Here is a 57,671-nt window from a genome sequence, read left to right as displayed (position 1 = left end):
GCGTAAGCTTTGTCCCCGTCAATGAGCATGCTCCGTGACAGGCGCGGCCAATCACAGGATAATGCGCCATCTTTTTAGCCAGCCCCTTCAAACGGGCTGACTCGGTATGCTTGCTTGTTTGGCCGCCTTAGCCTGACAACCCTGGAGTGTCTGGTTTGATCGTCTTCCGTTATCTGTCCCGCGAAGTCCTGTTGACCCTGAGTGCCGTGAGTGCGGTATTGCTGGTCATCATCATGAGTGGTCGTTTCGTCAAATACCTGGCCCAGGCCGCTTCTGGCGCCCTGGACCCAGGCTCGTTGTTCCTGATCATGGGCTTTCGCCTGCCGGGGTTCCTGCAGCTGATCCTGCCCCTGGGCCTGTTCCTCGGGATCTTGCTGGCTTATGGCCGCCTGTACCTCGAAAGCGAAATGACCGTGCTATCGGCCACCGGCATGAGCCAGCAACGCCTGCTGGGCATGACCATGATCCCGGCCGCAGGTGTGGCGCTGATCGTGGCCTGGCTTAGCCTGAGCCTGGCGCCGCAAGGTGCCATGCAATTCCAGTTGGTGCTGAACAAACAGGACGCCATGACCGAGTTCGATACCCTCGAACCGGGCCGCTTCCAGGCGCTCAATGACGGCACGCGGGTCACCTACACCGAAACCATGACTGAAGACCGCGCCAACCTCGGCGGGGTGTTCATCTCCGAGAAACGCCTGGGCCAGGACAAGAAAGACCGTGGCATCTCCGTATTGGTGGCCGACTCCGGCCGCCAGGAAATACGGCCCGACGGCAGCCGCTACCTGATCCTGGAAAACGGCTACCGCTATGACGGCAGCCCCGGCATGGCCGATTACCGTGCGATCAAGTACGAGACCTACGGCGTGCTGCTGGCGCGCCCGGACGTCAGCGACGAAGTCACCGACCGCGATGCGATTCCGACCGCCGAACTGTTTGGCAGCAAGGAACTGCGTTCCATCGCCGAGCTGCAATGGCGGATTTCCCTGCCGCTGCTGGTGTTTATCGTGACCCTGATGGCCGTGCCGCTGTCGCGCGTCAACCCGCGCCAGGGTCGTTTCCTCAAGCTGTTGCCGGCGATCCTGCTGTACATGGCCTACCTGACCATCCTGATTTCCGCCCGTGGCTCCCTGGAGAAGGGCAAGCTGTCGCCGACCCTGGGCCTGTGGTGGGTTCACGGGATCTTCCTGGTGATCGGCCTCGGGCTGCTCTACTGGGAACCTATCCGTCTGAAAATGTTGAGCCGTCGTGGCCAGAAGGAGTTGGCTCGTGGCTAAGCTCGATCGCTACATTGGTAGCAGCGTACTGATCGCCATCCTGGCGGTATTGGGCATCATCCTGGGCCTGGCCTCGTTGTTCGCCTTCATCGATGAAGTCGGCAACGTCACCGACACCTACACCGTGTGGGACGTGCTGAGCTACGTGGCGCTCACCGCGCCGCGCCGCCTCTACGACATGATGCCGATGGCCGCGCTGATCGGTTGCCTGATCGGCCTGGGCAGCCTGGCCAGCAACAGCGAACTGACCATCATGCGTGCCGCCGGGGTTTCCATCGGCCGCATCGTCTGGGCCGTGATGAAGCCGATGCTGCTGCTGATGCTGTGCAGCGTGCTGATCGGCGAGTACGTCGCGCCACCGGCCGAAACCACGGCCCAGGCCAATCGCGCCCTGGCCCAGGGTTCGGGGGATGCACAAAGCTCCAAGCATGGCCTGTGGCACCGCCAGGGTGACGAGTTCATCCACATCAACGCCGTGCAACCCGGTGGCCTGTTGATTGGTGTGACGCGCTACACGTTCGACAAGGAGCGCCACCTGCTGTCGTCCAGTTTCGCCAAACGTGCGCAGTACAGCGCCGAGAAGTGGGAACTGACCGACATCACCACGACTTATTTCCGCAACGCGGGCCAGGGCACCAAGTCCAGCACCGAAGTGATCAACGCACCGACCGAGGCGTGGGACATTGCCCTCAAGCCGGAACTGCTCAATACCGTGGTGATGATCCCTGAAAGCCTGCCGATCTCTGGGCTGTGGAGCTATATCCACTACTTGAAGGAGCAGGGCCTGAACAACGGTCGTTACTGGCTGGCGTTTTGGGTCAAGGTGTTGCAGCCGGTCGTGACCGCGGCTCTGGTGCTGATGGCGATTTCGTTCATCTTCGGCCCATTGCGCTCCGTGACCCTCGGCCAGCGCGTGTTTACCGGCGTATTGGTAGGTTTCACCTTCCGCATCGCCCAGGACCTGCTCGGTCCGTCGAGCCTGGTGTTCGGGTTCTCGCCGCTGTTTGCGGTGCTGGTGCCGACCGCGATCTGTGCCGTGGCCGGGTTCTGGCTGTTGCGCCGAGCCGGTTGATAGCACGCTTATGAGCAAAAAATGCCCCGGTCGAGAGATCGGGGCATTTTTGTTCTGGTCAGCAAAGATGACGCCCGGGCAGAGCATCAGGTACAATTCCCGGCTATTTTTCAGCGGGCAATCTGCCTGCAGCCTTTTTGAGTGTTGATCCGTGAGTGATTTGAGTCATATCCGCAATTTCTCCATCATCGCCCACATTGACCATGGCAAGTCGACGCTGGCCGACCGGTTCATTCAAATGTGCGGTGGCCTTGCCGAGCGTGAAATGGAAGCCCAGGTCCTGGACTCCATGGACCTCGAGCGTGAGCGCGGCATCACCATCAAGGCCCACAGCGTTACCCTGTACTACACCGCCAAAGACGGTATCAAGTACCAGTTGAACTTCATCGACACCCCCGGCCACGTTGACTTCACCTACGAAGTCAGCCGCTCGCTGGCTGCCTGCGAAGGCGCCTTGCTGGTGGTGGACGCCGGCCAGGGTGTTGAAGCCCAGTCCGTCGCCAACTGCTACACCGCGATCGAGCAGGGCCTGGAAGTGATGCCGGTGCTGAACAAGATCGACCTGCCACAGGCCGATCCAGACCGCGTCAAAGAAGAAATCGAAAAAATCATCGGCATTGACGCCACCGACGCCGTCGAGTGCAGCGCCAAGACCGGCCTGGGCGTCGACGAAGTGCTCGAGCGCCTGGTCAAGACCATCCCCGCGCCGACCGGCAACTACGAAGATCCGCTGCAAGCGTTGATCATCGACTCCTGGTTCGACAACTACCTGGGCGTTGTGTCCCTGGTGCGCGTGCGCCACGGCCGTGTGAAGAAAGGCGACAAGATCCTGGTCAAATCCACCGGCAAGATCCACCTGGTGGACAGCGTCGGTGTATTCAACCCGAAACACACCGCGACCACCGATCTGAAAGCCGGTGAAGTGGGCTTTATCATTGCCGGTATCAAGGACATTCACGGTGCACCGGTCGGTGACACCCTGACCTTGAGCTCCACCCCCGACGTTGACGTGCTGCCAGGCTTCAAGCGCATCCAGCCGCAGGTCTACGCCGGTCTGTTCCCGGTCAGCTCCGACGACTTCGAAGACTTCCGCGAAGCCCTGCAAAAGCTGACCCTCAACGACTCTTCGTTGCAGTACACCCCGGAAAGCTCCGACGCCCTGGGCTTCGGCTTCCGTTGCGGGTTCCTCGGCATGCTGCACATGGAGATCATCCAGGAGCGCCTGGAGCGCGAATACGACCTGGACCTGATCACCACCGCGCCAACGGTTATTTTTGAGCTGGCGTTGAAAACCGGTGAAACGATTTACGTCGACAACCCGTCCAAGCTGCCAGACCTGTCTTCCATCGAAGACATGCGCGAGCCGATCGTGCGGGCCAACATCCTCGTGCCACAAGAGCACCTGGGCAACGTGATCACCCTGTGTATCGAGAAGCGTGGCGTGCAGCACGACATGCTGTTCCTCGGTACCCAGGTGCAAGTGACCTACGATCTGCCGATGAACGAAGTGGTCCTGGACTTCTTCGACCGTCTCAAATCCACCAGTCGCGGCTATGCTTCGCTGGATTACCACTTCGACCGTTACCAATCGGCTAATCTGGTGAAACTGGATGTGCTGATCAACGGCGACAAGGTCGATGCCCTGGCACTCATCGTGCACAAGGACAACGCGCACTACAAAGGTCGCCAGTTGACCGAGAAGATGAAAGAACTGATTCCGCGCCAGATGTTCGACGTCGCGATCCAGGCCGCCATTGGCGGGCAGATCATTGCACGGACCTCCGTCAAGGCTCTCAGAAAGAACGTACTGGCCAAATGCTACGGCGGTGACGTAAGCCGTAAGCGCAAGCTGCTTGAGAAGCAAAAGGCCGGTAAAAAACGCATGAAGCAAGTGGGCAACGTGGAAATTCCACAAGAAGCCTTCCTTGCGGTGCTCAGGTTGGATAGTTAGGTCCTATGTCACTAAATTTCCCGCTGTTGCTGGTCATCGCCGTTGCCGTCTGTGGTCTCCTGGCGTTGCTCGATCTGGTGTTCTTCGCCCCGCGTCGGCGGGCGGCTATCGCGTCCTATCAGGGCAGCGTCAGCCAGCCCGATGCCGTGGTGGTCGAGAAGCTGAACAAAGAGCCCTTGCTGGTTGAATACGGCAAGTCGTTCTTTCCGGTGCTGTTCATCGTGCTGGTGTTGCGCTCGTTCCTGGTAGAGCCGTTTCAGATCCCTTCGGGGTCGATGAAACCTACCCTGGACGTGGGCGACTTCATCCTGGTGAACAAGTTTGCCTACGGCATTCGCCTGCCGGTGATCGACAAGAAGGTCATTGAAGTCGGCGACCCGCAACGCGGCGATGTGATGGTGTTCCGCTTCCCGAGCGACCCGAACGTCAACTACATCAAGCGTGTGATCGGCCTGCCGGGCGACGTGATCCGCTACACCGGCGACAAGCGCCTGTTCATCAATGGTGAATCGGTGGCTGAGAAGCTGATCGGTTCCGAGCCGAACTCCCTGGGCAGCGCCGAGCTGTACCAGGAGAAACTCGGCGCGGTGGAGCACGAGATCCGCAAGGAAATGTCGCGCTACCGCCAGCCTGATGGCGAGTGGAAAGTGCCGGCCGGGCACTACTTCATGATGGGCGACAACCGTGACAACTCCAATGACAGCCGCTATTGGAACGATCCCAACATTCCCAAGGACATGCTGGGCATGGTTCCCGACGAGAATATCGTCGGCAAGGCCTTCGCGGTCTGGATGAGTTGGCCGGAGTCCAAGCTCAGCCACTTGCCGAACTTCTCGCGAGTCGGGCTGATCAAGTAATACAGGCGGCGCTGTGAACACAGCGCCGAATGCTTTTCTGGGGCTTGGACAAATTCCGGCCCCATGCTGCACCAACCAGGATTTGAATTTGAACACTGCGTCAATCGTCGATGGCCGCCGGTGCCACCACACAGATATGGGTAAACCGTGACCGTTTCTCTAGCACGTCTCGAGCGTCTGCTCGGCTACACCTTCAAGGACCAGGAATTGATGGTCCTTGCCCTCACACACCGCAGCTTTGCAGGGCGTAACAACGAACGCCTGGAATTCCTCGGTGATGCCATCCTCAATTTCGTCGCCGGTGAGGCGCTGTTCGAGCGCTTCCCGCAAGCCCGTGAAGGCCAGTTGTCACGCCTGCGCGCACGCCTGGTGAAGGGCGAGACCCTGGCCGTGCTGGCCCGTGGTTTCGGCCTGGGCGAGTACCTGCGCCTGGGCTCTGGCGAGCTGAAGAGCGGTGGTTTCCGCCGCGAGTCGATCCTTGCCGATGCCCTTGAAGCGCTGATCGGCGCGATCTACCTCGATGCAGGTATGGAAGCAGCCAAGGAACGCGTCACCGCGTGGCTGACCTCCGAGATCGAAAGCCTCACGCTGGTCGATACCAACAAAGATCCCAAGACCCGCCTGCAGGAATTCCTGCAGTCCCGTGGTTGCGAACTGCCACGCTACGAAGTGGTGGATATCCAGGGTGAGCCCCATTGCCGCGTGTTCTTCGTGGAATGTGAAATCACCTTACTGAACGAAAAAAGCCGAGGTCAGGGTGTGAGCCGTCGTATTGCCGAACAGGTAGCGGCCGCTGCAGCACTGATTGCCCTGGGCGTGGAGAATGGCCATGACTGATTCAACCGCAACACGCTGTGGCTATGTTGCCATCGTCGGCCGCCCGAACGTGGGCAAGTCCACGCTGCTGAACCACATCCTCGGCCAGAAGCTCGCGATCACCTCGCGCAAGCCGCAGACCACCCGCCACAACATGCTGGGCATCAAGACCGAAGGCAACGTGCAAGCGGTCTACGTCGATACCCCGGGCATGCACAAGGGTGGCGAGAAAGCCCTCAACCGCTACATGAACAAGACCGCTTCGGCGGCGTTGAAAGACGTCGACGTGGTGATCTTCGTGGTCGACCGCACCAAGTGGACCGACGAAGACCAAATGGTCCTTGAACGTGTGCAGTACGTCACCGGCCCATTGATCGTCGCGTTGAACAAGACCGACCGCATCGAAGACAAAGCCGAGCTGATGCCGCACCTGAGCTGGCTGCAGGAACAACTGCCGAACGCGCAGATCATCCCGATCTCCGCCCAGCACGGCCATAACCTGGAAGCGTTGGAGCGCGTGATCGCCGGCCACCTGCCGGAGAACGAGCACTTCTTCCCGGAAGACCAGATCACCGACCGCAGCAGCCGTTTCCTCGCCGCCGAACTGGTGCGCGAGAAAATCATGCGCCAGATGGGCGCCGAGCTGCCGTACCAGATCACCGTCGAAATCGAAGAGTTCAAGCAGCAGGGCAAGACCCTGCATATCCATGCGCTGATCCTCGTGGAACGTGACGGCCAGAAGAAAATCATCATTGGCGACAAGGGCGAGCGCATCAAGCGCATCGGCACCGAGGCGCGCAAGGACATGGAGTTGCTGTTCGATTCCAAGATCATGCTTAACCTGTGGGTGAAGGTTAAGGGTGGCTGGTCCGATGATGAGCGTGCGTTGCGTTCCCTGGGCTACGGCGACCTGTAAGAACACCGCAGGACGAAAAATGTGGGAGCGGGCTTGCTCGCGAATGCGGTGGATCAGTCACTGATAAGTCGACTGGCACACCGCATTCGCGAGCAAGCCCGCTCCCACATTCGGTTTGTGTAGTTTTCAACAATGCATTCCAGCAGTGAGAGCCCATGTCCCAACCCCTCAGCCAACCCGCCTACGTCCTGCACAGCCGCGCCTATCGCGAGACCAGCGCCCTGGTGGACTTCCTCACGCCCCAAGGCCGCCTGCGTGCAGTGTTGCGCAGCGCGCGGGGCAAGGCGGGCACGCAGGCTAGGCCTTTCGTGGCGTTGGACGTGGAGTTTCGTGGCAAGGGCGAGCTGAAAAACGTCGGCCGCCTGGAAAGCATCGGCACCTCCGCCTGGCTCAATGGCGAAGCGCTGTTCAGCGGCCTCTACCTCAACGAATTGCTGATTCGCCTGCTGCCCGCCGAAGACCCCCATCCGGCTGTCTTCGATCACTACGCCGCTACCTTGCTTGCCCTCGCCGAAGGCCGTCCATTGGAACCCTTGCTGCGCGCCTTCGAGTGGCGCCTGCTCGACGATCTGGGCTACGGCTTCGAACTGGCCAACGACCTGCATGGCGACCCCATCGCCGCCGATGGCATGTACCGCCTGCAAGTGGACGCCGGCCTGGAGCGCGTCTACCTGCTGCAACCGGGCCTGTTCCAGGGCACCGAGCTGCTGGCCATGAGCGAAGCCGACTGGAGCGCGCCGGGTGCTTTATCCGCCGCCAAACGCCTGATGCGCCAAGCCCTGGCCGTGCACTTGGGCGGACGGCCGCTGGTCAGTCGCGAGTTGTTTCGAAAGCCCTGACAACCCCGTGTATGCTGTGCAGCGTTTCTTTCCCTATTCAGGAGCGCTTCCGTGACCAGCAGCAATCGCATTCTTCTTGGCGTCAATATCGACCACGTCGCTACCCTGCGCCAGGCCCGGGGCACCCGTTACCCTGATCCGGTCAAGGCCGCGCTGGACGCCGAAGAAGCAGGCGCCGACGGCATCACCGTGCACCTGCGCGAAGACCGCCGCCACATCCAGGAGCGCGATGTGCTGGTGCTCAAGGATGTGCTGCAAACCCGCATGAACTTCGAGATGGGCGTGACCGAAGAGATGATGCTGTTCGCTGAACGCATCCGCCCGGCGCACATCTGCCTGGTACCGGAAACCCGCCAGGAACTCACCACCGAAGGCGGCCTCGATGTAGCTGGCCAGGAAGCGCGGATCAAGGCCGCAGTGGATCGCCTGTCGCAGATCGGCAGCGAAGTCTCGCTGTTCATCGACGCCGACGAGCGCCAGATCGAAGCCTCGCGCCGTGTCGGTGCACCGGCCATCGAGTTGCACACCGGGCGTTATGCCGATGCCACCACCCCGACCGAAGTGGCCGATGAGCTGCAACGCATCATCGACGGTGTCGCGGTTGGCCTGCGCGAGGGCTTGATCGTCAATGCTGGTCATGGCCTGCACTACCACAACGTTGAAGCGGTGGCGGCGATCAAGGGTATCAATGAGCTGAACATCGGCCATGCGCTGGTGGCGCATGCGCTGTTCGTCGGCTTCAAAGGTGCTGTGGCCGAGATGAAGGCCCTGATCCTGGCTGCGGCCAAGGCCTGACCTAACACCGTCTAAAAACCACTGAAGATCAAAAAAATGTGGGAGCGGGCTTGCCCGCGATTGCGATGAGCCAGTCAAAGCTGCATTGGCTGACCCACCGCTATCGCAGGCAAGCCAGCTCCCACAGTTGATCTTTGGTGTGTTCAGAACTGTGGTCGCCCGGCGAAACCCTTTGAATTCAGCCATGCGGCAATGCGAAGCCTTACTGTTTAGGCGATGCAGGTGTATCGTATCTGCCCTTTGCAGGCCCTGGGCTTGCGGCAGATACGTGAGGTTGTTGTGTCCCGATCCTTTTCCCGTCGACAAATCCTGGGTGGCCTTGCCGGCCTCGCTGTAGTGGGCGTCGGTGCCGGTGGCGCCTATCGCTACTGGCTGGGGAAAGTCGCCGAGGCCGAAGCGGGCCACGACTACGAGCTGATCGCCGCACCGCTGGACGTGGAACTGGTGCCGGGTCACAAAACCGAGGCCTGGGCGTTCGGCCCGTCGGCGCCGGGCACCGAGTTGCGTGTGCGCCAGGGCGAATGGCTGCGGGTACGGTTTATCAACCACCTGCCGGTCGCCACCACCATCCACTGGCATGGCATCCGCTTGCCGCTGGAGATGGACGGCGTGCCCTACGTCTCGCAATTGCCGGTGCTGCCCGGCGAGTACTTCGACTATAAATTCCGTGTGCCCGACGCCGGCAGCTACTGGTATCACCCCCACGTCAACAGCAGCGAAGAACTCGGCCGTGGCCTGGTCGGCCCGCTGATCATCGAAGAGCGCGAACCCACCGGTTTCAAACACGAGCGCACCCTCAGCCTGAAGAGCTGGCATGTGGACGAAGAGGGCGCTTTCGTCGCCTTCAGCGTGCCGCGTGAAGCGGCGCGTGGCGGTACGGCCGGGCGCTTGTCGACGATCAACGGCGTGTCCCAGGCGGTGATCGACTTGCCGGCCGGGCAAATCACCCGCGTGCGCCTGCTCAACCTCGACAACACCCTGACTTATCGTATCAACATCCCCGACGTTGAAGCGCAGATCTACGCGCTGGACGGCAACCCCATCGAGCCGCGCCCACTGGGCAAGGAATACTGGCTGGGCCCGGGTATGCGTATCTGCCTGGCGATCAAGGCACCGCCGGCCGGCGAAGAGCTGTCGATCCGCAACGGGCCGGTACGCCTGGGTACATTCCGTTCCGTGGCCAATACCGACGCGCCGACCGAGTGGCCACCCGCATTGCCGGCCAACCCGATTGCCGAGCCGGACCTGGCCAACGCCGAGAAACTCAACTTCAATTTCGAATGGGTCGGTACCGTTTCGGTCGACGATGGTCGCCCGCCGAGCCTGTGGCAGATCAACGGGCAGGCCTGGGACATCACCGACAAGACCTGCGCCGACCGCCCCATCGCCAAGCTGGAGAAGGGCAAGAGCTACATCTTTGAATTGAAGAACATGACCCAGTACCAACACCCGATCCACCTGCACGGCATGAGCTTCAAGGTGATCGCCTCGAACCGCCACAAGGTGATCCCGTACTTCACCGACACCTACCTGTTGGGCAAGAACGAACGCGCCCGCGTGGCGCTGGTGGCGGATAACCCGGGGGTGTGGATGTTCCACTGCCACGTCATCGACCACATGGAAACCGGCCTGATGGCCGCCATCGAGGTGGCGTGATGCGCCAGTTTCGTCCCGTGGCGATCATCGACCGCAGCCGCGACCAGGACTTCATGCGCGAAGCCCTGGCCCTCGCCGCCCAAGGTGCTGCACTGGGTGAAGTGCCAGTGGGTGCAGTACTGGTGCAGGACGGTGAAATCATCGGCCGTGGCTTCAACTGCCCCATCAGCGGTAACGATCCCAGCGCCCATGCCGAGATGGTCGCCATCCGTGATGCGGCGCAAGCCATCAGCAATTACCGCTTAGTGGGCAGCACGCTGTATGTGACGCTCGAGCCGTGCAGCATGTGCGCCGGTTTGATCGTGCACTCGCGGGTGGCGCGGGTGGTGTATGGCGCGCTGGAGCCGAAGGCGGGGATTGTGCAAAGCCAGGGGCAGTTTTTTACCCAGGGGTTTCTCAATCACAAGGTGTTGTTTGAGGGGGGGGTGTTGGCCGAGGAGTGCGGTACCGTACTCAGCGAATTCTTCAAGGCCCGCCGAGCCAAACCACAATCCAACTAACACCGCAGACCAATGTGCGAGCTGGCTTGCCTGCGATAGCTATCTGTCAGTCAACTCATCAGTGACTGATACACCGCTATCGCAGGCAAGCCAGCTCCCACAGTTTTGATCTCTATTTATTCAGTGAAACCGCACGCTTACTTGCGAGCGATGATAACGGCCCGCATCGGCGCCGGCAGCCCTTCAATCGTCTTGCTGTGATCCTGTGGATCAAGGAAGTCGCTCAACGACTGATACTTCATCCACTCCGTCCCACGCTGTTCCTCCACCGTGGTCACGCTCACATCCACACAGCGCACATCACTGAACCCGGCGCGCCGCAGCCACAGCATCAACGCCGGCACCGACGGCAGGAACCACACGTTACGCATCTGCGCGTAACGGTCTTCCGGCACCAGCACTTGTTGCTGATCGCCTTCCACCACCAGGGTTTCCAGCACCAGTTCGCCGCCTTTGACCAAGGTGTCTTTCAACGCCAGCAAATGCTCGATGGGCGAACGTCGGTGGTAGAACACGCCCATGGAAAACACCGTATCAAAACCTTCCAGGTTCGCTGGCAGGTCTTCGAACGGGAACGGCAGGTGCCACGCCTTGGGCTCTGACAGGTAACGCTGCACCGCCTGGAACTGGCAGAAAAACAGCCAGTTCGGGTCGACGCCAATCACGCTGTCGGCCCCGGCGCCGAGCATGCGCCACATGTAGTAACCATTGCCGCAGCCCACATCGAGGATGCGTTTGCCCTTCAGGTTCAAATGCGGTGCCACCCGTGACCACTTCCAGTCCGAGCGCCATTCGGTGTCTACGTGCACGCCGAACAGGTGAAACGGGCCTTTGCGCCACGGGCTCAGGCCCATCAACGCGGTGTGCATTTGCGCGCGGGTTTCGTCGTCGCAATCGGTGTCGAGGGTCAGGCCGTTGAGCAAATCCACGTCGCTGGGCTGGATCTTCGGCAGCGCATCCAGCGCACTTTGCCAGCGCTCCAGGTCGCCATGGCCTTTTTCCATCTTGCTATCGAGTTGCGCTTGCAGGCCTTGGGCCCACACGGCCAAGGGAGTGCCGACCAAATGGCGGGCGAGGGGAGACAGATCAATCATGGCAAGGCAATCAACGAGGCAAAGTTAAGACACTGGAACCACGGCACGACTTTCGAAAACCCGGCCGCCAGCAGGCGTTCGCGGTGTTCTTCGAGGCTGTCGGGCTTCATGACGTTTTCGATGGCGCTGCGCTTCTGGGCGATTTCCAGCTCGCTGTAGCCGTTGGCGCGTTTGAACGCGACGTGCAGGTCGGTGAGCAGCGCGTGTTCTTCGGGATCATTGAAGCGCAGCTTTTCCGAGAGGATCAACGCGCCCCCCGGCAACAGCGCTTGGCGGATGCGCGTGAGCAAGGCCAGGCGTTCGTCGGGGGCGATAAATTGCAACGTGAAGTTCAGCGCCACCACCGAGGCCGGTTGGAATTGCAACGCGAGGATATCGCCCTCGATCACGTCCACCGGCAGCAACTCCTGGAACATCGAGTCCTGGCCATTGAGGTATTCGCGGCAGCGCTCGACCATCGCCGCCGAGTTATCCACCGCGATCACCCGGCAGCCATCGGTGCGCACATGGCGACGCAGGGCCTGGGTCACGGCGCCCAGGGATGAACCCAGGTCGTAGAGCACGCTGTGGGGCTGGGCAAACTGCGCCGCGAGCACGCCGAGGTTTTCGACGATGGTCGGGTAACCGGGCACCGAGCGCTTGATCATGTCCGGGAACACCCGCACCACGTCCTCGTTAAAGGCGAAGTCCGGCACCTGGGGCAGGGGCTGGGCGAATAGGCGATCGGGTTCTTTGCTCACGGTTGTTCCGGCGACGATGGGGGAAAGGCCGGCATTTTAGCCAAGTTGGCCCTCGTGTGCGCGGGTTGTCTGATGGAAAGCCGACGCGGTGATGCCCCACTGCCCCAGCCAGTAAGTGGCGATCAACAAATACGGCGCCGCATCGAACGCCAGCACAAACCGATTGATACCGATCAGCGTGTCGGAAAACACAAACGACGCGGCACCCGCCGCCGCCAGCAGCGCCGAACGCTTCGGCACGTCGCTGCCCAGGCGTGCCAGCGCACGCCAGAGCATGGCGCTGATGACCAGGGCGTAAACCACCACGGGGATCAGCAAGTCGCCAAGGCCGTGGGAAATCAGAATGCTCAGCAGTACCGCGCCGACGCCCAGGGCCAATAGCAATGGCAGCAGCGCGAAGCGCCGGCAGTCACTGAAATAGGCCTTGAGATACGCCAGGTGCGCGAACAGAAACGCGCCGAGGCCAAAGATAAACAGATCACCCGGCCAGGCGAGCAACACGTCGCCGACCAGGGAAAAAATCAGCCCCAGGCTGATCCAGCGTCGATAGTCGGTGGGTGGTGCATCATGCAGCCAGCCCAGCAGCGCCAGGACCGGCAGCGGTTTGACCAGCAGGCACAGTAACGTGGCGTGGGTGGCCAGGCCGTAGATAAAGGTGCCGGCGCCCATCAACGCAAGAATCATCCATGGCATATCAGTTCACCGTAATGGCGCAGTCGAAAGTGTCGGCAGGTTCGGCTTCGGGTTCCCAGGGTTGCTGGGAGGTCAGGCGCAAACGGCCCTGGCCTGCGGCGAAGGCCTGGAAGCGCCAGGTGGATTGCCCGCCGCCGCCGATCACGCCGGATTCACGGCTGCTGTAGACCTCGGGGCTCAGCGCGCGGAGCACGCCGCCGGCGGAATCCTGGATGGCCCAGCGGTAGCCGGTGGTGGGGTTGCTCGGCAGGGTGAGGATCAGGTTTTGCCCGGTTTTGAGCTGCAGCGGGCAGGCGCTTTGCGCGTCTACGCTGATGTTTTGCTTGGGGGCACTGGCGCACCCGGCCAGCAGGGCAAGGCTTAGGGGGATAAGCAGGCGGGCAGCGGTCATGGGGGCTCCGTTGATTCACGACGAAGGGCGAGCATAACCGAAGATGAGACAAGGTGTGACAAGAGGGGGGTGGGTTATGGCGGCTGACGCCATCGCGGGCAAGCCCGCTCCCACATTTGACCGATTTGTCATCAACAACACCGATCCCTGTGGGAGCCGGGCTTGCCCGCGATGAGGCCAGACCAGGCACTGCACAACTATCAGAAGAGCACTTTGGCCACATCCGCAAACCGCTTGGCAAAGTGCACCGTCATGCCTTCCTTCAGGTACTCCGGCAACTCCTCAAAGCTGCCACGGTTCGGCTCCGGCAAGATCAACTCATGAATCTTCTGGCGCCGCGCCGCGATCACCTTCTCACGCACCCCGCCAATCGGCAGCACATGCCCGGTCAGCGTCAGCTCGCCGGTCATCGCCACACCTTTTTTCGGCGGCTGGTTGCGGGCCAGCGACAGCAACGCGCTGGCCATGGTCACACCGGCGCTCGGGCCGTCTTTCGGCGTGGCGCCTTCCGGCACGTGCAAGTGCACGAAGGCTTCGTCGAAGAACTTCGGATCACCGCCAAACGACTTCAGGTTCGAGCTGATGTAGCTGTAGGCGATTTCAGCGGACTCCTTCATCACTTCACCCAACTGCCCGGTGAGCTTGAAGCCGCGATTGAGTGTATGGATGCGCGTCGCCTCGATCGGCAGGGTCGCGCCGCCCATGCTCGTCCAGGCCAGGCCGGTAATCACACCGGTACCGGACAACACTTGCTCATTGCGGAACACCGGCATGCCCAGGGAGCTTTCCAGGTCCTTGTTGCCGATCTTGATCACCGAGTCCGGCTCATCCAGCAGCTTGACCACTGCCTTGCGCACCAGTTTGCCCAGTTGTTTCTCCAGCTGGCGCACCCCGGCCTCGCGGGCATAGCCGTCGATCAACGCACGCAGGGCGCCGTCGCTGATGGTCAGGCTGGTTTTTGCCACGCCGGCTTTTTCCAGCTGTTTTGGCCACAGGTGGCGCTTGGCGATGGCGACTTTTTCTTCGGTGATATAGCCCGACAGGCGAATCACTTCCATCCGGTCCAGCAATGGGCCGGGGATCGAATCCAGGGTGTTGGCGGTGCACACGAACAGCACTTTGGACAGGTCCAGGCGCAGGTCCAGGTAATGGTCGAGGAATTCGACGTTCTGCTCCGGATCGAGGGTTTCCAGCAGCGCCGACGCCGGGTCGCCCTGGAAGCTCTGGCCCATCTTGTCGATCTCGTCGAGCATGATCACCGGGTTCATCACTTCCACATCTTTCAGCGCCTGCACCAGCTTGCCCGGCAGGGCGCCGATGTAGGTGCGGCGGTGGCCCTTGATCTCGGCCTCGTCGCGCATGCCGCCAACGCTGAAGCGATAGAACGGCCGCCCCAGGGACTCGGCGATGGATTTGCCGACGCTGGTCTTGCCCACGCCCGGCGGGCCCACCAGCAGCACGATGGAACCGGCGACTTCGCCTTTATAGGCGCCCACTGCGAGGAACTCGAGGATGCGGCTCTTGATGTCGTCCAGGCCCGCATGGTGTTTATCCAACACCTTGCGCGCGTGTTTCAGGTCGAGTTTGTCTTCGCCATACACGCCCCACGGCACCGCCGTCGCCCAGTCCAGGTAATTGCGTGTGACCGCGTATTCCGGCGAGCCGGTTTCGAGGATCGACAGTTTGTTCAGTTCTTCATCGATGCGCTTTTGCGCCTGAGCCGGCAGCACTTTGCCTTGCAGGCGCTGTTCGAACTGCTCGACATCGGCGCTGCGGTCGTCCTTGGTCAGCCCCAGCTCCTGCTGGATGACCTTGAGTTGTTCCTTGAGGAAAAACTCGCGCTGGTGCTCGCCGATCTTGCGGTTCACCTCGGCGGAGATTTCCTTTTGCAGGCGCGCGACTTCCACCTCTTTGCGCAGCATCGGCAGCACTTTTTCCATGCGCTTGAGCATGGGCACGCAGTCCAGCACTTCCTGCAACTCGTTACCGGTGGCCGAGGTCAGCGCGGCGGCGAAGTCGGTGAGTGGCGACGGATCGTTGGGGCTGAAGCGGTTGAGGTAGTTCTTCAACTCTTCGCTGTACAGCGGGTTGAGCGGCAGCAGTTCCTTGATCGCATTGATCAGCGCCATGCCGTAGGCCTTCACCTCATCGGTCGGCTCGGACGGCTGGTGCGGGTACTCGACTTCCACCAGGTACGGCGGGCGGTGGTGCTTGAGCCAGGTCTTGATGCGCACACGGGTCAGGCCCTGGGCGACAAATTGCAGCTTGCCGTTCTCGCGGCTGGCGTGGTGCACCTTCACCAGGGTGCCGTACAGCGGCAGGCTGGAGGTGTCGAAATGGCGTGGGTCTTCTGGCGGCGTGTCCATGAAGAACAGGGCGAGGTTGTGGTGATCGGATTTGCTCACCAGCTCCAGGGTCTCGGCCCACGGTTCTTCGTTGACGATCACCGGCAGCACTTGCGCCGGGAAGAACGGCCGATTGTGGATCGGGATGATATAGACCTTGTCCGGCAGGTTTTGCCCAGGCAGTGCCAGGCCCGTGTTGGACGAAGGGGATTCAGCGTTTTCGGGGTCGGCGTAGTCGTTTAGATCGTATTCGGGGAATTCTTGCTGGTCGCTCATGGGGCACCTGCATCAGGAAGTATGCAGGTTAGATGGGGCGGGGTAGCGGTGGTTTCAATGGTCAGGTGAAGTTAGCAACATATTGCATAGTATTTGCCTCAACACGAACCCTGTGGGAGCTGGCTTGCCTGCGATAGCAGTCTGTCAGTCAATGCATAACCAACTGACCCACCGCTATCGCAGGCAAGCCAGCTCCCACATTCTAAATGGTGTTTAGTCAGCTGATTTTGTGGAGGTAGGAGGGCAGTGGCTGCTCCGGCAATACCGACAACACCTTCAACCGCTGCAACATCCGCTGCCTGGCCCGCTGCAAATGCTCACGAAGATTCAACGCCGCCGCATCCACCGCCCCATGCAACAACAACTCCAAAATCAAGCGATGCTCGGCCAACATGGCAGGATCCGCGCCGATCCCCAGCAGCCGGTAAAAAATCCGGCTGATGATCATCGGACTCTGCCCCTGGCGAATCAGTGCAGCGATCTTGCGATTCTGCAACCCGGCCAGGCAACGCTGGTGCAAATCCTCTTCGATCTGCTCGATGGCTTCCAGGCTGCACTGCGGGCTGTCCTGCGCGTCCAGCACCCGCTGCAACATCGCTTCCAGCACCTCGCGATCCAGGCCCGGCGCGCTGAGGCGCAGGGCTTCGGGTTCCAGGCAGGCGCGCAGTTCGTAGTCTTCAGTGACTTCCCGCGCGGTCAGCGGCCCGGCCAGCCATTGGGAGTAGGGCTCCTTTTCCACCAGGCCACGGTCGCGCAAGCGCATTAGCGCTTCACGAACCACGGCGCGGCTGACGCCGTAGTGGTCGGCGGCGGCTTGCTCGTCCAGGCGGTAATGGCCGAAGGCAATGCAGGTGGACAGCGCCGCGCCGATTTCCTCGACGATGCGCTCGCCCAGCGGCCGCGTGTCCACCAGCTCCGCTTCACCATTGAGCCCCAGGTGCGCATGGCTCAAGGGCAGGCGCAGCGGCTCCATCGCCAGGCCTTCGGGATTGATTAGGTAACCCCGGCCGTTGAAGCGGCAGATCAAGCCTTCGTCGTGCAGCAGGTCCAGGGCCTTGCGCACCGGCACGCGGCTGGTGCCAAACAATTCAGCCAGCGGCGCTTCCAGCAAGACCAGGCCATGGCGGGCCGTGCCGTTGACGATCGCGTCACGCAATACCTGGTGAATCATCGCGTAGCGGGAGGCCGAGGCAGACACTGCTTTCATCGCTTTCTCAGGGGCTTGTAGGACGGTGGCCGGGGATTCTCTCATAAGTTGTGCCTGTCACCCTGCGCCACGTCGGTGGCACTTTTTTGGGGCTGCCAATGTAGGAATGTTACTTTTCTGCACCAAAATGTACTTATTCATAAAAGATACATTATTTCATTCAAGGCCTTGCGCCGGCTTCCGTCAAACTATTTTTCCTGCCATCCAAGCTATCTATCCCGTAGCTCTGGACGAAAAACCTGCGTTTGGCAAAACCGGCGACACAGAGACTGGCACGAAAGCTGCCTTTGTAAAATGTACATTTTATTAATATGTACGTTTTGTGAGGGTCATCTTGATGTCAGACGCCACTTCCATGGCCGAGGATTTCGCCAGCGGTCGCAGCGACCCGGTGCAGGTGCTTGAACAGGCACTGCTCCACGCGAGCATGGCCCCCAGCGTATTTATTTCCCTGACCGCCGAGCGTGCGCGTCGCGAGGCCGAAGCCTCGGCCGCGCGCTGGCGGGCTGGCCAGCCGTTGAGCGTGCTGGATGGCGTGCCGCTGGCCTGGAAAGATTTGTTCGACGTGGCCGGCAGCATCACCACGGCGGGCGCCGCTTACCGCCGCAACGCCCCTGCGGCCTTGCTCGATGCGCCCAGCGTCGGCCTGTTGTGCCGTGCGGGGATGGTCAGCCTGGGCAAGACCAACCTCAGCGAGCTGGCGTATTCCGGCCTGGGCCTGAACCCGCATTTCGGCACGCCGTTCAACCCGCACAGCAGCGATCAAGCGCGTATCCCCGGCGGTTCGTCATCGGGTTCGGCGGTCGCCGTTGCCGCCGGGATCGTACCGATTGCCATGGGCACCGACACCGCCGGCTCGATCCGTATCCCCGCCGCGTTGAATGGCCTGGTGGGTTACCGCAGCAGCAGTCGGCGCTACAGCCGCGACGCGGTGTTCCCGTTGTCGCGCACCCTCGACAGCCTCGGCCCGCTGACTCGCAGCGTGCGCGACGCGTTGGTCATCGACGATTTGTTCCATGGCCGCCGCCAAGTCCACACGCCCCGCAGCCTCAAGGGCCAGCGCTTTGTGTTGGCGCAGCAAGACGTCGAACCGGCGGTGCGTGACAACCTGCTGCGCGCTGTCGAGCAACTGAAGGACCACGGCGCGCTCGTCGAAGAACGTGAATGCCCAACGTTCCAGGCCACCCTGGCGTTGATCCGCGACCACGGCTGGCTCGGTTCCTTCGAAGCCTTCGCCCTGCACGAAGCTTTGCTCGACAGCCCCGACGCCGACCACCTCGACCCCCGCGTACGCCGCCGCCTCGAAGCCGCCCGCGCGCTGCCCGCCAGCCAATTGCTGCACCTGATCGAAGCCCGCCGTCGCCTGCAACAGCAACTGCTCGACGACCTCGACGGCGCGCTGCTGATCACCCCCACCGTCGCCCACGTCGCGCCGCCCCTGGCGCCGCTGGAAGCCGACGATGACCTGTTCATCCACACCAACCTCGCCACCCTGCGCCTGACCATGCCCGGCAGTTTCCTGGACATGCCCGGCGTGAACCTGCCCAGCGGCCGCGACGCCCTGGGCCTGCCCACCGGGTTGCTGCTCAGCGCCCCGACGGGGGAAGACGCACGCCTGTTGCGCGCCGCGTTGTCCGTCGAATCCGCAATGACTATTTAAGGAGACACACCATGGCTAAAGACATCCTCTGTGCATTTGGCGTCGACGTTGACGCCGTCGCCGGCTGGCTCGGTTCCTACGGCGGCGAAGACTCGCCCGACGACATCTCCCGCGGCCTGTTCGCCGGTGAAATCGGCGCGCCACGCCTGCTCAAATTGTTCGAACGCTACGGCCTGCGCACCACCTGGTTTATCCCCGGCCACTCGATGGAAACCTTCCCCGAGCAGATGAAGGCCGTGGCCGACGCCGGCCACGAAATCGGCGTGCATGGCTACAGCCACGAAAACCCGATTGCCATGACTGCCGAACAGGAAGAAATCGTCCTCGACAAGTCCATCGAGCTGATCACCCAGGTCACCGGCAAGCGCCCGACCGGCTACGTGGCGCCGTGGTGGGAATTCAGCAAGGTCACCAACGAGCTGCTGCTGAAAAAAGGCATCAAGTACGACCACAGCCTGATGCACAACGACTTCCACCCCTACTACGTACGCAAGGGCGACAGCTGGACCAAGATCGACTACAGCCAGCACCCCGACACCTGGATGAAACCCCTGGTGCGCGGCGAAGAAACCGACCTGGTGGAGATCCCGGCCAACTGGTACCTGGACGACCTGCCGCCGATGATGTTCATCAAGAAAGCCCCCAACAGCCACGGCTTCGTCAACCCGCGTCACCTCGAAGAAATGTGGCGCGACCAGTTCGACTGGGTCTACCGCGAACACGAACACGCGGTGTTCACCATGACCATCCACCCCGACGTCTCCGGCCGCCCGCAAGTGCTGCTGATGCTGGAGCGCCTGATCGAACACATCCAGAGCCATGCCGGCGTGCGCTTCGTCACCTTTGACGAAATCGCCGATGACTTTATCCGCCGCCAACCGCGTACCTGACCCTTAAAAAACAGCCCCCATCCCTGAGGCGCGACCCATGTCCATCTACAACAAGCTTGACCTGACTGGCTGGAAACCCCGGCAACTGACCTCCAAGGAAGTGCGCTTCGCCACCTGGATCGCGTTTTTCGCCTGGGTGTTTGCGGTGTACGACTTCATCCTCTTCGGCACCTTGCTGCCGGAAATCGGCCGCCACTTTGGCTGGGGTGAAGTGGAGCAAGCCGAGATCGCGACATGGGTGGCGGTGGGTACCGCCGTGGTCGCCCTGGCTATCGGCCCTATCGTCGATAAGCTGGGGCGCCGCAAAGGCATTATTTTTACCGTGGCCGGCTCTGCACTATGCTCGGCGCTGACCGCCATCGGTGGTGCGTGGGGCAAGTCGCCGTTGATCCTGATCCGTTCGCTGGGCGGCCTGGGTTACGCCGAAGAAACCGTCAACGCCACCTATTTGACCGAGCTGTATGGCGCCTCCGAAGACCCGCGCCTGACCAAACGCCGTGGCTTTATCTACAGCCTGGTGCAGGGCGGCTGGCCGGTCGGTGCGTTGATCGCCGCCGGCTTGACCGCGCTGCTGCTGCCGATCATCGGCTGGCAGGGCTGCTTCATCTTCGCCGCGATCCCGGCGATTGTGATCGCGATCATGGCGCGCAAGCTCAAGGAGAGCCCGCAGTTCCAGATCCACGAACGCATCAGCCAACTGCGCAAAAGCGGCGCGGTGACTGAAGCGCAGAACGTCGCCGTGACCTACGGCGTGGACTACGACGAACACAGTAAGGCCGGCCTCAAGGCCGCGTTCCGTGGCCCGGCCCGCCGCGCCACCCTGGTGATCGGCGCCGCGCTGTTGCTCAACTGGGCGGCGATCCAGGTGTTCAGCGTGCTCGGTACGTCGGTGATCGTCAGCGTGCACCACATCTCGTTCGAGAACTCGCTGATCATCCTCGTGCTGTCGAACCTGGTGGGTTATTGCGGCTACCTCAGCCACGGCTGGATGGGCGACAAGATCGGCCGTCGCAACGTCATCGGCCTGGGCTGGATGCTCGGCGGCCTGGCATTCGCCGGCATGCTGTTTGGCCCGAGCAACATGGCGATGGTGGTCGGGCTGTACAGCCTGGGCCTGTTCTTCCTGATCGGGCCGTACTCGGCGGCGCTGTTTTTTATCAGCGAAAGTTTCCCCACCAGCATCCGTGCCACCGGTGGCGCGATCATCCACGCCATGGGTCCGATTGGCGCGGTGGTCGCAGGGTTTGGCGCGACCCAGGTGTTGTCCGCCGGCAGCGACTGGCAGACCGCCGCGCTGTGGTTCGGTGCCGTGCCGTGCTTCCTGTCCGGCATGTTGATGTTCGCCGCGCGCCATGTGCGCCCGGAAACCGTTCAGTAAGGAGTGAGTGATGAGCCGTAAAGTTGCCTTGATTACCGGCGCCGCCAGCGGCATCGGCCAAGCCCTCGCCGTGGCCTATGCGCGGGTCGGTGTGGCGGTGGTCGGCGGGTATTACCCGGCCGATCCCCACGACCCGCACACCACCGTGGCCCTGGTGGAAGAAGCCGGCGGCGAATGCCTGATGCTGCCGCTGGACGTCGGCAGCACGGCCTCGGTGGACGCCTTGGCCGAGCAAGCTGTGCAGCACTTCGGGCGCCTCGACTACGCCGTGGCCAACGCCGGTTTGCTGCGTCGTGCGCCGCTGCTGGAGATGACCGACGCGCTGTGGGACGAGATGCTCAATGTCGACCTGACGGGGGTGATGCGCACCTTCCGTGCGGCCACTCGGCATATGAGCGAAGGCGGCGCGCTGGTGGCGATTTCGTCGATTGCCGGTGGGGTGTATGGCTGGCAGGAACACAGCCATTACGCGGCGGCCAAGGCTGGTGTCCCGGGGTTGTGCCGCTCGCTGGCGGTGGAATTGGCGGCCCAGGGCATTCGTTGCAATGCGGTGATCCCGGGGTTGATCGAGACGCCGCAGTCGCTGGATGCGAAGAACTCGCTGGGGCCGGAAGGCCTGGCGAAAGCCGCGCGGGCGATTCCGCTGGGGCGGGTAGGGCGGGCGGATGAAGTGGCGTCGTTGGTGCAGTTCTTGACCAGTGATGCGTCGAGTTACCTCACCGGGCAAAGCATCATCATCGACGGCGGCCTGACCGTGCGCTGGCCTGATTAATAACTGATGTACTCGGTCCAAATGTGGGAGCTGGCTTGCCTGCGATAGCGGTGTATCAGTAAACATAATTGCAGCTGACCCACCGCTATCGCAGGCAAGCCAGCTCCCACATGGGAACGGTGTTTGTCTGAGGAGTTTTGTATGCAGCAACTAGTTAACCGCCGCGCCGTCATCACCGGCGCCGGCAGCGGCATCGGCGCTGCCATCGCTCGCGCCTACGCCGTTGAAGGCGCCCGCCTGGTACTGGCCGACCGCAACGCCGCGAGCCTTGCCGAAACCGCGATCACCTGCCGCAACCTCGGCGCCGAAGTCGTCGAATGCCTGGCCGACGTCGGCACCGTCGAAGGCGCCCAAGCCAGTGTGGATACCTGTGTCGCGCAGTTCGGCGGCATCGACATCCTGGTCAACAACGCCGGCATGCTCACCCAGGCGCGCTGTGTCGACCTGTCCATCGCGATGTGGAACGACATGCTGCGCGTCGACCTCACCAGCGTGTTCGTCGCCAGCCAGCGCGCCTTGCCGCACATGCTTGCGCAGCGCTGGGGACGCATCATCAACGTGGCCTCGCAACTGGGTATCAAGGGCGGCGCCGAGCTGACCCACTACGCCGCCGCCAAGGCCGGGGTGATCGGCTTTACCAAGTCCCTTGCGCTGGAAGTCGCCAAGGACAACGTGCTGGTCAACGCCATCGCCCCCGGCCCGATTGAAACGCCGCTGGTGGGCGGTATCAGCGACGATTGGAAACGCGCCAAGGCCAAGGAATTGCCCCTGGGCCGCTTCGGCCTGGCCGATGAAGTGGCGCCCACCGCGGTGCTGCTGGCCAGCGAACCGGGCGGCAATTTGTTCGTCGGCCAAACCCTCGGCCCGAACTCCGGCGACGTCATGCCATGAGCGGGGTGTAGCCATGTGCGGACTCTGCGGGCTGCTTGGTGAAGACCTGCACTGGAGCGACCCCCTGGGCGATGAGTTGCCCCGGCGCCGCGAACGCCTGCGCCGGATCGCGGCGATCAACCAGGTGCTGGCGGTGTTCCGGCTCAAGGTCGAAGACTTTCAAGGCGCCTCGTACCTGTTGCTCGGTGCCACCGGCAAACAGGAGTTGGCCAGCGGCCTGGATCAACTGTGGCAGGCCGCCGAAAGCATGCTCGGTCGCCCGCTGGACCCGCTCGATCCCACCCTGCTGGATCACTTGGAGTCAGCCCCATGAGCATCGCCCTCAATGTGATCACCGGCTTCCTCGGCAGCGGCAAGACCACCTTGCTCAAGCGCCTGCTGCAAGGCGAAAGCCTCGGCGACACGGCGTTGCTGATCAATGAATTCGGCGATGTCGGCATCGATCATCTGCTGGTGGAAGAGGTCGCGCCGGACACCGTGCTGCTGCCCAGCGGCTGCGTGTGCTGTTCAATTCGCGGCGAGTTGAAAGACGCGCTGCTCGGCCTGTTGCAACGTCGCGAGCGTGGTGAGATTCCTGCATTCAAACGGGTGATCCTGGAAACCACCGGCCTGGCCGACCCGGCGCCGATCCTCGCCACCCTGAACAACGACGTGCAACTGCGCGGGCGCTTTCATATCGGCCTGGTGATCACCCTGGTCGACGCCAGCCACGCCGAGTTGCAAGAGCGTTTGCACCCGGAATGGCTGGCCCAGGTCTCGGCGGCGGATCGCTTGCTGTTGAGCAAGACCGACCTGGCCGGCGACAGCGCCCCACTGCGCGCGCACTTGCAGGCGCTCAACGCCGGTACGCCGATCCTCAATACCCAGGACATCCACAGCGGCGAGCAACTGCTGCTCGGCGAAGGCCTGCGCAGCGCCGAACCTGCTGTCGAAGTCAGCCGCTGGCAACTGCATCAACCCACCACCGCCACCCACGGCGCGGCGCAAGTGTGTTGCCTGACCTTCGACCAGCCGCTGGATTGGGTCGGCTTCGGGGTGTGGCTGTCGATGCTGTTAAGATGCCATGGCGAACGAATCCTCCGGGTCAAAGGACTGCTCAACGTGAACGCCAGCAACGCCCCCATCGTCATTCATGGCGTGCAGCACTGCCTGCATGCCCCGGTGCACTTGCCTGCATGGCCAGGCAGCGATCGCCAATCGCGCCTGGTGTTTATCCTGCGCGGCCTCGACCCGGCGCAGTTGCGTCGCTCGTTTGAAGCGTTCTCGCGGCGGTTCGCCCCATGATTACCCTGCGCGTCCTCGGCACGTCGGTGACCTTACTGGAATGCCTGCGCGTACGTGCCGAGCAGGAACTGGGCATTCGCCTGGTGTATCAGGTGCACGATGTCGAGCAGGCCCAGCGCATCGCGGTGATGCAGCCCGACAGCTACGACCTGTATGACCAGTGGTTCCACAACGTCGATTTCGTCTGGCCGGCACGGGCGATCCAGCCCATCGACACGCGGCGCATCGCGCTGTGGCACGAGATCAACGACCTGCCCAAGCGCGGTCGCTTGTCGCCGGATGACCGCCTCGGCAGCGGCAGCGTGCCCAGCGAGCGCCTGTTCGTGCAGCACGACGGCAGCCTCGGCAGCACCGTCACCGAACGCATCAGCATGCTGCCCCTGACCCACAACGCCGACAGCTTCGCCTACCGCCCCGAGCGCCTGCCCGAAGGGTTCTGCCACGGCAATGAAAGCTGGGGCTGGCTGCTCGACCCGGCCTGGCGCGCACGCACCGCGCTGCAAAGCGACGCCGCCATCGGCGCCCTGGATGCCGCGCTGGCGGTGCAGGGCGCGGGGCTCGCGCAGTTCAAGGACATCGGCAACATGAGCATCGAAGAGATCGACGTGCTCGCCGACATCCTCGTGCGCAAACAAAAGGAAGGCCACTTCGCCGCCTTCTGGTCGGATGACGAAGAGGCCGCGCAATTGATGCTCAGCCCGAGCATCGACATCCAGAGCCTGTGGTCGCCGACCCTGATGCGCCTGCACCGCGCCGCGGTGAAATACCGCCTGGCGGTGCCGCGTGAAGGCTACCGCGCCTGGTTCGGCGGCTTGTCCTTGTCGCGCCATGCCCAGGGGCCGGTGCTGGATGCGGCCTACGCCTACCTCAACTGGTGGCTGTCCGGCTGGCCCGGCGCGGTGATGGCGCGCCAGGGTTACTACATCGGCAACCCGGCGCGCAGCCGCGACCACCTGAGCAGCGCCGAGTGGGATTACTGGTACGCCGGCAAACCTGCGCGGGAAGAGTTGCTGGGCAGTGATGGCCTGCCGTTGATCGATATTGGTGAAGTGCGTGATGGCGGCTCTTATGAGCAGCGCATGGGGCATATTGCGGTGTGGAACTCGGTGATGGATGAACACAACTACCTGGTGCGGCGCTGGGGCGATTTCATGCGCGCACGCGGCGCCTGAAGAGAGGCGCGGGCTCGCCTTGTGTGGGAGCGGGCTTGCCCGCGATGAGGGCCTGTCAGTTGGTGCATGTGTTGCCTGACCCACCGCCATCGCGGGCAAGCCCGCTCCCACATGGGGTCTTCGATCCCTCAGTCAAGCTCGTGCCGCCAATAACTTGACAGCAACATTCCTTGTTTTATTGGGTGTACTTCTCCCAGCTCCCAGCTAATCTGCTTAAACCGAATATCCAATAAAAATGGATGTTTTTTTGACGCCGGGTCAGCAGTCGCCAGGGAAGCCTATGACACAGGGACGTAGTGGCAGAAAGAGACGCACGCTGCCAGAGGGCACAGCGATGAGGTGGCGCCATACGTTCCAGACCCGTATCGCCGGGGTGCTCGCGCTGTTGCTGTTGGTGGTGGTCGCGGCCACTTACTTTGCCGTCAAGACCGCCACCACCCGTGCAGTGGAGAACCAGGCCGAGGTCCAGTTGGAGACCGGCAGCCAGGTGTTCGAGCGCCTGCTCGACCTGCGCGGCCGTCGCCTGCAATACGGGCTGGACTGGCTGACAGCTGACGAGCCCTTCAAACAAGCAGTGGCCGAGGGCAAGCCTGCGCCGATCCTGGCCGCGCTGGAGCGCCACGGCACCGGCATCGGTTCCAGCGAGGTATTTGTGCTGGACCTCGACGGCAAGGTGATGGTCAGCACCCTGCCGCTGTTTGCCCGTGGCACGCCGTTCCCCCAAGACGACGCCTTGCGCCATGCGCGGCGCAGTGGCCTGCAAATGCTCATCGTGGCCATGGATGGGCGACCGTACCTGCTGGTGCAAAAGGACGTCGTCAACCCACAGCCTGTGGCGCGCATCGTCATGGGCTTCCCGATGGACACACAGTTCGCCAACGAACTGCGTGCGATGAGCAACCTGGAAGTGTCGTTCCTCGCCGTGCAGGACGGCCGCCCCGGGCCGTTGTTCACCACCCAGCCCGACACCGTCCAGCCGGATATCGTCACGACGCTGCGCCAGGCGCAGGTCAACTCCGAGGCCCATATCGAAGGCTTCCATGGCCAGCGCATGCTCAGCCAAGTGCTGTCGCTGGCCAACACCGGTACCGGCGATGAGGTGCGGGTACTGCTGCAAAGTCCGTTGGACCATGCCCTGGAATCCTTTGCGCCGCTGGACCGCCAGTTCCTCGGGATTGCCCTGGCGGTGCTGCTGGTGTCGCTGGCGGGCGCGTTGTTCCTGGCGCGGCGGGTGTCACGCCCGCTGAATGCGCTGGTGGAGGCGGCTGAACGTATTGGCGCCGGTGACTACCGCACGCCGGTGCGGGTGCGCAGCCACGATGAGTTCGGCCTGCTGGCCCGCGCCTTCAACGCCATGCAAAGCGGCATCGCCGTACGCGAGGGGCAACTGGCGCACAACGCCTTGCATGACCCGCTCACCGGCCTGCCCAACCGCGCGCTGGCCATGGAGCGCCTGGGCAGTGCGATCAGTGCGCGCCGGCCCGTGGTGTTGCTGTACGTGGGCATCGAAAACTACCGGGTGATCAACGAAGGCTTCGGCCCCCAAGGCGTGGAAGAAATGCTGCGCGAAGCCAGCCGCTGCTTGTCCATGAGCCTGCTGGCCAGCGACACCGCCGCGCGCATCACCGGCAGCGAATTCCTGGTGCTGCTGGAAAACACCGAGATCGACCGCGCCGTCGCGCGCGCCGACCGCCTCTACACGCTGCTCACCGAACCTCAGCGCGTCGGCAATGACGAGCTGCGCCACGAAGTCAGCATCGGCATCGCCGCGTACCCCGTCGATGGCCAGCAGGTGGAAGAGTTGATCAGCCGCGCCGCGATTGCCCGGCATGATGCGGCGAGCCTGCCGGGGCATTTGCAGATCTATCAGCAGCACCGTGAATTGGCGCACCAACGCCAGATCACCCTGATCCGCGACCTGCGCCGCGCGGTGGTCGAGGGCGAGTTGTTCCTCTGCTACCAACCCAAGCTCGACCTCAGCCAGGGGCATGTGCGCCAGGCCGAAGCCTTGCTGCGCTGGCAGCATCCGACCCTGGGCCAGGTGTCGCCCGCCGAATTCATTCCCCTGGCCGAACGCACCGGCAGCATGGGCAGCCTGACCCTGTGGGTGATCGAAGAAGCGGTGCGCCAGATCGCCGAGTGGGGGCAGCGCGGGTTGCATATCCAGCTGTCGGTGAATATTTCCGTGGACGACCTGGCCGATGATGACCTGGCGATTCGCGTCACCGCCTTGTTGATGCAATACGACGTGGCCGCCGAGCAGCTGATTTTCGAGATCACCGAAAGCGCGATCATGCACAACCCGCAACAGGCGCTGAACGTGCTGGAGCAACTGCGCGGCTGCGGCATCAGCCTGTCGGTGGATGACTATGGCACCGGCTATTCGTCCCTCGCGCAATTGCAGCGCCTGCCGGTGCAGGAGTTGAAGATCGACCAATCCTTTGTGCGCAACCTCGACAGCACCAGCGGTGACGGGGTGATCGTGCGCTCCACCATCGAGATGAGCCACAACCTGGGGCTCAAGGTGGTGGCCGAAGGCGTGGAGTTCGCGCCGAGCCTGAAGCTGCTCAAACAGTGGAAGTGCGACACCGCCCAGGGTTACCTGATCAGCCGACCGTTGAACGCCATGGCGTTCGAGATGTGGATGCGCCGCGAGCGGGCGCCGCTCTAGAAATAGCCTTTTACCCGCCTACAGATTCTTTGGGCGGCGCCGATAAGCTCTACATACCTTGACCGGTTGCATAGGTTTTTGCCGACCAACGGTCAGGCTTTGCGCTAAAATCAATGATGGCAATTTGCCTTGTTTGCGGCATCATCTGCGTCGTGACACGTATTGCCCCAGTTTCAGTGCCAAGGCAGGCCGCCTATTTTTCTATTGCCGCGCGGACCCTTGATGAATCGGATTTTCCTGCAACTTTCCTTCGCCGCCTTGATGCTCTCGGCCCATGACCTGGCGCGCGCGGCGACCCTTGACGTGGTGCTGCGCCAGGCCGACCAGACGCCGGTCAGCGACGCCGTGGTGACCCTGCAAGGCCCGGTCGGCGCGCCGGCCGGCACGCTCAAGGCCGACATGGACCAACGCGGCCAGAAGTTCGCGCCCCATGTGTTGGCGGTGCACACCGGCACCCAGGTGCGCTTCCCCAACAGCGACAATATCCGTCACCAGGTCTATTCGTTTTCGGCAGCCAAGCGCTTCGAACTGCGCCTGTACGAAGGCACGCCCACCGACCCGTTGCTGTTCGACAAGCCCGGCGTGGTGGTGCTCGGCTGCAATATCCACGACTGGATGCTCGGCTACATCTACGTCACCGACGACCCGCGCTTCGGCGTCAGCGATGCCCAAGGCCACGTGCGCCTGGACAACCTGCCGGCCGGCGCCTACCACGTCACCCTGTGGCACCCGCAATTGGCCGACATGCAACCGCTGGACGGCGGCACGCTGAACATTCCAGTGGCAGGCCTGAGCCACGCCGTGCAACTGAGCCTGGAACCACCGTCCGCCGACCTGCCGCCCACGCCCACACCGACGGCCTTTGGCGACGCCTTCAATCGAGCCGCCCGTGAAACTGCGCAGTAGTTTCCAGGCGCGTGTCGCCAGTGTGCTGATCCTGCTGTTGCTGGTGGTGATCGGCGCGCTGTACTTCAGCGTGAAAGCCGCGACGGGCGACGCCGTGCGCAGCCAGGCCAAGGCGCAACTGGACGTCGGCGCGCGGGTGTTCGAACGCTTGCTCGACGTGCGCGGCCGGCGCCTGGCCGATGGCGTGCAACTGCTGGCGGCAGATTTCGGTTTTCGCGATGCGGTGGCCAGCGGCGATTCGGCGACCATGCGCTCGGTGCTGTTCAACCACGGCAAGCGCATCAATGCCAGCGACATGATCCTGCTGGGCATGGATGGCACCGTCCTCGCCAGTACCCTCGACGATGTCCCCGAGGGTTCGATTTTTCGTTATGACCAGGCCCTGCGTGATGCACGGCGCAATCGCCAGACCATGTTGATGGTGCCGCTGCAAGGCATGCCGCACCTGTTGGTGGAAGCGCCGGTGCTGGCGCCGCTGCCGATTGCGCGGGTGGTGATGGGCTTGCGCATGGACAGCGCGTTCGCCGAAGAACTGCGTTCGCTGAGTAACCTGGAAGTGTCGTTCCTGACCATCGATCGCCAGCAACCGGGGGAGTTGGTCAGCACCCAACCGCAGGTACTGCGCGACAGCCTCACCAGCCTGATGCTGGAGCAGGGGCGCCAGCATGGCGTGGCCACCACCGAGCACCTGGAACACAGTTTTCTCAGCCAGTCGCTGGTGTTGGCCAGCGATGCCGACGGCCAGGTCCTGGCCTTGTTGCAGAGCCCGTTGGACGCGGCGATGCAGGCCTTTGCGCCGCTGGATGAAAAAATCCTCGGCATTGCCCTGATCGCATTGATTGCCTCGTTGATCGGTGCCTTGCTGCTGGCCCGTGGCGTGTCGCGCCCGGTGCAGGCCCTGGCCCTCGCCGCCGAACGCATCGGCCAGGGCGATTACCAGACGCCCGTGGTGTTGCAGCGCAGTGACGAACTGGGGCGCCTGGCCAACGCGGTCAACTCCATGCAAAGCGGCATCGCCGAACGCGAGCAGCAACTGGCGCACAACGCCTTGCATGATCGCCTCACCGGCTTGCCCAACCGCGCGCTGGCCATGGAACGCCTGGGCAGCGCCATCGCCACGCACCGGCCGATGGCGCTGATCTACCTGGGCATCGACAACCTGCGCGTCGCCAGCGAAACCGCCGGGCCGGATGCGGTGGACCAGCTGTTGCTGGACGTCAGCCGCAGCCTGCAAGCCGCGCTGCGTCCCGGCGATACCCTGGCGCATTTGATCGCCGACGAATTTTTGCTGCTGCTCGAAGGCGCCGGTTGTGACGAAGCGGTGGGCCTGGCCGACCAGTTGCAACAGGCGCTGCTGCGCCCGCGCCGCATCAACGGCCACGACCTGGCGCTGGATTGCCGCCTGGGCATCGCGGCTTACCCGGCCGACGGCGAAAGCGCGCATACCTTGCTGGAGCGCGCATCGATTGCGATGAAAGACGCCGCACAAATGCCCGGCCGCTTGCAGATCTACGAACACGGTCGCGACCTCGCGCACCGTCGCCAGATCACCTTGATTCGCGACCTGCGCCACGCGCCCAACCAAGGCCAGTTGCTGCTGCATTACCAACCCAAACTCGACATCCGCCAGGGCCACGTACGCCAGGCCGAAGCCTTGTTGCGCTGGCAGCACCCGCTGTTCGGCATGGTGTCGCCGGCGGAATTCATCCCCTTGGCCGAACGCTCGGGCAGCATCCAATTGTTGACCCACTGGGTGATCGAGGAGGGCATTCGCCAACTGTGCGAATGGAACCGGCGTGGCCTGTGCCTGCAACTGTCGTTGAACATCTCGGCCGATGATTTGCTCGGTGACGAACTGGCCCATCGGGTCTCGGCGTTGTTGCGTCGTTATGGCTTGCCGGCCGAACAACTGCTGTTCGAAATCACCGAAAGCGCGGTGATGCGCGAGCCGGAAAAAGCCCTGAAAGTCCTGCACCTGTTGCGCGACTGCGGCATCAGCCTGTCGGTGGATGACTTCGGCACCGGCTACTCGTCGCTGGCGCACCTCAAGCGCCTGCCGGTGCAAGAGTTGAAGATCGACCAATCCTTTGTGCGCAACCTTGATGAAACCAGTGAAGACGCAGTGATCGTGCGCTCCACCATCGAGATGAGCCACAACCTGGGCCTCAAGGTGGTTGCCGAGGGTGTCGAATACGCCCACAGCCTGCGCCTGCTGGAACGCTGGCAGTGCGACACGGCCCAGGGTTACCTGATCAGTCGGCCGTTGAGCGCCGACGCTTTCGAAGCCTGGGTGGCGTTGCCCCTCAGTGCGCAAACTTCCCTGATTCATTGAGTGACCTGAGCGTGCGTGTTTCTTTTCTGATCGGCTGCCTTGGCGCCCTGACCCTGCAAACGGCGCTGGCCGACAACGGCCGCCTGATCGCCACCGGTGGCGCCAGCAGCATTGAAGGCGTTGCGGGCGGCGGAATCACACCGTGGGCGGTCCTGGCCGGTTATGGCGAACAGCGCGAGTGGGGCGCCACGGCGTTCGCCACCACGGTCAACCTGCCGGACTATCGGCTGGACGTGGCCGGGTTGGCGCTGGCCTATGACAATCGCGTCGAAGTTTCCTTCGCCCGTCAGCGCTTCGACCTCGGCACGCTGGTGCATAAGCTGAACCTGCCCGAAGACAACCTCGGCCAGGACGTGCTCGGCCTCAAGGTGCGGCTGTTTGGCGATGTGATCTACGACGATTTGCCCCAAGTGTCCCTGGGCCTGGAATACAAGCACCAGACCAATTTCGACATCCCCAAGCTGGTCGGTGCCAAGCGCAACAGCGACGTCGAGGGCTACCTCGCCGCCAGCCGCCTGTTCATCGGCGCGGCCTTTGGCTACAACGTGCTGGTCAACGGCAGCCTGCGCTACAGCCGCGCCAACGAAACCGGCCTGCTCGGTTTTGGCGGCGACCGCCGTGACAGCCGCAGCCTGCTCAAGGAAGGCTCGGTGGCGCTGCTGTTCAACCCGCGTTGGGCGCTGGGCGTGGAATATCGCGAAAAGCCCGACAACCTGTCGTTTGCCGGTGAGAGCGATTGGGCCGATGTGTTTGTCGGCTACTTCCCGAACAAACATGTGTCGTTTGTATTGGCCTACGCGCGCCTCGGCGAAATCGCCACGCTGGATAACCAGAACGGTACCTACTTGTCTGTGCAGGGGAGTTTCTGATGCGCTTGTTACCGCTGGTATTTGTCCTGATGCTCAGCGCCTGCGCGCAACAACCGCCAAAGGATGACAGCCTGTACCGTGACCTTGGCGCCATGCCTGGCATCACGCGGATTGTCGAAGGCCTGCTGCTGAACATCGCCCGGGATGAACGCATCGTCGAGCGTTTTCGACGGATTGATATCCAGCGTTTGCGCGACAAGTTGATCGAACAGTTTTGTGTGGAGGCGGGTGGGCCGTGCACCTATACCGGGGATAGCATGGCGGAGAGTCACAAAGGGCAGAATGTGAGCCGCAGTGACTTCAATGCGCTGGTGGAGGATTTGATCAAGGCGATGGACAGCGAAGGGATTGCAGTGCCAGTTCAGAATCGCCTGATCGCCCGCTTGGCGGTGATGCGCGGCGAAGTGATCGAACACTGACGGTTGATCATTCCCACGCTTCGCGTGGTAATGCAGCCCCGGATGGTCTTAGTCCCGATCAAAATAGATTAAATCAGCTGGGTGTTATAGCGAAAATGTCTTTAGGTCTGTTATTTCTCACAGGTTCTATTGGTGGGTTGGTCTGTTTTAATTGGCGAGTGATGGAATGAACCTAAAACATTAATATTGATTGAGGATTTCGTTATGTCAGGCAAAAAAAACATACCGGATGGCGCCTTACTTGCCACGGGCTCATTGACAGGCACTCTTACAGACCTTACCACGGACACTACCTACCCAATCAGTGCTACGCATTTTTACCGACAACCTGGGGCTAAAATGATAGGTATCGTTGGGAAAAACCCAGAGAACGACGATTCGATTTATATATATCAAATGAGTCTTTTTTTTAATGAGGATGAACCACCGACTCAAACCTATAATGTTGGCGATTCAAGTTGGAGAGGCAGTGAACTGTATTTTGATCCCACTGAATTGCAATTCGTTGCCACAAAAGGCCAGCTGATACTTCGAAACTTTCAAGCGGTAAAAGTTATTGAGGGTGAGGTTGACTTTATTTATTCAGAATTTTCAGGCGAAAAATATCATATCGAGGCGAAGTTTGACGTTCGTGGGTAAATTGCATTTGCAATTGTGATCGTTCCCACGCTTCGCGTGGAAACAATCATGAAAAAAGGCGGCTACCTGTTGCGTAGCCGCCTTTTCATTACCGCCAGTGAAGCTTAATCCGGCAGTTTAAACGCCATCACATAGTCACCCTGCTTGGTCCCCAGGGAACCATGACCGCCCGCCACGACCAGCACGTATTGCTTGCCGTCCTTGCCGGTGTAGGTCATCGGTGTGGTTTGCGCGCCTGCTGGCAGGCGGCCTTCCCACAGTTGCTTACCGTTTTTCACGTCATAGGCACGCAGGTACTGGTCCAGGGTGCCGCTGAGGAATGCGACGCCACCGGCGGTGGTGAACGTGCCGCCCAGGCTAGGCACGCCCATGCTCAGCGGGATTGGCACTGGCGAGCTGTCACGCACGGTGCCGTTCTTGTGCATCCAGATGGTTTTGTGGGTGGTCAGGTCGACCGCCGCCACATAACCCCAGGCCGGTGCCTGGCACGGCAGGCCCAGTGGCGACAGCAGGGCTTCGAGGATCACGCCGTACGGCGCGCCTTTGTTCGGCTGCACGCCTTCGGTTTCGCTGACGCGTGGGCCTTGCTTGGCGATGTCGGCAGCCGGGATCAGCTTGGACTTGAACGCCATGTAGCTTGGGTTGACGAACGCCAGTTGGCGTACCGGGTCGACGGAGATGCCGCCCCAGTCGAACACGCCGAAGTTGCCTGGGTATACGATCGAACCTTGCAGCGACGGCGGGGTGAACGGGCCGTCATAGCGCATGGATTTGAAATCAATCCGGCACAGCAGTTGGTCGAACGGGGTCACGCCCCACATGTCGCGTTCTTTCAACGGCGGCGGCATGAAGTTCAGGTCGGACTTGGGCTGGGTCGGCGAGGTGCGGTCGCCAGCGACTGCGCCTTGCGGTACGGCGATTTCGTGGATCGGCACCACCGGCTGGCCAGTGGCACGGTCGAGCACGTAGATGCTGCCTTGCTTGGTCGATGCCATGACCGCCTGCTTCACGCCGGCTTCGGTCTTGATGTCGATCAGCGACGGTTGGCCGCCTACGTCCATGTCCCACAGGTCATGGTGCGTGAATTGGAAGGTCCATTTCACGTGGCCGCTGTCGATGTCCAGGGCAGTCAGGCCGGCGCTGTATTTTTCCGAATCTTCGGTACGGTCGCCGCCGTATTGGTCGGGCATCTGGTTGCCCATCGGCAGGTAGAGCATGCCGAGTTTTTCATCCACCGAGAACATGGACCACATGTTCGGCGAGTTGCGGGTGTAGGTCTTGCCTTCGGCCAACGGGGTGGTGTCGTCCGGGTTGCCGCTGTCCCAGTTCCACACCAGCTTGCCGGTGTGTACGTCGAACGCGCGGATCACGCCGCTCGGCTCGTCGGTGGAGACGTTGTCGGTGACGTGGCCGCCGATCACTACCAGGTTTTTGGTCACGGCCGGTGGCGAGGTGGAGTAGTAACCGCCTGGGGCGAAGCCGCCGATATTGGCGCGCAGGTCGACCTGGCCTTTGTCACCGAAGTCTTCGCACATCTTGCCGGTGTCGGCGTTCAGGGCGATCAGACGGGTGTCGGCAGTCGGGACGAAAATGCGTTTCGGGCAGGCATTCGGTGCAGCTGCCGGGCTGGCGCTGCCGGTTGGGCTCTGCTCGGAGGCGTACACAGCGTCATCGTGATACGACACGCCGCGGCAGGTCATGTGGGCCCAGCCTTTGAAGTTCTCAGCGCCCATGCTGCTGATCTTCGGATCGAAGCGCCAGATTTCCTTGCCGGTGTCCGGGTCCAGGGCAATCACTTGGCTGTGCGGGGTGCACACGTAGAGCATGCCGTTGACTTTCAGCGGGGTGTTTTCCGCGGTGGTCTCGCCTGGATCGTTCGGGCCAGGCAGGTCACCGGTGCGGTAGGTCCACGCCGGCACCAGCTTGCTCACGTTTTGCGGGGTGATCTGGGCCAGTGGCGAGTAACGGTCACCGAACGCCGAACGGCCGTAGGAGTTCCAGTCGCCATCAGGCTGGGCCGGTGCAGCGCTGGCCATGCCAGGTACTGCGTCGCGGTCCAGTTGGCCTTTGATCTCACCCGGGTTGGTGAATTGGCTGGCAACAGCAGCGGCGCCAGCCAGCACCACGGCCACGCTCAGCGCGCCGGTGCCCAGTGGCGCCGGTTGGCCGCGCAGCAGCGGGCGACGGACCCACGGCAGCAACATGACGATGCCCAAGGCGAACAGCAGGGCCAGGCGCGGCACCAACTGCCACCAGTCCAGGCCGACTTCCCACAGTGCCCACACGGTGCTGGCGAACAGCACCAGTGCGTACAGACCCAGCGCGGCGCGGCGGTTGGCCAGCAGCAGAATGCCGGTCAGGCCGACGCCGATACCGGCCAGCAGGTAGTACAACGACCCGCCGAGCATGCTCAGCTTGACGCCGCCGGCCAGCAAGGCCAGGCCCATGATCAGCAGCAAGACGCCTAGCAGCTTGGGCAGCAAGCGGCTTGGACTTGAAGCACCATCAGTGCTCATAGTGTGTTTCTCCGTTACGTTGGAATTATGTAACCCCGTGCTTCACTGTAGATGACGATTCAGCACAGGCTTGGTTCAGCGATATTCGGTTTTTCTGTGGATAAAGGCGGTTATCCACAGGCGGGCGATTTATTCCCGGGCGCGGAGGGGTGTAAGACAGCGCTGTCTTTGCGAAGAGGGATATTCGGCAAGATGGGATCGACCGGGAGAGTGAAACGTTTCAGGTTGTTGCCGGGAAGGATAAAGGGAGTTGTGTTGGAGAGAAAGGGCGAATCGCGATATGCATCATTTCTGAATTGGTAACAGTGACAGAACGTCGCTGCAAAAAGGCGGGTGTGGGTGGGCTTTTGTGGGAGCTGGCTTGTGTGGGAGCTGGCTTGCCTGCGATGCAGGCACCTCGGTGTATCAGTGATACCGAGGTGATGCTATCGCAGGCAAGCCAGCTCCCACAGAAAAGCCCAGTTTCCACAGGGGGGATTTCTGTGTGGGTTAGAAAGTGGTGCGGATACCGAACTGCACGCTTCTGCCCGGTGCCGGCGCGATGTCGCGCAGGATCGAGCTGGCATAGCGCACGGTCTGGTTGGTCAGGTTTTCACCGTTCACAAACGCCAGCCACTGGCTGCCACCGACGTTGAAGCGATAACCCGCGCTGGCACCCAAGGTGGTGTAGCCGTCGGTGCCGCTTTCGTTATCCGGCACACGGCCTTGGCCCGCTGCATGTTCCACGTCGATCCGCGCCTGCCAGCGGTCCAGTTCCCACAGCAAGCCGCTATTCACGCGCAGCGGGGCGATGCGTGGCAAGGCTTCGCCGGAGTCGAGGTTGGTGGCGCGGGTGTAGTCGCCCGACAGTTCCAGGGCGAACTTGCCGTAGGCGCCTTCGCCAAGTTTCCAGTGATCCTGGGCTTCAAAGCCGGCGAAACGGGCGCGCACGCCAGAGTAGGTGTACTCAGGGATGCCATCCGCGTCTTCTTCACCTTCGTCGTTCAGCGTACGACCACTGCCCAACAAGCCGATGTAATTGGAGAAGTGGCTGTAGAACACGCCGAAACTGCCCTTGTGGGTGCCGTTGTCAAAGCGCAGGGCCAGGTCGCTGGACACGGCTTTTTCTTTCTTCAGGTTGGCGTCGCCCAACTCGTAGGTGCCGGTGGCCACGTGGGCGCCGTTGGCGTACAGCTCGTAGAACGTCGGTGCGCGTTCGGTGTAGCCCAGGGTCGCGGCGACGGACCAGATCGGCGTGAGGGTGTACACAGCGCCCGACGACAGGCTGCCAGCGGTGAAGTCATTGGACCTGTCGGCGCCGGCGAAGCGCGCGTTGCCCTTGGCGTCGGGATCGACGCTGGTGTGTTCCAGGCGCCCGCCGAGGCTGAGCTTGAGGCGTTCGGTGGCCTGCATTTCTTCAAGAATAAACAGCGCGCCGGCATTGGTGTCGGTTTGCGGCACGAAGGCTTCTTCGCCCAGGGCCGAGAATTCGTTGCGGGTCACTTGCGCGCCGACCACGCCATTGAACGGGCCGATGGGCTGGTGACGCGCTTCCACGCGGGCTTCATAACCTTTGTTCTTGAAGATCGTACCGGTCTCGCCGCCTTCGATCTCGCGGTGTTCGTAATCGGTGTAGCCGGCGTCGACTTTGACCGAGGTAAACGGCCCTTGCAGGTTGCGGATTTCCGAGGCGAACGCGTAGTGATCCTGCTTCATGCGGATGCGCACGTCCTGTTCGGCGGGGGAGCCGTAGTTCGCGTCATAGCTGCTGTAGGACAGGCCGGCATAACCATCATCCCAGGTGTAGGAGCCGCCTACGGCGCCGCCGTCCTGGCGCCCGTCGCTGTTGCCCAGGCGGCCGTTCTTGCCGGGCGCATCTTCGGTTTCGGGGGCGTGGCGGCTGCGGGCTTGGCCGGGGATTTTCAGGTCGTTGAATTCCCGCGCATTGGCGTCCAGGTGCAGTGCGAACGTGCCGTTGCCGGCTTCCAGGCGGCCTGCGCTGCTGCGGGTGGTGTCGGCGCCGCCGTAGCGCAATTCGCCAGCGCCGTGGATGCCTTCGATGGCTTCGGTGGGGATGCGGTTGTCGAAGGTATTGACCACGCCGCCGATGGCGCTGCCGCCGTACAACAACGCCGCCGGGCCACGCACGATTTCAATGCGGTCGACGTTGATCGGGTCTAGCGGCACCGCGTGGTCGTAGGACAACGACGACGCATCCAGTGCGCCGACGCCGTTGCGCAGGATGCGGATACGGTCGCCGTCCTGGCCACGGATGATCGGCCGGCTGGCGCCTGGGCCAAAGTACGACGACGACACGCCGGGCTGCTTGTTCAGGGTTTCGCCCAGGCTGCCTTTCTGTTGCAGGGTCAGGTCATCGCCTTCGAGCACGGTGGTGGGCGAGGCCAGTTGCTCGCTGCCCAGCGGGTTGCCGGTAATGACTTGCGGTTGCAGCTCAAGGGCCTGGGCGTGGGAGCTGATCAGCAGGGCGGCGGCAAGCGGGGACAAGCGCCACAGAGAAGAGAGGGACATCGGACATTCCTTGGCAAAACGGCGAAAAGATTTGAAAGTAATGGTTACAATATAACATCTCTTTTTCGCTGTGAACGGGAACTTTTTATAACTGGGCGGGCGGGGTGATAAGGTGTGCGCCTTAGTGACCCTTTTTTTCATAGGCCCGGCATGACCGCGACAAGCAACGACCCACTCCACGGCGTGACCCTGCAACACGTCCTCACCACCCTGGTGGAACACTACGAATGGGACGGCCTGGCCGAGCGCATTGATATCCGCTGCTTCAAGAGCGACCCGAGCATCAAGTCGAGCCTGACCTTCCTGCGCAAAACCCCGTGGGCGCGGGAGAAAGTCGAAGGATTGTACGTCAAGCTGATGCGCACCAAACGCCCGTTGGATTGAGCCGGTGAAGCGCTTTGTCGCGGCAGCGGCGCTGGCGGGATGGGTGGGGCTGGCGATCCAGCAATACCTGATTTTCTATTCGCGCTGGTCCAGCGGCGCCAGCCTGTTGGGCGGGCTGGTCAACTTTTTCAGTTTCTTCACGGTGCTGACCAACACCTTGGCCGTGGTGGTGTTGAGTTATGCGCTGGTCAAGCGTGACTCAGCGGCGAAGCGGTTTTTCCTCGCGCCCAGGGTCAGCAGCGGCATCGCCGTGAGCATCGCGGTGGTGGGCCTGGCGTATAGCCTGTTGCTGCGGCATTTGTGGCAGCCAGAAGGCTTTCAATTTATCGCCGACGAACTGCTCCACGACGTGATGCCGGTGCTGTTTTTGATCTACTGGTGGCGGTGCGTGCCCAAGGGCACTTTGCAGCTCAAGCACATCGGCGCCTGGGTGGTTTACCCGTTGGTGTACTTCGCTTATGTGCTGCTGCGGGGGCATTTGCTGGGGCAGTATCAGTACCCGTTCATTGATGTGGACAGCCTTGGTTACCCACAGGTGTTTGTGAATGCTGGGGGGATTCTGGTGGGGTTTGTGGTGATTGCTTTAGCGGTGGTGGGCTTGGATAAGTTCTTGAAGTCACCTCTGCACTAATGTGGGAGCGGGCAAGCCCGCTCCCACAGGGGTTACTCATACTCAGGAAGTTAGTCTTCTTCGTTGCCTTCTGCACGCCAGTAACCGACGGCCTTGAGGAACTCTTCGTTGACCTTGTGCGTATCCAGCAACACACGGCGCACCTGGCGCGACAGCTTGGTCTCCATCGCCACAAAGCTGTATAGCGAACCATTCGGCAGCGTCAGCTTCTGCACGGTGTCCAGCAGGTCATCCTGACCGCGAATCACCCAGATCACCTCAACGTCTGCGGCACTCTTCAGCGCCTGCTTTTCTGCCGCATTAGCGATCTCGATCACCGCCAGCACCTTGCGCCCAGCCGGCAATTCCTCGAGGCGCCGCGCAATGGCGGGCAGGGCGGTTTCGTCGCCGATCAGCAGATAGCTGTCGAAGATGTCCGGCACGATCATCGAACCCCGTGGCCCGCCGATATACAGGTGCTGGCCGACCTGCACCTGCTCGGCCCAGGTGGACGCAGGGCCATCGCCGTGCAGCACAAAATCGATGTCCAGCTCGCCGATGTCCAGGTCGAACCGCCGTGGCGTGTAGTCGCGCATCGCCGGTTGCGGGCCGTCGCCCTTGATGCTGAACGTCGGGCTTTCCAGCGCGGCCTGTTCGGCAGTGTTCTGCGGGAACAGCAGCTTGATGTGATCGTCGCTGCCCAGGCTGACGAACCCCGCCAGTTCAGGCCCGCCCAAGGTGATACGGCGCATGCGTGGGGTGATATCGACCACCCGCAATACTTCGAGGCGGCGGCGTTTGATTTCGTGACTGACGCGGTGGATCACTTGGCTGTTCATTGGTCTTTCCCGTCGGCAATGGCTTGAGCGGTGCGATTGAGCAGCGCCGCGACACGAACGATTTCTTCCGGGCTCCAGCGCCCGTGGTGCGAGTGCAAGGCATGGCGCAGGTTGTGTACCGCCTCGTGGATCTCGGGCGGGCGGTCATGGCCGCGCAGCGAACGTTTGCTCACGTCGATGCGCATGCGCACGCCGTCCAACGCCACTTGCTGCTCGCTTAAGAAGAGACGACCGGCGTCGGTGATTGTGTAGCGTTTTTTTCCGCCATCGGCGTCGCCCTGGATCAAGTCGCTTTCTTCCAGAAAGGTCAGGGTCGGGTAAATCACGCCGGGGCTGGGGGTGTAGGCGCCGTCGAACAGGCTTTCGATCTGGCGGATCAGGTCGTAACCGTGGCACGGCTGCTCGGCAATCAGCGCTGGCAGCAGTAGTTTCAAATCGCCGGGTGCAAATACCCGGGGGCCGCGACCGCGGCCTGCGCGAGGGTCAAAGCCGTCGCGCTGGTGAGGATGGTCTCGCATGGGTGGGAGCCTCTGTGTGTATCTAGATATAACGTAAGATATATCTTATTGCTTGCGCAAGGCTCCCCGACAAACGGTCACTTGTGGCCACGCCAGGGCAGCGGCATGGTCACGGCGGTGTGGGCTCAGGGATTCAGGCGCCGGTTGCCTCGTGCGCTTCCAGGCGCTGCAAGGCTTCGCGGGTCAGGCGGCGAGCCAGGTCCGTTTGGCTGGGCAGCGCTTCGGTAAAACCAGCGGCGAGGATGCGTTCGTAGGTGTGGGTGGTCATTGGATGACCGGTCAGCACGTCCGCGTGTGGCACCTTGAGGGCGTCGGCCAGCGCCAGTAAATGTGGCTGTTGCTCAAGACGTTCCTCGGCGCTTGCGCTGGCCCACTGGCTCTGGGCGGACGACAGGTCATCGAGGGGGTCGAGTAATGCATGGGCGTGATCGAGGCTGGCCTGGAACTGAGGTGCATGGGTTTCGTGCAGATACAGGTCCCAGAACGGTTGCTCCAGCAAGGCATTCGCTAGACCGTCGCCGGCTTCCGGTAAACGCACAGCGTCAAAGGCGTTCTCAAGCTGAGTCGAGCTCACATCGCCCGTTACCCGGTAGCTCATGTGCGGCGAGACCCAAGGCAATTTCAGGCGTTCCTGCAAGGCGGTCTGGTAGGCCAGGTACACCTCCACCTCATCGACGGTGCCGGGAACGCCATTGATCACTTCGGTGTTGAACCGCAAACCCTGCCCGCCCTCGGCGACAGGTTTGATGCGCTGGGCGATGTCGGCCTTGGCGAACTGGTTGAGCCGGTCCAGCCGCGACTTGCCTCGGGCCAACTCGGTCAACTCACGCTCGCGCGAAACGCTGGCGAGGTTGCGGTTGATCTCGGCCAACCGCACTTCGATGCCCATGGCATTAAAAACCTGTGCGCCGGCGTCGGCGCAGTTCACCGGGTTGCTGGCCATCAAGAACAGGCGTGCGCGCAGTTCGTGGTCGCCGTGCATGGCGCGCAGCGTGCGCCAGACTTTACCGGTCAATTCTGTGCGGCCGGCTTGAGCGAGTAGCAAGTCAACCGACGTTTGAACGTTGTCGGTAACCTCCAGGCTTTTAATGACTTCGAAGAAACCTTGGGCGCCGTGTTCCTGTTCGAGGTCTTGCCATATTTGTTTAAGCTCGTCATGGCTGCGCTGGGGTTCCTCCACCAGCCAGAACGCACTGTCTCCCCGGGGTTCATAGGTGCGGTAGGGGTCCAGGCCTGCCGCCAGGCGGTAACTGATCAACTGCTGTTCGGCGTCGGTGGTCAGCCGATTGCGGTCCAGGCGGGTATTGGCCACTACCTCGGCTTCAGGCGTCCATGGCAAGAATTGCGGCACCTGGGTGACCTCGGTGTTTTGCAGGTTCAGGTAGAACCCTGGCGATCTGGGTTGATCGAACAGCCCGCCCGGCCAATCACGGATGCCGGTGTTGTTCAGATACAAGGCGTCCAGGTGCTGCATGCGGCCGATGTTCGGTGCGACGGTCAGCCGGCTATTGTGGCTAAGGTTCAGGTGCCGCAGTTGGGTCAGGTCGGCCAATTGTTCGAGGGTGGCGGTGTCCCATGGGGTGCGGGTGTCCATCAGGGTCAGGTACTTCAGCGAAGTCATGCGCCTTAGGGATTGGGGCAGCCTCGCAATGATGTTCCTGCTCAGGTTGATGCTGATCAGGCGCGGGAAGTGGTCGAAGAACGCCAGGTCGGCCTCAGACAGGATACTTTGGTACATCTCCATGTGCTGGATATGATCGAAGTTGGCGCTCAACCGCAGGCTGCCTAGCGTGCCTGAAGAAGAGAGGCCACTCAATTTCAGCGACATGGCGGTCTGCTGGATGTTGGCCTCCCAGGCGCGCAAGATGCCATCGGCCAGGTTCCGACGTAATGTGTGTTCGCTGCTGACCGCGTTGGTCCATTGCGTCAGCTCGCGGTGCAACTGCAGTTTTTCGCGCTCACGTGCCTCAAACCGTTGCAGTTGCACCGGGTCGTCAAGGGTGTCCAGGTACGCTTCGATCTCCTCCAGGCGGGTGTACGGATACAGCGCTTTGACCCGACGTTCCAGGGCGCTGGGGAACATCTGGCAAAACCAGCCCACTGTCGTGTGCATGGGGGGTTGCGCCAGTACATCGATGTCTTTGGCCGGCTGGCGCAACCCTACGGGCCGGTCGGCGAACACCTCGCGACGCGAGTCGGGCGTGCACAGGGTGTCTTTCACCCAGTCTTTCAGCGCCTCGCCATCACCCCGTGCATAGCCTAGCGCTTTGCGCTTTTGCGGCGGCAGCGCGTCGAGCACGGCGTCGAATAAGTTGCCGGCCGGTTGCGGTGCCTGCAGGTTGTTGTCGTAAAGCTCGTAGAGCCCGTCGTCTTTGACCAGCAGGCGGTGAGTGCTGGCGTTCTGCGGTCCGGCGCTGGCACGTACGTTGGCGACGGGCGTGTGCTGGCGGATTTCGATGCGGCAGTCTTCCAGGCTATCGCTGTAGACGTTCAGGGTATCAAGCAGGATTTGCTCGGTGCCCGGGCCGAGCAGTTGCGGGTCGTAAAAGCCCTGCAAGGCATGGGCAACCTTGGCTTGCCCATCCAGCTCGCGGGCGATGTTTTTCAGGCGCAAGGGCAAGCGCTTGTCCGCGTCCAGCCTGTCCAGTTCCTCGGGCCAGGCCAGGTCGAGTACATGGTCGACTTGGCTTTTGGGCAGCCCGGGGAAGGCATCGCGTACCTGCACGCCACGCGCGGTGGTGAGGTCTTCAGTGTTTTTATACAAGTACGCGAACAGCGAACCTCGGCGCTGGGCCAGTTGATCGGCCATTCGGTTGCGCAGGGCGTCTATCTGCGCGGTGCGGCCCTCAGGTGTTTCGCCCAGCAGGGTGCTGAGGGAGGTGCTGTCGAGACTGTCCACGATCCGCTCGGGTAGTTTTCCCTGGTTCAGCTCGTCGCGGCTGATCGACAGGGTCTGGCTGGCGTCGGCTTCACCGAAGCGCAGGTGCTCGCCGCTCAAGTCGGCGTTTTCATACACCAGGATTGCGCGTTGTTGCGGCCATCCCGCCAACTCCCGGGCGATGTAGGGGCTCCAGTAAGTGTCCTGGTCAACAGGCTCACCGGCGCGCAGTTGTTCGGGCATTTCGCTGGCCTGCTGCAGCAGCCGCATGCGCTTGAGCGTGTCGTCCAATAGCGGTGCGGCGCGGCTGTCGGTTTGAACGGCACGCAACTGGTTGTGGTCAAGGCCGCTGATGGCAAGGACCTGTTGCTGTTGCTCGGTATTGAACGGGCCCAGTTCGCTCAGGCGTCGTTGATCGCTCCAGGCGCGTGGGCTGGTGTCTCGTGCGATCGGCGGCGCATAGGCCTCGGCCCGCGTGGCGTGCTGAACGCGATAATCGCCACTGGCGGCCTCGGGCTTGAGTACGTAATGCGCGCCCTCCCACGGCAATACCTGCTGGCCGGCGTGACTGTGCAGGCCGGCCTCATCCGGCACCGAATCAGCGGGCATTTGCAGGTCGTGTTGATAGGGGGTCGGGTCCGGGTTCCACAGCCGCGTCTTGCCGTTGACCTCCACGGCCTTGAGCTGATTGATGAACGCCGACTGGGCCAGTTTGCCGCCGACACCGAACGTCGCCAGTTGCAACACATCGGTGACCACCCCCACCAGATGCAGCGCGCCTTCGCGGACTTGGCCCTGGGCCAGGTCGACCACACCTTCCACCACTTCATCCAGCAGTTGGTAGGCGGTGTAGGCCAGCATCACTTCGCCCAGCACCGGCACGAATGGGCTGGCCACCAACAGGGCGACGTTGAGCACACTTTCCAGGATGTGAGCGAAGGCATCCCACCAGGCGCTGCGCGCACGGCGGTCTATATCGGCGGTAGGCACCGCCAGTTCACGGCCGTCGTTGAGGATCTTGTTCAGCGCCGCCTGGTACAGCTGTGGCCACAGCTCACCGTTGATGGGGATTGCGCTGTAGGGTGCGCGTTGGCGCTGGCCGTCGATAAAGGCAGCACGGTGTGGGTGGTCGACGAATTGGCTGAAAAATTGGCGATAGTCCGGGTCCTTCAATTTGCTGGCCAGGTCATCGCGAAACGCCACGGTGCTGGAGTAGGCCCGGATTGCGCCTTTGGGGTCATGGGGGATGTACACCACCACCGGCACGACGTCTTTGGCCAGGTCCAGGTCGCTGGCGATCAGCAGGACGCCGGTCAACAGCGTCTCCATGAGGCGCAGCCGATAAAACTGCATGACACCACGCTCGCCCCGCACAGTGCGTTGCACCAGGTGAAAGGTCGCCGCATCGATCTCGCCGCGCAGTTGGGCCAAGTGCGCCGCGCTGTTCAGGGCCGCTTGCTGGCTGGCAATCACCTGGGCTTGCAGGCTTTTTTTGTCGGCCTCCAAGGGCGGCAGCAGGTGCTCCTTGAGGTGCTGGGCATACAGGGTGCCGAGGTCCAGTTCACGGCATAAATCGATGAATTGGTCGATGCTCATGCGGGTGTGGTGCGCCAGGACATCGAAATGACCACCGGCATCGGGCTGGGTGATGTAGCGCGAGCTGCTGGTGAACTGCTCATCGTCGGCGAAGTTTTGCAGGGCAGCGTTGAGCAGTGACAGGGTGCGGCTGGTGCTGCCCTTGAAAATCGAACCGTGCTCGGTGACCAGCAACACGTGGGTGGCCCGTACATCCAGTGTGAGCTCGTACTGCTGCTGCAAAGCGGCCGTCAACAGCGGCGTGGCAAACGCGTACACATCCTGCAGCGCGTTCAAGCGTTGATCGACGGTGTTTTGCGTGGCCCAGGCCTGGGCATTGGCGGCCTTGAGCGGGACATGTTGGCCGGCGGGCACCTCTTGCAGGTGCGCGAGCCAGTCCAACGGCGTGTGGCTGAGCGCTTGCGCCCGTGGCCAGGCGGTGGTGAGCAGCCAGTCGGGCAGGCTTTGTTTTATCAGTGAGTAATGCGGACCTTTATCCGGTGTGGCGGGCATGGCGGAAGACCTTGAGTCGTAGACAAGGCCCGCAGCCTAAGTGTGGGGGGGGAGCACCTGGGGTTAGATAGTTACGCCGTGGCGCCGCAGCCAAGCTTGGATATTCAACGTGCACAGATTCATCTGCCGTTGGCCCGCACGCTATTTTTCAGCGTTGACTCGCGCGGTGCATTGCGTGTGGCTGCCCGGTTGCAGGTACGGCATCAGGATCGGCGCCATGCCCTTGAGCACCTGCACCGGCAGGGCCGACGTAAAGGTGAACTGCTGCGCCGTACGCCCCGGTACGTAGGCGGTGAGGGTGCCGAAGTGTTGCTCGCCCAGGTAGAACACAAAGGTTGCCGTGCGGTTCAGCGATTTGGAACTGATCACCCGCCCACCGGCACCCATGGCCTCGATGCGGTTGTCGCCGGTGCCGGTCTTGCCACCCATGGCCAGGGGTGTGCCGTCGGCCAGCTTGAAACTGCCGGCCACGCGTTTGGCGGTGCCGGCATCCACCACCTGGGACAGTGCACCGCGCAGCGCCTGGGCGACTTCCAGCGCCAGCACGCGTTTTCCCGGTGCGGGGTCATTGACCACACGGGTGTCATAGGGCGTATCGGCGGCAAAATGCAGGCTGTCGATGCGCAGCACTTTGCCGCGCACGCCATCGTTGAGGATGATCCCCATCAACTCGGCCAGGGCCGCCGGACGGTCGCCGGAGCTGCCAATCGCGGTAGCCAGTGACGGCACCAGGTGATCGAAGGGGTAACCCAGCGCCTGCCAGCGCTGGTGGATATCCAGGAAGGCTTCGACCTCCAGCATGGTGCGGATGCGGCTGTCGCGGGCGCTTTGATGACGACTCTTGAACAGCCAACTGTAGACTTCCTGGCGCTCGAAGCGACTGGCCTTGACCGCATCGCTGAACGTGGCGTCCGGGTGATTGAGCAGATAGCCGAGCAACCACAGGTCCAGCGGGTGGACCTTGGCGATATAGCCCTGATCGGGCAGGTCATAGGCGCCGGGCCGGTAGCTTTCGTACAGACGCTGCAAACGCTCGTCGCTGAGTTTTTCGCTGACCAGGTGCGAGCGCACGAAGCGGTTGAACGTCTCCTGGCTGGCTTCGGGCAATAAGTAACGGTGCACGGCGGCCAGGCGGATCGGCGTGGGTCGCACGCTGTCGAGAAAAGTATCCAGCCGGGCCTGGGTGTCCTTCTTCTGGTACTTCTTCCAGAACTTCTGCAAAAACGTGGTGCCTTCGCGGTCGGCAAACTGCGCCAGGTATTCCTGGCGGCGCGGGTCGTTGTCGTCCTTGAGCAATTGCGCGCTGTTGTTGGCGCCGGAGTAGGTGGTGTAGCGCACCACGTCGCGCATCAGGCGGATAAAGGGCAGGTTGATCGACTCGCGCAAGGCGTCACGCAGGGTGGGGTTGCGGCCGTTGTCCTGGCTGCGGAAATTATTGAAGTGATGCAACCCTCCGCCGGTAAAAAAACGTTCGCCAGGGCTGGCCGAGTAGGTGCGGTCCAGCGCCGCATCGAGCATCTTCGCCAGGCCCTTGTCCGGGCTTTGCAGCAGGTAGTCCACGACCCAGCGGCTAAGGTGGTCCTGGGGGTCAAATTGCAGGTTTTTCAGGGTCGCCGGGTTTTGCTCGGCGTATTTCTCATGCAGCTCAGCGATGATTTGCAGGTAGGTGGTGAGCACCCGCAGCTTGGCGGTAGAGCCCAACTCCAGCTTGCTGCCTTCGTTGATATCGAAGGGTTGGTCGGTGTTGTCGGTTTGCACCCGCACCCGCGCACCATCGGCAGTGAGTTCGAACAAGGTGAAGCTGTAGCGCACCTGGGGCGTGCTGGTTGGGGTCAGCAGACGCTCGCCGAGCAGGCCTGTCTGGCGCGCGAACTCTGGGTCGGCCAAGTGCTTGAGGTAAGCGGTGACGTCCTGTTGCAATGGGCCTTGCAAGGTGGACGTCGCCGACAGGTCCAGGCGGTCCAGGTCATAGAGCGGGCGCTGGAGCAGGGTGGCCAAGCGGCTGCGGGCCACGCTGATGCCCTTGTTGGTTTCGATTGGTTGCACGGTCGGTTGCAACTGCCAGTCGCGATAAGTGACCTGCGCCGCCAGTGCGGCCTTGAGCAGGCCGGCATCAATCACGTCGTTCTGCGCCAGCAGCCGCAGGTGGCTGTCGGTTAGCTGCGCCAGTTCGTCCCGCCCCTTGGCCAGGTAATGTGACGGGCGGCGCTGGGCAATGATCAGCGCCAGTACCTGGCGCAGGGCCAAGGCCTTGGGCGCGACGGCCTGGCCATTCAAGGCCTGGTTGACCTGGTTGAAGTCGGCGCCGAACCACACCCGCAACCCCTCGGCCATGCCGTGCACTTCACCGTGGCCGGGCACGGCCGACAGCGGCACGCTGTTGAGGTAGTCACGCACGATGGTTTGCCGTGCCTGCAACGTATCCGGCCCGGCTTGGTAGGCGCGCACGCCAGCAGAAAACATCTGCCGCAGTTTTTCACCGCCCGACAGCGTCAGCCCGTCCGGAGAGTGGCGGTATTTTTCCAACTGGGTGGCCAAGGTGCTGCCGCCGGCGCTCTGGCCGGGCAGGTGCAGCACCTTGGCGATTTGCGACCAGGCCGCCTTGGCAAAACGTGGCCAGTCCACCGCCGGGTTGGCTTGCGGTTGTGCGGGGTCGAGCAGGTCGCGGTTTTCGATAAACAGCAGGCTGGCGACCACCAGCGGCGGGATCGCGGGGAAGCTGGCGTAGAGCTGTTGCGGGTAGGTGTATTGGTACAGCGGTTGCGCGCGGCAGTCGGTGATCGACAGGCCGGCCTGGCTTTTTTCGGCATAGGGCACGAACAGGCCTTTGGCGGTGTAGTCCATCAACGCCGGCGAGAACCGCGCTTGGGCTTCAATCACGTAACCGCGCTTGAGCAGCCGCGCAAGGAAATCATTCAGGTCGCTGTAACCCAGGCGCCGGTCAAACGGCCCGGCGCCGGGATAGACCATGGTGTCGCTGGGGCCGGGTTGCACGCGGTAGGTCAAGTCGTTGGCCAGGCGGCTCAAGTGCTCGGCCTGCAGGCGTGAAGTACGCATTTCCTGGTTGGCGACAACGCCGAGGGCAATCAACGCCATCAGCAGTACCCACCAGATCAGGCGGCGGGTGTAGGGGTGGTTTTTCGCGGGCAACGGCGCCGGTGTCTCACTGCTGCGGTGTTGCGCAGCCTTGTTCGAATCGGTTTGCCACAGTGCGCCCATAGTCGATTGATCCCTTCACGCAGATTGATCGGACTTGGTTGAAGCTTAGTCGCTGAGCGCTGGCCGTGAGGGATTTGTGTTTTGTTTGTCGGAAGTTTCCTTGTGGGAGCGCTGCGGCGTTTTGCCGCTTAGGGTAGGAATGATGCTCCTGTAAAGTTGCTTTATTGCAGACTGTTTCACTAAATTGCACCCGTTTTATAGTGAAAGACCCTGCGCTACGCTTTTTATACTGCACGCCCGCCGAGCTTGTCCGAGGCGGATACTCCAATAACAAGATGAGGTTGTACCTTTATGCCAGTCGGCAACCCACTGCCCCAGGGCGAGACCGCTCAAGGCGGCCCGCTCAAACGTGAACTCGGCGAACGCCACATTCGGCTCATGGCGCTTGGCGCCTGTATCGGTGTCGGCCTGTTCCTGGGTTCTGCCAAGGCCATCGAAATGGCCGGCCCTGCAATCATGCTGTCGTACATCATCGGTGGCCTGGCCATTTTGGTGATCATGCGTGCCCTCGGTGAGATGGCGGTGCACAACCCCGTCGCCGGTTCGTTCAGCCGCTATGCCCAGGATTACCTGGGCCCATTGGCGGGTTTTCTCACCGGCTGGAACTATTGGTTTTTGTGGCTGGTGACCTGCGTCGCGGAGATCACCGCCGTGGCGGTGTACATGGGCGTGTGGTTCCCCGATACGCCACGCTGGATCTGGGCCCTGGCGGCCTTGATCAGCATGGGCTCCATCAACCTGATCGCGGTAAAAGCCTTCGGTGAGTTCGAGTTCTGGTTCGCCCTGATCAAGATCGTCACCATCATTGCGATGGTTATCGGCGGCGTCGGCATCATTGCCTTTGGCTTTGGCAACGACGGCGTGGCGCTGGGCATTTCCAACCTCTGGGCCCACGGCGGTTTTATGCCCAATGGTATCCAGGGCGTGTTGATGTCCCTGCAAATGGTGATGTTCGCCTACCTGGGCGTCGAGATGATCGGCCTTACCGCCGGTGAAGCGAAGAACCCGCAGAAGACCATTCCCAGTGCCATTGGCTCGGTGTTCTGGCGCATCCTGTTGTTCTACGTCGGTGCGTTGTTCGTGATCTTGTCGATCTACCCGTGGAACGAAATCGGCACCCAGGGCAGCCCGTTCGTGATGACGTTCGAACGGCTGGGCATCAAGACTGCCGCCGGTATCATTAACTTCGTGGTGATCACTGCGGCGCTGTCGTCGTGCAACGGCGGCATCTTCAGCACCGGGCGCATGCTCTACAGCCTGGCGCAGAACGGCCAGGCACCGGCGGCCTTTGGCACCACATCGCGTAATGGCGTGCCGCGCAAGGCTTTGCTGCTGTCGATTTTTGCGTTGTTGCTGGGGGTGTTGCTCAATTACCTGGTGCCGGAAAAAGTCTTTGTCTGGGTAACGTCCATCGCCACGTTCGGCGCGATCTGGACCTGGTTGATGATCCTGCTGGCCCAGCTCAAGTTCCGTAAAGGCCTGAGCCCCGCTGAACGGGCAGGGCTCAAGTACCGCATGTGGTTGTACCCGGTCAGTTCGTACCTGGCCCTGGCATTTTTGGTGCTGGTGGTCGGCCTGATGGCTTACTTCCCGGACACCCGCGTGGCGCTGTATGTGGGGCCGGTGTTCCTGGTGCTGCTGACGGTGCTGTTCTATGTGTTCAAGTTGCAGCCGACGAATGCCGGCAGCGTGACCCCGCACTCGGCTTGATCCTCAGCTGACCCGTTGCGCGCCACTGCGGGCCGCACGGGTCAACTGGTCGACCAGACGGTTGAGTTCAGCTTCCTTTTCTTCGTTGATCGATTGGCGCCGCTCCTGATAATCCATGGAGTGAGTGTCTGGCACTTCCTGTTTCAGTACATCTAGCTTGTAGCGGGTCACATCCTCAATGGTGGCGAAGGGTTCCGGGAGGCAGCGTGCGAGGTATTTGATCCAGAAATCTTCCATCAATAATGAGTTCTCGGCGGCGCTGGTGGTTTTTAACGCGGCCATCTTTTGAGTGATTTGGGTCAAGGCCTCCCGGGTGAGATCGTCGCCTGGCGCGTAAAGCCGTTCTTCATGTTGCAATGGCAGTTTGTAGTCCACTCTGAAGTGAAGCCGCAGGTACAGCTTGACTTCCACGTCATCCGGTACCGGGCCACCTGGCCCGCGTTCGATGCGCAGTGCCAGCAGGTGGTCGTCGGCCAACTGATCCAGGCTGCGTAGGTAAAACAAGCCTTCTGCCAGCTCCAACAAATCCCGGTTGGCCTGGTTGGAATTGGGGCGTGCCATGGCTTGGTGCTGCTTGTGCAGGATTTCCATGTTGCTCAAGACCAGAATGGCACCGTCGCCGCACGTGCCGGACTGGTAGGTGTTGAGATAAATGCTCTCGCGCAATTGGTGGGAGCCGGCCATGGCGTGGAGTATGCGCCAGACCCTGGCAATCAGGGGCGGTCGTCGCAAGGGTGTGATGTAGTCGTAGGCCTGGGTCAAATCCCGCAGTACCCGGAACACATCATCCGGGCTTGCACCCTCATGTTTTTGAAGCTGTTCCCAGACGACTTTGCGCTGTGCGTGCTCATGTTTCGGCACGCCTTCCAGCCAGGAGATGAGGTCATCCGGCAGCCGTAGCACGTGCAATGCCCCCGGCATCGCACCACCCAGAAGTGTGCCGGTGCGCCTGTGGTACTCGGTCAGCCGCTGCAAGGTCTCAGCGTCCAAGGGGTTGTCATGCAGGATGGTGCCGCGATTGGCACTGCGCATGGCCGCATTGGTGAACAGCGTTTCGGGCACGCTGGTGATCTGGTTTTCCTGCAACAACAGGCTGTGCAGGCGGGTCAGCTGTTCAGCGCCGATGGGCCATTGGCTGATGCCGGTCTGTTGCAGGTTCAGGTTGCGCAGGTAGTTCATGCCCGTCACGTCCGGCGTCAAGCTCAGTGGGTTGCCATCCAGGTTCAACATTTCCAGGTGGTGCAGGCCGGCCAGTCGCTGGCGTGCGTCTGGGGTAAGGACGATGTCGTTGTCACTCAGGTCGAGAAATTCCAGGTGCGCCATGTCGGTGACGCTGATGGGAAGATGAGTGAGCATGCAGTCGAGCCGCAGTGATTTGACGCCGATGAATTTGCCAAGGAAGGCATTGCCGGTGGCGGGAAAGGCGTTGCCGGAAATTTTCAGGTACTCAATGTGCGCAAAGCCCTGGGTGCCCAGCATGAAGTCGACGTCGGGCAGGCTATTGGCGTCCAGTTGCAGTACCAGAGCGTGGGGATGGAATAAACCGCCGGCGATGTTCTGTTGCGTCTCCCGTCGCCAGGCTTGCAGTATTTGCTGCACGGCAAAACGGCGGCAGGCCAGGTTCAGCCCCGTCGGGTCATCGGCGTCATGAGGCTGCTCGGTAGTCGCCCAATGCTCCAGGCCGTATTCCAGCGTCTGGTATTCGGCCTTGCGTCGTTCCAGTTCCAATAGCGCTGCCGGGTCGTTCATGTTCAGGGAGGCGAGCAAATCATTGGCATCGGCGCGGCTCATTCTCGGGTACAACGCCTGCACCTTGCTCACCAGGTCCACTGGCTGAGTATTGCTGGCAGGCCACAGGTTACGCAGGCTGAAAGGGTAGGCGGCGAACGAGCTGTTAACCCGCGTCGGTGGTTGCAGCCAGTATGGAATGTGCGGCAAACCGAGCAAGTCCTTGATGGCAATCCGTTGGTTCAGCGCCAGTTCGGCGATGGTTTGGCGCAGGGCGCCGAGGTCGCCGCTGTCATCCAGGCCCAAGGCTGTGCGCTGGCTGTCGCTGAGCACATTGTAGATAGCGGTGAGCAAGTCACTGACGGCACCGATCGGTTCACCTTCGGCATCGTACGCCTGATAACGCTCATCGACTCGTGCGAGGATTTTTCGTGTTTTCCCGCTCAGGTGCCCGGCGCTTTCAAGCAACGGGCCGCTGGCGCTGCCCTGGTGGATATCCAGGCGCACATCGGCGGGCCAGCCGGGGACCGACCTGAGCACATGCAGAACGATCTTTTCGCTGTCAGGGTTGGCCAGAGTCGTCAGGTACAAGCCTTCGTACGCCCGGTTCAGACGCACGTCATCGGCGGTCAGCCGGGCTTGTTCGGACAAACGCAACGGCACCTGGTTGTGGTCACGCAGCTGCTTGAGTTCGTTGGGGGTGGCATGGTGAAGCAGGGCATCGATCACACTCGCGGGCAGTTGCGGGTAGTGCGTGCGTAAACGTGTATGCAGGCCATTGCTGCTGCGCTCGCTCTGGGCATAGAGAGTGTCGAATAATTGGGTGCGTTCACGGTAGGCGTGTTCGGCGATGCTTTTGGCCAACTTGAATAGCCGCTCTTCTAGAGTATCGGGTAGCTCGTCTAGCAGCGCGCGGGTCAGCGCGTCGTTGCGCACCAATTCGATCAGCGGTTCCGCGCTGCGGCTTTGCGCCTGGGTCAGGCGGATCTTCTCGGCGGCGCCGGCATTGGCCGCCGGGTAATGCGCCAGCACCTGGCCGTCATCGTCAAGCACTTGCAGGACGTGGCTTGGCGGCCATTTGGGCAGGCCGGTCACCAGCAGCAGTTGCAGGGAGGGGCGTGCGGTATGTTTGGCCGAATAGGTGGTCATGGCGTTGATGAAGTGCAGGATGTGCTTCTCGATGCCAAACCGTTTGCTGCTGTCTTGTAACAACGGCGGCGGGGGCAGGCCGGCGCAGTGCACCTCACGCAGCGCGCGTGCGGGCGTGTCGGTGAGCTGGAGGATGCGAGTAGCGGTCGCCTGGTCAACATTGAAATGCTTCACGCCCAGGCGCGAGAACAACAGATGGTCGTCCCAGCTCAGCGGGCTTTCACTTTCCAGGCGCCAGGCGCCCTGGCGATTGTGTTCAAGGTGCGGTGAGTCGACTCCGATTTTGCCAGGGTGTTTGAGGCGCCACTTGAGCCGTTGCTTGTCGAACGTCACCGGGTAATACGCGCTGCCAAGCGCGACCAACTGGTCGCCATTCCAGTCGTACAGGCCTTCGGGGTTGGGTTGCACATCCGTTGGCAGTACCACGTGCTTCTGGTATTGCACCAGCGAGTCGCCAAATAGACTGACCAGCCCGTCGGGGCTGCGGCGTTCGCTCATCAGGTCGCCCAGGTTTTCGCGCAGGCCTTGGGCATCGCTGGCTGACTTCATGCCCAGCAACGTGCGTTCGTGGGGCTGCAACACCGAGCCGATGGCCAGGTAAAAACTATCGATCACCGGTGATACCGGAATGGTCCCGGCGTTGCGCATGTCGTAGGCTTCGTAGCGGCCGTCACCGTAATGAATCAGTTCCACGGTGGTGTCGTCCGGGCCGGTGTTCTGGTAGCGATCTTGAGCCGTGCCGCTGGCCATTTCGGTGACCACTAACTGACGTTTGCAGCGTTCGAGCAGCACGCTTGCGGCGAATTCCCGGGCCCACAGGTCGGTGTCCGCATTGAACGCGCGTGGGTGATACAGGCCGTCGATTACTGCGTCGATGCGTAATGCGGTGCGGTGCAGCTCCAGGTGTTCGCGGACGCGGTCGGGCAATGTGCCGTCCTTGAGGAAGGTGTTTTTCTGGGCGCTGTCCAGGGGCGTGTGTTCCAGCAACTGCTGAAGGTTGGCGGGGCTCAGCGGCGCGAATCGCTCGTGCAGTTTCGTCAGCAATGGCGTGAGGTCTACACCGGTTCCGGCGGCCATGATCGGCACGAACCGGCGCGCTGCATCACCCGCCGGCACTTGATGCCGCGCCTGGCCGGCATAGCGAGTCATAGCGCTGAACAGGGCAATGCGGTGCGTTCCCGCCAGCGCACTGATTTGCAGGCGCAGGCGGGCAATGCGTTGGCGCTCGGTCAGGTGCTTGCTGCCTTCCTTGCCCAGGGTGGAGGTGTGGGGTTGCTGGGCAATGATCAGCTCGAACAACGATTCCTGGCTGGCAACTGTGGTGTCGGCGGCGTCCAGGGCAATGTAGGTGCCGTCGTCCTTGCGCTTGAGGTTGATTGCCAGCGTGGCGTTTTCCTGGGCCGCGTAGCTTTCTATCCGGTTTTTTTGCTGGTCGTGCACATGGATAACCGCTTCGCTCGGCCAGGTGGGCAATTGCGTCAACAGGCTGAGGATCGCGCTGCCGGCATGGGCCGGCATATCACCGTGACGATGGAAACCGCCGGTCAATTGGTCGATGACACGATCGATCTGCACCCGCCTGATCGCTTCGATCAGGTTGACCGGGGACGGCTCTCCCGCCCAGATCTTGTCCAGGGTGGCGCGTGGAACGGCGGTACTGCGCAATAGGTTGCGTACCTGCGCAGGCGCGATCGTTGCCGCCCCGTTGGGCAGCATTTGTTCGATCAACTGGCTGTCCGACAGTTGGCTGACGCCGTGCAGGTCAAGCACCCAGGCTTGCAGCTTGGGCTCGAACACGATGGGCGCTGCGTAGCCGTTGCCGTTGGGGCGTTTGAGCACAAAGCCCATGGTTTTCGGATCGGCGGTGACCTCAGCCACAAGGCGTTGATCGCCTTGCTGTACCTGCACATAGTGCTTGCCGTTGAGGAGGTAGAGGCCTTGGGCATTCGGTATCTGGCCTCTGAGCACTCGTTGGTTTGACACGGCATAGGGGCTGATGTCGGGTTTCCACAGCGCGTGGGTGCCGTCGCTGTGGGTGATTTTGCGGGGGTTACCCATGCGACTCAGCAGGCCCTCGATGCGTTGGCGATGCACCCGCCCGGCGGTGGATATCAACAGGCCGTTGACCGCCAGGTCAGCCACATCCGCCAAGGCGGCCGCGAAATCACTCGCCTCGCCCTTGGCCGCTTGGTCGATACCGATGATCAGGCTGTAGCCCAGGTTGCCGAACACCACCAGTTGCATGACGCGGTTCAAGCCGGTGACACCACCCGGTACAGGGGTCATCAGCAGATTCATAAGCTCCCTGGCAAGCGCGGCCGTACCGTCGATCACACCCTGCAAATCGCGCTCCGAACGTTGGCTCGCCAGCAGGCCGAGATTGGTTTGGTAATGGTGCACGTGGCGCAACGAGAGGGCTTGCACCAGGCCCTGGGCGCGACCATGTTTGGGGTCGGCGACGAACCGTATATCGTCCAGGGTGCGCTCTGGAAACAGGGTGTGAAACGAGTCATAGAGAAAGCCCGCCACCAGGCTCAGCCCCTCTGGACGGGGTTCAGTGGTCAACAGCTCTTTGAACAGATTGACTTCGGTGACCGGTAATTGTCGCGAGAACCAGCCCAGGTCGCCGTCGCGATGGCCGCTTTTGAGTTCCGCGTGAAAGTGCGCACTGGCCGCCTTGGTATCGAGGTGGAAACGCATGGCCCCGCTGGGGCGAAACGGGAAATAGGAGACAACGCCCAGGCTGGCGGTATGAATCAGCAGCAGTGGTACCGGGATGCGATTACCGGCAATAGGCACAAACGCGACGATGGGTATCAGGGTCTTGTCCAGGTCCATGCTTAATGTGTCGATGGACAGTGCGCCGGGGCGGCCTTCGATGGTGTCGAGTATCGATTCATACATCGTCAGGGTCACGCCGGTGTTGGCGCGGTTGCGATAGGCTTCCAGTGCGTCAAAGCGTAATTGAGTGCGCGTGCACGCTTGGATCATGCTGTGCAATTTGCCTTCCGGCCCCAGGGATTTGGCCAGGCTGGCCTGCAGCTTGCCGCCCAGGTCCAGTTCGCGGCAGATGGAAATGAACTGGCTGACGGTCAGCTGTTTTTCCTCCACGCCTCTGAGGTAGGAAGCATCGACGAAGCTGTGCCCCGAGACTTGACGAACGCTGGTGCCGAAGTCGAAGTTCAGGCAGGCGGCTTCCCATAACGTCAGGCTGGAGTGGTGTGAACGGTATTTCCATTCGTCCAGCGTCCGGCGATGCCGTGGCGTGGTGAGCAGGCTTTTGACGTCGCTGCTTCGCGGTTCCCAGGGCAGTGGTGGTTCGACTTTTTCCAGGTAGCGTGTATGCAGGGTGATGGCGTTGGGGTCGAGGCCGCCGAGTTTGTCGCGCAGTTGGCGCAGGCCATCGGACTTGAACTGGGCGATCAGCCTGGCGTTTTCGTCCTCCACCGCGTTGAGGGCGGCGAGCGCTTCGCGTTGCAGCTTGACGTAATCACGCTGCTGCGCGGACGTCAGGCTGTTCATCGACTGGGCGAAGATTTCGCGCAGCAGTTCCAGGGCCAGTTGTTGGCCCCAGGATTCGCTGGATTGTAGATGGCCGGAGAGGCCGTTGATGAGGGGAGAGGTGGGCATGGGCTGCTTCCTTTTCACTGAGATACGTGGAAAGAAATGGAAGCATCCGCCCGCCCGGTGCAGGCGCTACCTATATAGGGCGGGGCTGGCTCAGGCGCTTGTTCAGCTCCAGCCAGGCACCGAGTGCGGCCATCAACAGCACCCCCACCACGGCGGTCAGCAACTGCATGGCCAACGCATCCCCGGCCATGGCGTTGAGCATGTCCGCCAACGGTGCAAGCACGACCCCCAAGCAGAAGATTTCCAGCGAGTAGCGGCCCATGCGGCATACCTGTGCGGCCACCGCATTGTGTGTCCAGCTGGCGCCGGGCAGCAGTTTCGCGGTGACATAGGCCAGGGCAAGGAAGTGCAGCAGGCGCACCGGCGACAGATCGGTTTTGCTGATGGGGTAGATCAGGTCGCTGATCACTGCCGGCATCACCGCGTCGTGAAGATGCGGCCAACGCCAGGACAAAGTCAGAACCCCGGCCACCAGCACATACACCGCCGCTGCGACAAACACTGGCTGGCGCGCCAAGGGTGTAATGCCGATGGGTTTGGGCCGCTGGCTGCGGATGGCGGCCATACCGCCCAGCACAAACAGAAATTG

Annotated in this window: 41 protein-coding genes (1 of these 41 cut by a window edge); 27 read left to right on the top strand and 14 right to left on the bottom strand. The window is 62.0% G+C overall.

All coding sequences use genetic code 11. From position 1 onward, the window contains the following. The first annotated feature begins 155 nt into the window (after window positions 1-155). The 10 genes from lptF (at window position 156) to tadA (ending at window position 10,676) form a co-directional block, all read left to right on the top strand. On the top strand, window positions 156-1,274 hold the full coding sequence (gene lptF, locus J1G37_RS01550; protein ID WP_207039940.1) for an LPS export ABC transporter permease LptF: 1,119 nt from the start codon (window positions 156-158) through the stop codon (window positions 1,272-1,274). After that, the gene (lptG, locus tag J1G37_RS01545; RefSeq protein WP_207039939.1) at window positions 1,267-2,346 is read left to right on the top strand and encodes an LPS export ABC transporter permease LptG; all 1,080 of its coding nucleotides are present in this window, start codon (window positions 1,267-1,269) and stop codon (window positions 2,344-2,346) included. The genes lptF and lptG overlap by 8 nt, the downstream gene beginning before the upstream one ends. A gap of 151 nt (window positions 2,347-2,497) precedes the next feature. Then, entirely contained in the window at window positions 2,498-4,297 is a 1,800-nt protein-coding gene (gene lepA / locus J1G37_RS01540) for a translation elongation factor 4 (RefSeq protein ID WP_003210439.1), read from the top strand. Between the two features lie 5 nt (window positions 4,298-4,302). Next, the gene (lepB, locus tag J1G37_RS01535; RefSeq protein WP_017734283.1) at window positions 4,303-5,154 is read left to right on the top strand and encodes a signal peptidase I; all 852 of its coding nucleotides are present in this window, start codon (window positions 4,303-4,305) and stop codon (window positions 5,152-5,154) included. A gap of 147 nt (window positions 5,155-5,301) precedes the next feature. Further along, the gene (gene rnc / locus J1G37_RS01530) at window positions 5,302-5,991 is read left to right on the top strand and encodes a ribonuclease III (protein WP_026136456.1); all 690 of its coding nucleotides are present in this window, start codon (window positions 5,302-5,304) and stop codon (window positions 5,989-5,991) included. Further along, the gene (gene era, locus J1G37_RS01525; protein WP_017734281.1) at window positions 5,984-6,886 is read left to right on the top strand and encodes a GTPase Era; all 903 of its coding nucleotides are present in this window, start codon (window positions 5,984-5,986) and stop codon (window positions 6,884-6,886) included. Before rnc ends, era begins: the two co-directional genes overlap by 8 nt. Window positions 6,887-7,041: 155 nt before the next feature. Next, window positions 7,042-7,725 carry a DNA repair protein RecO gene (recO, locus tag J1G37_RS01520; protein ID WP_207039938.1) on the top strand — a complete coding sequence of 228 codons (684 nt, stop codon included), beginning with the start codon at window positions 7,042-7,044 and terminating at the stop codon, window positions 7,723-7,725. A gap of 51 nt (window positions 7,726-7,776) precedes the next feature. Continuing rightward, entirely contained in the window at window positions 7,777-8,520 is a 744-nt protein-coding gene (gene pdxJ / locus J1G37_RS01515; RefSeq protein WP_207039937.1) for a pyridoxine 5'-phosphate synthase, read from the top strand. Window positions 8,521-8,799: 279 nt separating this feature from the next. Continuing rightward, a complete protein-coding gene (locus tag J1G37_RS01510; protein WP_207039936.1) occupies window positions 8,800-10,176 on the top strand; it encodes a multicopper oxidase family protein in 1,377 nt (458 codons plus the stop codon). Then, window positions 10,176-10,676 carry a tRNA adenosine(34) deaminase TadA gene (gene tadA / locus J1G37_RS01505; RefSeq protein WP_017734277.1) on the top strand — a complete coding sequence of 167 codons (501 nt, stop codon included), beginning with the start codon at window positions 10,176-10,178 and terminating at the stop codon, window positions 10,674-10,676. The genes J1G37_RS01510 and tadA overlap by 1 nt, the downstream gene beginning before the upstream one ends. A gap of 137 nt (window positions 10,677-10,813) precedes the next feature. Here the strand turns inward: tadA and cmoB are convergent, their stop codons facing one another. The 6 genes from cmoB to J1G37_RS01475 all read right to left on the bottom strand — a co-directional run bounded on the left by cmoB (window position 10,814) and on the right by J1G37_RS01475 (window position 17,422). Beyond that, the gene (gene cmoB / locus J1G37_RS01500) at window positions 10,814-11,770 is read right to left on the bottom strand and encodes a tRNA 5-methoxyuridine(34)/uridine 5-oxyacetic acid(34) synthase CmoB (protein ID WP_207039935.1); all 957 of its coding nucleotides are present in this window, start codon (window positions 11,768-11,770) and stop codon (window positions 10,814-10,816) included. Further along, a complete protein-coding gene (cmoA, locus tag J1G37_RS01495; protein ID WP_207039934.1) occupies window positions 11,767-12,510 on the bottom strand; it encodes a carboxy-S-adenosyl-L-methionine synthase CmoA in 744 nt (247 codons plus the stop codon). The genes cmoB and cmoA overlap by 4 nt, the downstream gene beginning before the upstream one ends. A 36-nt stretch (window positions 12,511-12,546) precedes the next feature. Next, window positions 12,547-13,203, bottom strand: coding sequence for a lysoplasmalogenase (locus J1G37_RS01490; protein ID WP_207039933.1), 657 nt, complete (start codon window positions 13,201-13,203; stop codon window positions 12,547-12,549). 1 nt (window position 13,204) lies between these two features. Beyond that, window positions 13,205-13,594 carry a protease inhibitor I42 family protein gene (locus tag J1G37_RS01485; protein WP_017735972.1) on the bottom strand — a complete coding sequence of 130 codons (390 nt, stop codon included), beginning with the start codon at window positions 13,592-13,594 and terminating at the stop codon, window positions 13,205-13,207. Window positions 13,595-13,794: 200 nt separating this feature from the next. Next, a complete protein-coding gene (gene lon, locus J1G37_RS01480) occupies window positions 13,795-16,215 on the bottom strand; it encodes an endopeptidase La (protein ID WP_017735973.1) in 2,421 nt (806 codons plus the stop codon). A gap of 217 nt (window positions 16,216-16,432) precedes the next feature. After that, a complete protein-coding gene (locus tag J1G37_RS01475) occupies window positions 16,433-17,422 on the bottom strand; it encodes a GntR family transcriptional regulator (protein WP_207039932.1) in 990 nt (329 codons plus the stop codon). Between the two features lie 337 nt (window positions 17,423-17,759). Between J1G37_RS01475 and J1G37_RS01470 the strand changes: the two genes are divergently transcribed. The 14 genes from J1G37_RS01470 (at window position 17,760) to J1G37_RS01405 (ending at window position 33,305) form a co-directional block, all read left to right on the top strand. Then, window positions 17,760-19,082, top strand: coding sequence for an amidase (locus tag J1G37_RS01470; protein WP_207039931.1), 1,323 nt, complete (start codon window positions 17,760-17,762; stop codon window positions 19,080-19,082). An 11-nt stretch (window positions 19,083-19,093) separates the two neighbouring features. Then, complete coding sequence (locus tag J1G37_RS01465) at window positions 19,094-19,972, top strand: polysaccharide deacetylase (protein WP_003234086.1); 879 nt, start codon at window positions 19,094-19,096, stop codon at window positions 19,970-19,972. Window positions 19,973-20,009: 37 nt separating this feature from the next. Further along, window positions 20,010-21,350, top strand: coding sequence for an MFS transporter (locus J1G37_RS01460; protein WP_017735346.1), 1,341 nt, complete (start codon window positions 20,010-20,012; stop codon window positions 21,348-21,350). 10 nt (window positions 21,351-21,360) lie between these two features. Further along, window positions 21,361-22,122 (top strand): SDR family NAD(P)-dependent oxidoreductase, encoded by a 762-nt coding sequence (locus tag J1G37_RS01455; RefSeq protein ID WP_207039930.1) that lies wholly within the window; start codon window positions 21,361-21,363, stop codon window positions 22,120-22,122. 141 nt (window positions 22,123-22,263) lie between these two features. Next, complete coding sequence (locus J1G37_RS01450) at window positions 22,264-23,013, top strand: SDR family NAD(P)-dependent oxidoreductase (RefSeq protein ID WP_207039929.1); 750 nt, start codon at window positions 22,264-22,266, stop codon at window positions 23,011-23,013. A 13-nt stretch (window positions 23,014-23,026) separates the two neighbouring features. Then, window positions 23,027-23,326 (top strand): hypothetical protein, encoded by a 300-nt coding sequence (locus tag J1G37_RS01445; RefSeq protein WP_207039928.1) that lies wholly within the window; start codon window positions 23,027-23,029, stop codon window positions 23,324-23,326. Then, window positions 23,323-24,297 (top strand): GTP-binding protein, encoded by a 975-nt coding sequence (locus tag J1G37_RS01440; protein ID WP_207039927.1) that lies wholly within the window; start codon window positions 23,323-23,325, stop codon window positions 24,295-24,297. Before J1G37_RS01445 ends, J1G37_RS01440 begins: the two co-directional genes overlap by 4 nt. Then, window positions 24,294-25,469: a PotD/PotF family extracellular solute-binding protein gene (locus tag J1G37_RS01435; protein ID WP_207039926.1), complete on the top strand. Its 1,176-nt coding sequence runs from the start codon at window positions 24,294-24,296 to the stop codon at window positions 25,467-25,469. Before J1G37_RS01440 ends, J1G37_RS01435 begins: the two co-directional genes overlap by 4 nt. 334 nt (window positions 25,470-25,803) lie before the next feature. After that, window positions 25,804-28,140: a bifunctional diguanylate cyclase/phosphodiesterase gene (locus J1G37_RS01430; protein WP_207039925.1), complete on the top strand. Its 2,337-nt coding sequence runs from the start codon at window positions 25,804-25,806 to the stop codon at window positions 28,138-28,140. 222 nt (window positions 28,141-28,362) lie between these two features. Further along, the gene (locus J1G37_RS01425; protein ID WP_207039924.1) at window positions 28,363-29,046 is read left to right on the top strand and encodes a methylamine utilization protein; all 684 of its coding nucleotides are present in this window, start codon (window positions 28,363-28,365) and stop codon (window positions 29,044-29,046) included. Beyond that, a complete protein-coding gene (locus J1G37_RS01420; RefSeq protein ID WP_207039923.1) occupies window positions 29,030-31,378 on the top strand; it encodes an EAL domain-containing protein in 2,349 nt (782 codons plus the stop codon). Before J1G37_RS01425 ends, J1G37_RS01420 begins: the two co-directional genes overlap by 17 nt. 5 nt (window positions 31,379-31,383) lie before the next feature. Then, window positions 31,384-32,247, top strand: a complete 864-nt coding sequence (locus J1G37_RS01415) for a DUF3034 family protein (protein WP_207040201.1) — start codon at window positions 31,384-31,386, stop codon at window positions 32,245-32,247. Next, entirely contained in the window at window positions 32,244-32,666 is a 423-nt protein-coding gene (locus tag J1G37_RS01410) for a group 1 truncated hemoglobin (protein WP_207040200.1), read from the top strand. The genes J1G37_RS01415 and J1G37_RS01410 overlap by 4 nt, the downstream gene beginning before the upstream one ends. A gap of 204 nt (window positions 32,667-32,870) precedes the next feature. Continuing rightward, a complete protein-coding gene (locus tag J1G37_RS01405; protein ID WP_207039922.1) occupies window positions 32,871-33,305 on the top strand; it encodes a hypothetical protein in 435 nt (144 codons plus the stop codon). A 104-nt stretch (window positions 33,306-33,409) separates the two neighbouring features. Here J1G37_RS01405 and J1G37_RS01400 read toward each other — a convergent pair whose 3' ends face one another. Both J1G37_RS01400 and J1G37_RS01395 read right to left on the bottom strand, forming a co-directional pair. Continuing rightward, a complete protein-coding gene (locus J1G37_RS01400; RefSeq protein ID WP_207039921.1) occupies window positions 33,410-35,821 on the bottom strand; it encodes a glucose/quinate/shikimate family membrane-bound PQQ-dependent dehydrogenase in 2,412 nt (803 codons plus the stop codon). Between the two features lie 489 nt (window positions 35,822-36,310). Beyond that, a complete protein-coding gene (locus J1G37_RS01395; RefSeq protein ID WP_207039920.1) occupies window positions 36,311-38,329 on the bottom strand; it encodes a TonB-dependent receptor in 2,019 nt (672 codons plus the stop codon). Between the two features lie 150 nt (window positions 38,330-38,479). Here J1G37_RS01395 and J1G37_RS01390 point away from each other — a divergent pair, with 150 nt between their 5' ends. Then, the gene (locus J1G37_RS01390; protein ID WP_017738479.1) at window positions 38,480-38,713 is read left to right on the top strand and encodes a VF530 family protein; all 234 of its coding nucleotides are present in this window, start codon (window positions 38,480-38,482) and stop codon (window positions 38,711-38,713) included. 4 nt (window positions 38,714-38,717) lie between these two features. Next, window positions 38,718-39,344, top strand: a complete 627-nt coding sequence (locus tag J1G37_RS01385; RefSeq protein ID WP_207039919.1) for a Pr6Pr family membrane protein — start codon at window positions 38,718-38,720, stop codon at window positions 39,342-39,344. A 50-nt stretch (window positions 39,345-39,394) separates the two neighbouring features. Here J1G37_RS01385 and J1G37_RS01380 read toward each other — a convergent pair whose 3' ends face one another. The 4 genes from J1G37_RS01380 to J1G37_RS01365 form a co-directional block, all read right to left on the bottom strand. Then, window positions 39,395-40,162: a siderophore-interacting protein gene (locus J1G37_RS01380; RefSeq protein ID WP_207039918.1), complete on the bottom strand. Its 768-nt coding sequence runs from the start codon at window positions 40,160-40,162 to the stop codon at window positions 39,395-39,397. After that, window positions 40,159-40,680: a PadR family transcriptional regulator gene (locus tag J1G37_RS01375; protein ID WP_185707668.1), complete on the bottom strand. Its 522-nt coding sequence runs from the start codon at window positions 40,678-40,680 to the stop codon at window positions 40,159-40,161. Before J1G37_RS01375 ends, J1G37_RS01380 begins: the two co-directional genes overlap by 4 nt. A 133-nt stretch (window positions 40,681-40,813) precedes the next feature. Then, a complete protein-coding gene (locus J1G37_RS01370; RefSeq protein ID WP_207039917.1) occupies window positions 40,814-45,646 on the bottom strand; it encodes an NEL-type E3 ubiquitin ligase domain-containing protein in 4,833 nt (1,610 codons plus the stop codon). Window positions 45,647-45,787: 141 nt separating this feature from the next. Next, window positions 45,788-48,865, bottom strand: a complete 3,078-nt coding sequence (locus tag J1G37_RS01365) for a transglycosylase domain-containing protein (protein WP_207039916.1) — start codon at window positions 48,863-48,865, stop codon at window positions 45,788-45,790. Between the two features lie 291 nt (window positions 48,866-49,156). On the opposite strand from J1G37_RS01365, the gene J1G37_RS01360 reads away from it, so the two are divergent. Then, a complete protein-coding gene (locus J1G37_RS01360) occupies window positions 49,157-50,575 on the top strand; it encodes an amino acid permease (protein ID WP_207039915.1) in 1,419 nt (472 codons plus the stop codon). A gap of 3 nt (window positions 50,576-50,578) precedes the next feature. On the opposite strand, the gene J1G37_RS01355 is transcribed toward J1G37_RS01360, so the two are convergent. Together J1G37_RS01355 and J1G37_RS01350 are read right to left on the bottom strand one after the other, a co-directional pair. Beyond that, the gene (locus tag J1G37_RS01355) at window positions 50,579-57,082 is read right to left on the bottom strand and encodes an NEL-type E3 ubiquitin ligase domain-containing protein (protein ID WP_207039914.1); all 6,504 of its coding nucleotides are present in this window, start codon (window positions 57,080-57,082) and stop codon (window positions 50,579-50,581) included. A gap of 70 nt (window positions 57,083-57,152) precedes the next feature. After that, on the bottom strand, window positions 57,153-57,671 hold the final stretch of the coding sequence (locus J1G37_RS01350; RefSeq protein ID WP_207039913.1) for an OpgC domain-containing protein. It continues 597 nt past the right edge of the window; 519 of the gene's 1,116 nt are visible here — the last part of the coding sequence; its start codon lies off the right edge, out of view; it ends in the stop codon at window positions 57,153-57,155.

The sequence above is a fragment of the Pseudomonas sp. Marseille-Q1929 genome, from assembly GCF_017316265.1.
Taxonomy (GTDB): Bacteria; Pseudomonadota; Gammaproteobacteria; order Pseudomonadales; family Pseudomonadaceae; genus Aquipseudomonas.
This window is presented reverse-complemented; position numbering and strand designations above follow the sequence as displayed.

Excerpts from the sequence above, each read along its gene's own strand:
- J1G37_RS01490 (WP_207039933.1), bottom strand. The coding sequence starts at position 13,203 with ATGCCATGGATGATTCTTGCGTTGATGGGCGCCGGCACCTTTATCTAC.
- J1G37_RS01390 (WP_017738479.1), top strand. The coding sequence starts at position 38,480 with ATGACCGCGACAAGCAACGACCCACTCCACGGCGTGACCCTGCAACAC.
- tadA (WP_017734277.1), top strand. The coding sequence starts at position 10,176 with ATGCGCCAGTTTCGTCCCGTGGCGATCATCGACCGCAGCCGCGACCAG.
- J1G37_RS01455 (WP_207039930.1), top strand. The coding sequence starts at position 21,361 with ATGAGCCGTAAAGTTGCCTTGATTACCGGCGCCGCCAGCGGCATCGGC.
- J1G37_RS01440 (WP_207039927.1), top strand. The coding sequence starts at position 23,323 with ATGAGCATCGCCCTCAATGTGATCACCGGCTTCCTCGGCAGCGGCAAG.
- J1G37_RS01380 (WP_207039918.1), bottom strand. The coding sequence starts at position 40,162 with ATGAACAGCCAAGTGATCCACCGCGTCAGTCACGAAATCAAACGCCGC.
- J1G37_RS01375 (WP_185707668.1), bottom strand. The coding sequence starts at position 40,680 with ATGCGAGACCATCCTCACCAGCGCGACGGCTTTGACCCTCGCGCAGGC.
- J1G37_RS01460 (WP_017735346.1), top strand. The coding sequence starts at position 20,010 with ATGTCCATCTACAACAAGCTTGACCTGACTGGCTGGAAACCCCGGCAA.
- J1G37_RS01425 (WP_207039924.1), top strand. The coding sequence starts at position 28,363 with ATGAATCGGATTTTCCTGCAACTTTCCTTCGCCGCCTTGATGCTCTCG.
- era (WP_017734281.1), top strand. The coding sequence starts at position 5,984 with ATGACTGATTCAACCGCAACACGCTGTGGCTATGTTGCCATCGTCGGC.
- J1G37_RS01365 (WP_207039916.1), bottom strand. The coding sequence starts at position 48,865 with ATGGGCGCACTGTGGCAAACCGATTCGAACAAGGCTGCGCAACACCGC.
- lon (WP_017735973.1), bottom strand. The coding sequence starts at position 16,215 with ATGAGCGACCAGCAAGAATTCCCCGAATACGATCTAAACGACTACGCC.
- J1G37_RS01355 (WP_207039914.1), bottom strand. The coding sequence starts at position 57,082 with ATGCCCACCTCTCCCCTCATCAACGGCCTCTCCGGCCATCTACAATCC.
- J1G37_RS01470 (WP_207039931.1), top strand. The coding sequence starts at position 17,760 with ATGTCAGACGCCACTTCCATGGCCGAGGATTTCGCCAGCGGTCGCAGC.
- J1G37_RS01485 (WP_017735972.1), bottom strand. The coding sequence starts at position 13,594 with ATGACCGCTGCCCGCCTGCTTATCCCCCTAAGCCTTGCCCTGCTGGCC.
- lepB (WP_017734283.1), top strand. The coding sequence starts at position 4,303 with ATGTCACTAAATTTCCCGCTGTTGCTGGTCATCGCCGTTGCCGTCTGT.
- J1G37_RS01475 (WP_207039932.1), bottom strand. The coding sequence starts at position 17,422 with ATGAAAGCAGTGTCTGCCTCGGCCTCCCGCTACGCGATGATTCACCAG.
- J1G37_RS01435 (WP_207039926.1), top strand. The coding sequence starts at position 24,294 with ATGATTACCCTGCGCGTCCTCGGCACGTCGGTGACCTTACTGGAATGC.
- J1G37_RS01395 (WP_207039920.1), bottom strand. The coding sequence starts at position 38,329 with ATGTCCCTCTCTTCTCTGTGGCGCTTGTCCCCGCTTGCCGCCGCCCTG.
- J1G37_RS01465 (WP_003234086.1), top strand. The coding sequence starts at position 19,094 with ATGGCTAAAGACATCCTCTGTGCATTTGGCGTCGACGTTGACGCCGTC.
- J1G37_RS01430 (WP_207039925.1), top strand. The coding sequence starts at position 25,804 with ATGAGGTGGCGCCATACGTTCCAGACCCGTATCGCCGGGGTGCTCGCG.
- J1G37_RS01370 (WP_207039917.1), bottom strand. The coding sequence starts at position 45,646 with ATGCCCGCCACACCGGATAAAGGTCCGCATTACTCACTGATAAAACAA.
- cmoB (WP_207039935.1), bottom strand. The coding sequence starts at position 11,770 with ATGATTGATCTGTCTCCCCTCGCCCGCCATTTGGTCGGCACTCCCTTG.
- J1G37_RS01405 (WP_207039922.1), top strand. The coding sequence starts at position 32,871 with ATGTCAGGCAAAAAAAACATACCGGATGGCGCCTTACTTGCCACGGGC.
- J1G37_RS01445 (WP_207039928.1), top strand. The coding sequence starts at position 23,027 with ATGTGCGGACTCTGCGGGCTGCTTGGTGAAGACCTGCACTGGAGCGAC.
- recO (WP_207039938.1), top strand. The coding sequence starts at position 7,042 with ATGTCCCAACCCCTCAGCCAACCCGCCTACGTCCTGCACAGCCGCGCC.
- J1G37_RS01360 (WP_207039915.1), top strand. The coding sequence starts at position 49,157 with ATGCCAGTCGGCAACCCACTGCCCCAGGGCGAGACCGCTCAAGGCGGC.
- J1G37_RS01400 (WP_207039921.1), bottom strand. The coding sequence starts at position 35,821 with ATGAGCACTGATGGTGCTTCAAGTCCAAGCCGCTTGCTGCCCAAGCTG.
- J1G37_RS01450 (WP_207039929.1), top strand. The coding sequence starts at position 22,264 with ATGCAGCAACTAGTTAACCGCCGCGCCGTCATCACCGGCGCCGGCAGC.